This window comes from Saccharothrix obliqua, assembly GCF_019375475.1.
GTDB classification, from domain to species: domain Bacteria; phylum Actinomycetota; class Actinomycetes; order Mycobacteriales; family Pseudonocardiaceae; genus Actinosynnema; species Actinosynnema obliqua.
The window spans coordinates 170130-227800 of record NZ_JAHXGQ010000009.1; the positions used below are offsets into that span (position 1 = coordinate 170130).

Consider the following 57671-nt stretch of genomic DNA (forward strand, 5'->3'; position numbering starts at 1 on the left):
CAGCAGGGCGCGGAGGTCCCAGTCGGCGCACGGGGTCGGCCGGTCGAGGTCGGCGGGCGTGACCGCGGCGACGAGAGGGCGGACGGCGTCCACCGCGCGGCGGTGCAGCCCGATAATCGTATGCATGTGCTTACTATCTGCGCCTGTAGATGGTTGGTCAAGCGGTATCGTCGCGGGTGTGACCGGACGGCGCCAGGACCTCGGCGCGTCGTTCGCCCGGTTGACCAGGGCGATGATCGACGCGGAGACCCCGATCCTGGCCGCGCGCGGTGTCGGCATGTGGGAGTACGTCGTGCTCTCCGCGCTGGAGGACGGCGCCGCGCCGACCCAGGCCGAGCTGGCCGCGACCGTCCGCCGCGACAAGACCCGCCTCATCCCGATCCTCGACGCGCTGGAGGGCCGGGGCCTGCTCAGCCGCACCCCGGACCCGGCGGACCGCCGCAACCGGGTCGTGGCGCTCACCGAACCGGGACGGGCCGTGCTCGCCGCGTGCCGCGCGGGCGTCCGCGCGATGGAGGACGAGTTCCTGGCGGCCGTGCCCGCCGCCGAGCGCCGGATCTTCACCACCGTGCTGGAACAGCTCGCCGACCGCACGTCCCGCTGACAAAACCCCAGGTCACAGCGCTGCTCACACCGAGTGTGAGCTGAGTGTGAGGCCGGGTCGCCAAGCTCTCGGCGACTCGCTGCGGTCACACTGGGGGAGGACGCGTGAGACGCGTGCCGATATCTCGTGCCTGGCTGTTCCTGCTGATGGTCGTGCTGCTGCTGGCGCCGCTCACGACCGGATCGCGGACGCTGTTCGACCGGATCGGCGGCCTGCCACCGGGTGCGTCGGAGGCGGCCCCGGAGCAGCGCTCCGGCACCGCCGACGCCGGCCGGGACGGCTCCGGGACGCGGGTCGCCCGCGACCTGGACGACCGGGACCAGCCACGCCCACCGGACGCCGTGCCCGACGAGGCAGGCCCGCTGCCCGCCGTGTGGCGGCCCGACGACGGCCAGGCGGTGGTCACGCCGCACGTCGAGCAGGGCAGGACCGGCCCGGCGATCGACCCGGCGGCCGTGGAGCGGCCCGGTGACCGCACCGAGTCCACGCAGACCTTCGACAACCCGGACGGCACGCGCACGCTGCGCCTGCACACGGGTCCGGCCAACGTCCGACGCGGCGACCAGTGGGTGCCGGTGGACCTGGCGCTGGTCGAGGACCGGGGCCGCTACCGGCCGCGGACCGGGCCGCTGGACGTCCGGCTGGCCCACGCGGCGGCCGACCCCGAGCTGGTCCGGCTCGCGTTCGACGACGACCACGTGCTGACCTACCGGCTGGACGACGCCGCCGACGCGCCGGCCGAGGTGTCCGGCGCGGCGGCCCGCTACCGCGACGTGCGGCCGGGCGCGGACCTCGTCCTCACCGCCACGCGCACCGGCGTGAAGGAGGACCTGGTCCTCGCCTCGGCTACCGCGACCAGCACGTTCACCTTCACCCTCGACACCCGGCGGCTCACGCCCCGGCTGTCCGGCGGCGCGGTCGAGCTGGTGGACGGCGACCGCGTGGTCGCCACCATCCCCGCCGGCCACGCCGACGACGCCAACGGCGTGCGCACGGAGGCCGTCCGCTACGCGCTCGACGCCGTGGACGCCGACACGTGGCGGTTGCGCGTCGAGCTGGACCAGGCGTGGCTGCGTGAGGCGGGCCGCGCGTTCCCGGTGACGCTTGACCCCACGGCCGCGTTGTTCAACGCGGACAGCGACGACAACTACGTGCGGTCGGACAAGCCCGCGAACCACGGTTCCGTCGAACTGGAAGTCGGCCGTGTCGAGGGCAAGCCGGTGTCCCGCGCGTACCTGTCGTTCGACAACGCGCTCGGCACGTTGGCCAACCAGTACATCGTCGGCGCGACGCTCAACCTCGACAACGTCTGGTCGGGTTCCTGCACGCCCCGCTCCGTGTCGGTGTACGAGGTGACCGACCCGTGGCAGAACACGTGGCCCGGCGCGGCCGTCGGGCAGGCGTTGGCCACACGGGAGTTCGCGCACGGCGACGGCTGCGGCCAGCCCGCGTGGGTGAGCTTCCCGCTCGACCCGAAGCTGATGACCCGCTGGACCCACGGAACGGGCCTGCCGCACGGCTTCTCGCTGCGTGCCGCGGACGAGACCGCCAACGGCGGCCGGCGGTTCGCCTCGGCCAACTCCGCCAACCCGCCGTACCTCGACGTCATCTACGCCCCGCAGGGCGCCTCGTTCGAGGTCACGGGCGTCACGCTGCCGACGAACACGCGTGCGGGCAAGCTCGGCGCACGCGTCACGAACCTCGGTGCGGACACGTGGAACGCCAACGTGGACTTCGGGTTCATCGTCAAGCGCAAGGACGGCACGCACATCCGCACGCAGCGCGGCGGCTGGCGGGCGGACATCGGCCCGATGCAGACCCACACGTTCGTGGACCTGCCGATCGAACCCCTCGCACCGGACACCTACGACGTCTTCCTGACGATGTTCGCCGGCGGTCAGGACTTCCAGCAACTGCACCAGGTCCCGTACGCCCGGTTCGAGCTGAAGGTCTCCAACGTCGCCCCGTCGTCGAACCTCCAGCAGCCGGGCAGCGGCGCGACGGTGGAGAACCGCACGCCCACCCTGTACGCGGAGGGCAAGGACGACGACAACTGGCCCGGCCGCGGCCTCTCCTACAAGTTCCGCATCTGCACCGACACGGCGCTGACGCAGAACTGCCAGGAGTCGCCGGACTGGGGTGCCCAGTCGTGGGCGCCGGACACGCTGCGCTGGAACACCACCTACTACTGGGGCGTCAAGACCTACGACACGGTGGACGCCACGCCCAACTGGGTGGGCCCGCTGGCGTTGACCACGCGCGTGCCGCAGCCGCAGATCACCTCGCACCTCGCGGGCACGCCGGACGGCAAGCAGGGACCGGGGCTCGACCCCAGCATCGGCAACTACACCACGGCCGTGACCGACGCACGGGTGGCGACGGTCGGCCCCGACCTGACCATCACGCGGACGTACAACAGCCTCGACCCGCGCCGTGACACGGCGTTCGGCGAGGGATGGGCGTCCCGGCTGGACATGCGGCTGCGCAAGGACGACGACGTCTCCGGCGACGTGGTGATCACCTACCCGACCGGGCGGCAGGTGCGTTACGGGCGGAACGCGGACGCGTCCTACGCGTCGCCTTCGGGCAGCACCGCCGACCTCGTGCACCACACCGACACGGGCCGCTACACGTTGCGGGACAACAGCGGCAACCGGTGGGAGTTCGACGTCCTCGGCCGGCTGGTGCGGATCTTCGACCCGGCCGGGCTGTCCGAGACGCTGGTGCACGACACGCAGGACCGCGTCGCCACCATCACCAACGACGTCAGCGGGCGGCAGCTCTCCTTCACCTGGACCGGGAAGCACGTCGCGACGGTGACGGCGGGCGACCTCGTGTGGACCTACACGTACCAGGGCGACCGGCTCACCAGCGCGTGCGTGCCCGGCGGCGCCCCGAACTGCACGACCTACACGTACCAGGACGGCTCGCACTACCGCAGTTCCGTGCTGGACGACTCGCCACGCGCGTACTGGCGGTTGGGCGAGACCACGGGCGACAAGTTCGCCAACGTGACCGCCCGCCGGAACGGGGAGAACGCCGGCACGCAGCACGCCGTCCTCCTCGGCGCCGGTGGCGCACTGGGCGGCACGAGCGACAAGGGCGCGGCCTTTGACGGCAACAGCAGCTACGTGACGCTGCCGTCCGGACTCACCCCGCACACCATGTCGTTGGCCGTGGAGCTGTGGTTCAAGACGACGGCGCACGGCACGTTGCTCAGCTACGCCGACCAGCCGTTCCCGAACGCCGCGTCCGCGTCGACGCCGATCCTCTACGTGGGCACGGACGGCCTGCTGTACGGCGGGTTCACCGTGCGCGCCACGGACGGCAGGCGGCAGATCGTCAGCCCCTCGGGCGTGGCGGACGGGCAGTGGCACCACGCCGTGCTGTCCGGTGCGATCGACCGCCAGACGCTGTACCTGGACGGGGTCGCGGTCGGTCAGCTGGAGGGCCTGATCGACCACCGGCAGCAGGGCGCGCTGACCCTCGGCGCGGGCTCCGGCAAGGACTGGCCCGCCACCAACGGCGGCGCCTTCCACTTCAACGGCTCCATCGACGAGGTGGCCGTCTACACGCACTCGGTGGGCCCGTTGGCCGCACGCCAGCACTTCGGCGCGCGCAACGCGATCGGCGCGTTGACGTCGGTGCTGCTGCCGCAGGACAACCGGCAGTTCGCGAAGCTCACCTACGACGACATCAACGACCGCGTGTCGACGCTGGTCGACCACGAGGGCGTCACGTGGACGTTGGACACGCCGCAGGTGCAGGACGCCGTGCGCACGGCGGTGATCCGCGGCCCGTCGTCGCACGGTGAGTGGTCCTACACGTTCGACCTCGACAACGGCGGACGGCTGACCGGCCGCCACCACAACGGCGCTTCCCGCACGTACAGCTACAACACGGCCGGGTACCTCTCCGCCACCGTGGACGAGATCGGTGCGCGCACCGAGCAGACCACGGACGCGCGTGGCAACCGGTTGAGCAACAAGACATGCCGTGCGCCGGGCACGTGCAACACGACGTACTTCACCTACCTCCAGTCCGACGACCCGCTGGACCCACGCAGGGACAAGCTCGCGTCGATCTCCGACGCCCGGTCGTCGGGTCCCGAGGACACGACGTACCGCACGAGCTACACCTACGACACGGCCGGTCGGCTGACGCAGACCACCTGGCCGGTCCCCGCCGGGCACACCACCGCGCCGACCGAGACGAACACCTACGAATCCGGTCTCCTCGTCCGGACGACGGGCCGGCGCGGGCAGGTCACCACCTACACGTACGCGCCCAACGGCGACCTGTCCGAGGTGGCCACGCCCGACCGGCAGCGGACGCAGTACACCTACGACGCCCTCGGGCGGCGCAAGACCATCACGTCGGCGAACTCGGGTGGTGTCGCCTACGGCACCACGACCGTCGAGTACACGCCGCGGTCGCAGCCCGCGAAGGTGACCGAGCCCGCCGTGCGCAACCCCATCACGGGCGTGACGCACACGAAGGTCACGTCGTACCGCTACGACGGCAACGGCAACGTGGTGGAGACCTCGGTCTCCGACGCGACCGGCGGTGACGCCACGCGCACCACGACCATGACCTACGACGCGCACGACCGGCTGGCCGCCACGACGTACCAGGACGGCGGCGTCGAGACGCAGGAGTACGCGGACAACGGCCTGACGCACGTCGTCACCGACGTCAAGGGCATCCGCTGGGCCTCCCAGTACGACGAGCGCGGCCTGCTGCTGGCCCGGTCGGCGTCCGGCGCGGGCGTCGACCCGGAGAACCCGGCGGCGACCGGCCTGGCGCTGGAGTCCCACGTGTACGACGCGGCGGGACGGGTGCGGCGGTCCGTGGACGCCATCGGTCGCATCACGACGTTCACCTACTACGACGACGGTCTGCCGGCCACGGTCGTGCGGGAGAACGGCAACGTGACGCTGGAAGACCACACCTACGACCCGGCGGGCCACGAGACCCGGCGCGTCACCACGGGTGGGATCACCACCGTCAACACCTTCGACCCGATGGGCTTCCAGACGTCCAGCACGTTCGACCCCGCGGGCGTCAACCGGAGCGTGACCTTCCAGCGCGACGCGGACGGCAACCCGACCCGCGTCGAGCGCCGCGGCGCGGCCGACCCGAACCGGGTCGAGACGGCCACGTTCGAGTACGACCCGGCGTCGAACCTGACCCGGCAGCACGACCACCTCGTGCCCGGCACGGCGTTCACCACGGCGTACGACTACGACGACCGCGGTTTGCAGATCGCCGTCACGGACCGGCGCGGCCTGACCTCCGAGCGGTCCTACGACGCGACCGGCGCGCTGGTGTCCGTCACGACCCCCGCGACCGAGGTGTGGGACGCCGGTGTCCGGACGGCGTCGTTCCGCGGCACGCGCACGTTGGGGCGCAACGCGTTCGGCGAGGTGACCCACGACCGGGACGCGGCGGGTGGGGTGACCACGAGCGAGTTCGACCCCATGGGCCGGGCCACGGCCGTGACGCTGCCCGACTACACCCCGCCCGGTGGCGCGGTGATCCGGGCGACCACGCGCACCACCTACGACGTGGCCGGCCGCGCGGTGCAGGTCAAGGACCCGCTGGACCGCGTGACGACCTACGACTACGACCCGTACGGGCGCGTCCTGTCCGTCACCAGGCCGCAGGTCGGCGACGTGCCGTCGGTGGCGCGGGTGACCTACGACCGGGTCGGCGAGCCGCGATCGGTGACCGACCCCGCCGGTGGGCGCACCCTGTACACCTACGACGACCTGGGTCGCCGCGTGACCTCGACCAAGGTGGACCGGTCGAGCGGCCAGACGCTGTACTACACGACGACCACCGGCTACGACCAGGCCGGCAACGCCACGTCGGTCACCAACCCGATGGGCGCGGTGTCCACGGCGGCGTACAACGCGGCCGGTGAGGTGCTGACGGCGGCCGACGCCACCAGCCGCGCCACGACCTTCGCGTACGACATCGTCGGTCGGCAGAGCAGGACCACGGACCCGGCCGGCCTGGTCACCACGACCACGTACGACCTGCTGGGTCGGCCGGTGCGCCTGGCGCAGGCCGTGGACGGCGTGGAGAAGCGGGCGTCCACGGCGTCCTACGACGCCGCGGACGCGTTGGTCGGCACGACGTCCGCGGAAGGGCGCACCCGCACGTTGCTGCGCGACGAGCTGGGACGCGTCGTGCGGCAGGACGAGAAGGTCGACGCGACCAAGACCATCGTCACGTCGTTCGGCTACGACAAGCTCGGCAACCGCAGCCGGTTCGTGGACGGCAAGGGCAACGTCACCCTCTACACCAGCACACCGTGGGGCCTGCCCGCGTCCACCGTGGACCCGGCGACGGCCGCGCACCCGGACGACCGCACGTGGACCACGTCCTACGACGCGGCCGGCCAGGCGGTGCGGCTGACCAAGCCGGGCGGCGTGCGCGTGGACCGGACGTTCGACGCGCAGGGCCGGGTGACGCTGGAGACCGGCGTCGGCGCGGACACCGAGGAGAAGTCGTTCGGCTACGACCTGGCCGGCCGGATCACCCGGGTCGGCGGCCCGACCGGGGACAGCGAGTACCGCTACGACGACCGCGGCAACGTGATCCTGACGTTCGGCGCGGCCGGCACCGGCACGTACTCGTACAACGGCGACGACACCGTTGCGACGCGGACGGACGCCAGTGGCACGGCCGTGTTCGAGTACGACCGGGCGGGGCGCATCTCCAGCGTCGTGGACGCGTTGACCGGCCGCACCGTGGACTTCGGCTACGACGCCGCCGGGCGCACGAGCCTCGTCCGCGACCGCTCGGTGAGCGGCTGGATCAGGCGCACCCTGGCGTACGACGGGCTGGGGCGGTTGACCTCCGACCAGGTCGTGCAGTCCGTGGACTCCGGGATCCCGCCGAACACGGTGCTGGGCACCCAGTACGGGTACGACCTGGACGACAAGGCCGTGTCGAAGACCAGCAAGGACAAGGCGGGCACGGTCGACAACGCCTACACGTACGACGGCGCCGGTCGCCTCACCTCGTGGACGGCGTCCGGGACGACCACCGACTACGAGTGGGACGACGCCGGCAACCGCGTCCGCGCGGGCAACGACACCTACACCTACGACGAGCGCAACCGGCTGTTGTCGGGCGCCGGTGCGACGTACACGTACACGGCGCGCGGCACCCTCGCCACCGCGGTGGAGAACGGGCAGACCAAGACGCCGCAGTTCGACGCGTTCGACCGGATGACGGTCAACGGCCAGGGCAACTACGGCTACGACAGCCTCGACCGCCTCATCGACCGCAACGGCAAGGGCTTCCAGTACATGGCCCTGTCGAACGAGGTGGTCTCGGACGGCACGCGGGTGATCAGCCGCCTGCCGGACGGCACGCCGTTCGCCGACAAGGACGCGGCGAGCACGGCGAAGGGCAAGATGCTCTTCACCGACCAGCACGGTGACGTGGTCGCCCGTTACCTCGGCGCGGCCGTGGACGGCCTGAAGACCTACGACCCGTTCGGCAAGGTCACCAGGTCCACCGGTGAGACGTCGTCCCTGGGTTACCAGGGCGACTGGACCGACGGCGACACCGTGCACATGGCGGCCCGCTGGTACTCGCCGGGCACGGGCAGGTTCCTCAGCCGCGACGACTGGAACCTCGACCCGTCCCCGTCCGCCAAGGGCAACCGCTACCAGTACGGCGACAACGACCCGTTCAACAACATCGACCCCACCGGGCACGACGCGTGTGACGGGTTCATCATCCCGCCACGAGCGGGCAAGTTCCTTCCGCCGTGGTTGTCCATCCCGATCGACATGATCTGCAACGCGACGCCCACGGCCTCCGGCTGCGCGGACGTCCTGGTGGACGCCAACGGCAACCCGTGCCCCGGCTACGAGCGCTGCTACACCGGGAGCATCCGGCAGGCGGGGCACTGCCCCATCCCGAAGGGCCCCAACTACTTCGAGGACGACGGCATCCCGCAGAACGGCAACTGCAAGTACCACGTCGGCGGGTGCGCCAAGCCGGGCAAGCCGGGCCAGCCGGGCTCGGACCTGACGGGGCCGTACAACCCCAACAAGAAGCCGTACACCCCGGTGTTCCGGCCCCCGCCGCCGCCGAAGTGGTACATCTTCACCACCCAGCCGCTGGTGCGGTTCGACCCCGGGACGACCGTCCAGCCCCGCCCGCCGGTGGAGGACACCCAGCCCAGCCCCGACAAGGTCGAGGACAAGGGCGACGAGTACACCGACGAGAGCACCGAAGTCAGCCATGACACGGAAAAGCCCTCGACGCCGCCGCCGGGCATCCCGACCGAGCAGGACCTCCCCGGCATCGCGTTGGACAACAACGCGCTCGTCTACTGGTACTCGGGCTCTGACAAGCTCCGGGAGGCGATCGAAGCCGTGGTGGGCGGGCAACGGCCCGTCATCTCGCCTCAGGCGTACTACGAATTCGTCTACAAGAAGAGCAACTCAGCCGATCCCGATCGTCAGAAGTGGCTCCAGGAGATGTTGCGAGACCGCGGCGGGCGAATGGGCCTGCCGGCCAGGGAGGATGAGGTGAGCCGAATCGTGGCTGAGCCCCCCGGGTACAACAAGCCGGGGATGAAGCCGGCGGACGCCCGGGTGTACGACTCCGCCCGGCAGGAGAACCTGGAAATCCTCACCGGTGACAAGGACTTCTGCCGACGGCTGGTCGCCGATCAGTATCCGGTCACGTACATCGTGTTCGGTAAGGAGATGACGTTGCCTCCGAATATGTGCAAACTCTGATGGGCATGTTCAACGAACTCGTCCTGCCCGAAGCGGAGGTTTGTCCGCGGTGCGGGCGGCGGTACCACCGGGTGCTCCAGTTCAAGTACGGCGCGCTGACCCTGCGCATCTACCGGGTCGGTGAGCGGCTGGATCAAGAGGAGTACGACGAGGGCCGCCCGGGTTACCGACGCGTCGCGACCCGGGCACTCACCCGCGGGTGCCCGCACTGCGGGTACGACGACGACCAGATGTTCCGCGTGGTCATCGAGGACGACGTGATCACCAGCGTGACGCCGGACTCCGACGAGATGGCGTACCTGGCGCAAGGGCACCACTACTGGCTGGTCCTCGACGAATGAGCGTCGAACTCGACAGAAGGATGAACATGAGAACACTGAGACGGGCCACCGTCCTCGCGGCGGTCGGGTTCACGATCGGGGCGCTGCTCGCGGCGACACCGGCAGCGGCGGCACCCGTGCCGGTCGACGCGGTCGACTCGGCGGGTGACGCGGTGCCCGGCCAGGTCGTCGCCAAGGACGGGCAGGGGCGCACGCTGGTCTACGTCGAGGGCGAGCGCGAGGACCAGTTGCGCGCCGCCGTGGCGGCGGCGGGTGGCGAGGTCGCGCGGGCCGCCGACGGGCGGGTGAAGGCGGCGGTGCCGGGTGACCGGCTGCGGGACGTCGCCGAGCAGCCCGGGGTGCGGGAGGTGCGGCTGCCCGACCGGGCCGTGCCGATGTCGATCACGTCGGCCGGCGTGGCGGCGGCCAAGGCCGACCTGTGGCACCAGGCGGGCAAGAAGGGCGCGGGGGTCAAGGTCGGCGTCGTGGACGTCGGGTTCGGCCTCTTCCAGGACGCCGTGGACAACGGTGAGCTGCCCGCGGGCACCACCGTGAACAACAGCAACTGCCTGGACGGCACGGCGTTCAGCTCGCACGGCACCGCCGTCGCCGAGGTCGTGCACGACATGGCGCCCGACGCGACCCTGTACCTGGCGTGCGTGGAGGACTCGGTCAGCTTCGCCGCCGCCGAGGAGTGGCTGCGCCAGCAGGGCGTCCAGGTCGTCACGGCCGCGATCGGGTTCGTCAGCCCGACCGGCGGGCGCGGTGACGGCACCGGTCCGGCGGGCAGCCCCGCCGACGTGGTCCGGCGCAGCCGCGAAGCGGGCCTGCTGTGGTCCGTGGCGGCGGGCAACCAGGCCCGCCTGCACTACGGCGGACCGGCGGTGAGCAAGGACGGCGACAAGTGGGTCGAGTTCGCCGGGCTGTCCGCGGAGAACAACGGGTTCACCGTGGACGCCCACAGCACGGCCACCGTCGGGCTGCGCTGGGACGCCTGGCCCACCACGACCGGTGACCTCGACCTGTACGTGATGTCCCAGCCGCACCCGCCGACCGGCCCGACGGACCCGGACATCGCCGCGCGCTCCACGCGTGCGCAGAAGGACACGCCCGGTGGGTTGAGCCCCACCGAGGAGGTCACGTTCACCAACGGCGGCAGCCCGGCGGTGGCGCGGCAGTTCTACGTCTACGTGGAGAACCACACCACTCCGCAGACCACGCCGTTCGACCTGTTCGTCAGCGGGCCCAGCGGCCAGTTGCAGTTCTTCACCGAGGCGGGCAGCGTCACCGAGCCCGCCACGTCGTCCAGCGTCCTGGCGGTCGGCGCGAGCGCGGTCAACACCGGCGCGGTGCACCAGGCCAGCGGGCGCGGGCCCACGATCGACGGGCGCATCAAGCCCGACCTGATCGGCTACAGCAACGTGGACACGTTCACCACCACCGGGCTGGGCGGCACGTCCGCGGCGGCGGCACACGTCGCCGGGGCCGCCGCGTTGCTCAAGTCCAACAACCCGGCGCTGGACGCCGCGCAGATCCAGGCGTCGTTGCGCGCCACGGCGAACCCGAAGCACACCGACAACACGTGGGGCTACGGCGGGCTCTCCCTCGGCGTGCCCACGTCGACTCCCGGGTTCACGGGCGCGGGTTTCACCGTGAACCCCGTGCAGTCCCGTGTGCACACCGGCTCGTTGGGGCCGAACGGCGTGTACACGCTGCCGTTCGCGACCGTGCCCGGTGACACGACCGCCGTGGCGATCACGTTCTCCGCGCGGTCCGATGTGGACACCGTAGTGGACGTGATGCCGGAGGTCGGCTCCGCTCCCGCCACGTCCCTGCGCGTGAAGGGCGGGCAGCTCTTCACGTCGTTGACGGCGTTCGTGCCCCTGGGCGCGGACCGGTCCATCCGGTTGCGCAACAGGTCCGGCACGGCCGTGATCGTGGTCGAGTACCTGGGCCACTTCAGCCCGTCCGAGTCGACCGACCTCTACACGCCGCGGGTGACCCCGTACCGGGTCGTGGACTCCCGTGGCTACAACGGCAGCTCCCGCAACTACCCGCTGGCCGGGGGAGGGGAGCAGTGGATCGGCATCCGGAACGCGGCGAACGTGCCGGCGAACGCCACGTCCGTCGTGGTCAACCTGACCGCGTTCGAGGCGACGGCCGAGCAGTACCTCGGCTTCTTCCCGACCGGGGTGAACTCGGCGACCACCACGTTGGCCCTCGCGCCCGGTGACACCCGGTCGAACCTGTCGGTGGTGCCGATCGGCACGGACGGGCGCATCCACCTCAAGAACTACACCGCGTCCGGGCAGACCGGTTTCGCGGTGGACATCGTCGGCTGGTTCGCGCCCGGTTCGGGCTCGAAGTTCGTGACGCTGCCGGAGGCGGCGCGCGTCGCCGACACCACCACCGGCAACGGCCTGCCGGTCGGCCGGATCGGTGGCGGGCGCTCGGCGGCGGTGCAGGTCAAGGGCATCGCCGGGATCAGCGCGTCGTCCGTGGCGGCGGCGATGACGGTGACCTCGACCGAAGACCTGTTCGGCACCGAGCTGACCGTGACGCCGCAGGAGAAGGCGTGGCAGTCGATGACCAGCATGGCCTCGCGCAAGCGCGAGCCGCTGGCCGGCATGGTCCTCGCGCCGCTGGGCGCGAGCGGCAAGGTCGACATCCGCAACGAGCGCGGCAACGCGGACGTGTCGGTCGACGTGTCCGGCTACTTCGTCGGCGGGACCTACACGCCCGGCACGGACAACTGCGTCCACGCGGACGACCCGGCGGGCTTCACGTCCGTGTTCGACGGCCGCGCCGAGTACAACCTGGGCGGGTGGCGCAAGGCGGGCGCGAAGCAGCTCAAGGTCGAGGGCTGCGAACTCGTCACCGACACCGGCACCGACGTCACCTGGTACGGCGCGCGGACGTTCGGCAACGACTACACGCTGAAGGTGGACTGGAAGGCGCAGTCCGCGGAGTCCGACTCGGGCGTGTTCGTGCTGTTCCCCAACCCCGGCGACGACCCGGCCGCGCCCGGCACGAACGGGGTCGAGGTCAACATCGCGGCGGCGTCCAGCACCGGCACGCAGACCGGCAGCATCACCGGTCTCCAGGGGCCCAGCGCCCTGGCGGCCAAGCCGGTCGGCGAGTGGAACACCTACGAGATCAGCGTCCGGTGGAACATGGTGACCGTGCTGCTCAACGGCACCAAGGTCAACGAGATCAAGCTGCCCGCCGGCCGGTACGCCAAGCACAGCTACATCGGCTTGCAGAACAACGGCACCTTCGACCCGGTCCGGTTCCGCAACGTGCGGATCAAGAAGGACAGCCCCATCACGTCGGGCGCGTTCGTCAACAGCGGCAAGTGCCTCAACCTCCGCGGTGAGACCCCGTACCAGCCCGTGGTCGAACTGCTCACCTGCAACGGCGGTTTCGGCCAGGTCGCGACGACGCCCGGCGAGGGCTCCATCCAGCTCGGCGGCCGGTGCGTGACGCCGGAGGGCGGCGGCACGGGCAACGGGACGCTCGTGGTGGTCCAGGACTGCTCGGGCAGCGAGGCCGACGCGTGGATCACGCGGCCGGACGGCCGGATCGTGAACATCAACTCGGGTCGCTGCCTGACGTCCGACTCGGGCGTCGACGGCGCGCGGCTGCGGATCTCCGACTGCTCGCCCACCGCGTCCTCCCAGGTGTGGCAGATCCCGACCGCGCGCGGCCGGTCCGGCGTGGTCTCCGGTCCCGGCGGCAAGTGCCTGGACGTGGCGGGCCACAACCCGTTGGACAACAAGGCGATCCTGTGGCCGTGCAACGGGTGGGTCGCGCAGAACTGGGTCGTCATCGGTGACGGCACGGTGCGCGGCGAGGGCAAGTGCCTGGACGTGGCGGGCAGCGGCACCGCGGACGGCACCCCGGTGAACCTGTGGACGTGCAACAACAACCCGGCCCAGCAGTGGACGGAGCGTGCCGACGGCACGTTCCAGAACCCGCAGTCCGGCAAGTGCCTGACCTCGGCGTCCACCGACGACGCGGCGTTGTTGTCGATCCAGCCGTGCACGGCGTCGCCGACGCAGCGCTGGCGGCTGACGGCGGAGCACCTGATGCGTGGTTGGGTGCCCGGTTTCGTCGGCAAGTGCGCCGAGCTGGGGAACAACGACGTGAACTCGTTGGTCGTGCAGCTGGGCACGTGCCGCGGCGTGTCGACGCAGGTGTTCTGGAACGTCGGCGACAACGCGCTGCGCTCGGGCGGCGGGCGTTGCCTGGACATCTCCAGCACCAACAACCGCACGCCCGTCACGACGGCCGTGTGCGCGCCCGGGTGGACGAGCCAGCAGTGGGTGACGCGCTACACGGGCGCGATCGTGAACCCCCTGTCCAACCGCTGCCTGGACGTCCGCGACGGCATGACCGCTGACGGCACCCTGTTGCAGATCAACGACTGCCACGGCGGCCTGACGCAGGTCTGGGGTGTTCCGGCGAAGACCGCCTGACCACCCCGTCCCCCGGAGCCCTGCCCGCACGCTCACCGCGGGCAGGGCTCCGCCACCCCATCGGTGGATCGACCGTGACAGTGCGGAAACGTGGGTAATGGCCCCGGGCCGAAGCTCGGGGCCATTACCGTGTTTCCGAAAAAGTAAAAGGCCCAGGTGAAAACCTGGGCCTTTGGTGCGCCGCCAGGGACTCGAACCCCGAACCCGCTGAGTGAAGATGAGGTTCGCCATCCGCCGCCGTCGCTCCTCGACGTGGGCTGCGAACAGGGGAAATGTTAGATCGACGTGGGTACGGTGGATGTCGCCTACGGCTGATTGCAGTCTTTTCCAAGGGTGAGTCATGACGTCGATCACGGCTGCCCCGGTCTACGGACGGGGCTGATCGCTCTGACTCGGCAGCACGTTGGGCAGAGCTTGACTGTTCCTCGTCGCTGTCATTCGTCAACTAATGTGCATGGACTATGGAGTGCGATTGATGAAGGTGAGCATTTCTGCAAGTATTGCGACCATGTCCTTGGTCAGGAAGACTTCAAATTTTCTTCTTTTTGGCTTCCTAGTGTGCCTACGGTGAGTTTTAGCGTTGTAAGCGGACCGAGAGTCGGTGCGTCACTGGCGAGGTTCTTGGCGATAGACACGTCCGTGACGTAACGGAGTTCTCTGGTTCGCAGGTCCTCTCCCATGAGGATTGTTCCTACGTGGTGATCTATGGCCGAAGAGTCCGAGTCGAAGTAGTACGGCTCGCCTGACGAGATACGCCGATCATGCTCAGCGCATACAGCCACCTCGTGTCGACTCATTCCTTCTTGCGCTACGTCGATTACATTCACGGGTGGATTGGAGCATCGCAAGACGCCGCACGGCATGTCTGCTCCCTTCGTTGGTTGTCTGTCCTATCGGTACAGCGTCCACCTCGTTACGGACGGTTCGTGATCTTTGTCCTCTGTGAGAGGCGTCGTGTCATCCGGTCGACCTGGCGCGGCCCTACCGCGCGAGTTGAGGGCTGCGACATGCCTCACCAATCGTCGGCTACGGGGCCATGCTCGCAGGCCCCGGCTCGCGTGATAGCCCTTCGGGAGGTAGTCGGGATGACACGGACCCCGGTCCCGCCGAGTCGGGAGTCGATCGTGGGTCCCGGTCATCCTGTTGGCCTGCTGCGCGGCGAGCGCTTCTTTGATCGCTTGCGGACACCTTCGGGAGCCGCCTTGAAAATGGAGAAAAGAAACTCTGAACACAGCTACTGAGACGGCTGCAGTTAGCTGTGTGGAGAGGTGGCTACTGCCTCGTAAGCCTTTGGCGGGCTGCCAGTGCTGGGATGGCGGCGATCTTATCTGCGGGGAGGTCGTCCCAGTGCAGGCCCTGGGGGCGGCGTGGGGTGTGGCAGTGGATGACGGTGTTGGGGGTGGTGATCAGGTCGACGCTGAAGTCGTGTCGGGTCTCGGGTAGTTCGTCGTCTACGACCTGGAGGTCGTGCACGGTTGTGGCGATGACGGTGTCGGGGTTGATCAAGCCGGCCTCTTGGAGCAGGGCCACTTCGATGTCGGAATAGCCGGCTCCTTTGCCCAGCCGTACACCGCTCCGGTTGACCGCGACGCTGCCGCACACGATCAGATCTACGGCCCGCATGGCGTCGACCTCGACCGGTCGGCCGATACGGGTGGCGGTGTGGCGGTTGGCGGCTTCCTCCGGTGAGACGGTGAGCTGCGCGGGGTCGAGGAGGATGAAGGGTTGTTCACCGGCGAGCCTTGGCACCGCCATGTACAGCAGCTTGCCCTCGCGCAACGCACGGGCGCGGACGGGTTCCTGGGCGGTGTCGGGGACTGCTTTGACCACCTGGGCGTCGTGCCATTGCGGCAGACCTGCCAACCGGTCCGCGGCCTGCTGGGCTCCGTAGAAGGACGGGATGCGGCCGTGCACACCGGGTGGCACGGCGTGTTCGCGTTCCAGCAACGCCCAGACGCGTTCGCGGGCGGCCTGTTTTGCCTGGTCGACGTCCGCCATGCTGCCTCCTACCGCGTTGCCATCAGCGACATCATCCGGTCGTAGACATCCTGCACCTCGGGTTGCTGCCGCCACGGCTGCATTTCGCGGCAGGCGTCGAACAGGATGTTCAGCCCGCCGCCACCCCAGGTCAGTTCGATGACGTCCATCGCCTGGTGCAACGCCCCGGCGGCCTCGTCCACCTTGCCCTGGCGCAGGCGGGCCAGGCTGAGGTTGCCCAGCAGGATGGCTTCGGACTTCGAACGGTTCCGTAGTTGGGCCGAGGTGGCTTCGAGGATGTGCTCGGCCCTCCGCGGCTCACCCAGGAACAGATAGCAGGAACCGGCCAAGCGGCCCTGTTGGGTGGGTGAGAACAGGCCCAACGCGGCATCATCGTCATCGATGCGGTCGAAGTGGCTGCCGGCCTCGGTGAGTGCCGCTTCGCAGTCTGCCTGGCGCCCCATCATCGCGTGCGCCTCGGCCGCGTGGAGCGTCGCCAAGCCGCTGAGTACCTGGCTGGTCTGTGCCGTCACGTCCGCCGCTCGCGTGGTCAGCGACAACCCCGTTCGCGGGTCCTTCTGGCCGTAGAGCGCGACGTAGCTCTTACGCAACAGAGCGAGTCCTTCGGTTGCCGAGTCGCGGACACGCTTGGCGGCGGCACCGGCCTGGTCGAAATACATGTGCGCGGTTCGGTGGTCTCGACGTTGCGACGCGTCCCAGACGAGTTGCCCCATGAGGATCGCGCACTGGGCCTCGACGGCGCTCAGTTCTCGCCTGACGCGGTGAGTTGCATGGGCGCTCAGGAACGTGATCCTGCCCAGGGTCTGACCGGTTTCCGCGAGCAGGGAGGTGGAGGGGGCTCGGTCGTAGCGTTCATCAAGCTCGTAGACCTGCTGCCGCAGCTCGGCGACGGCCACGAGATCGGCGCTGGTCGGGTGCAGCAACACGTGAGCCAGGCGCTCGCTCGGCGCTCCCCGGTCTGGTGCGCCCTCGGTGATCAGTTCGTCAAGCCGGTCAAGTGATACCCGTAGCAGCTTGGCGAGCTTCCACCGCAGGTGCGGCGAAGGCTCCCGGACCCCGGTTTCCCAGCGCGCGACCGCCGACCGGTCCACACCGGCGGCCTCCGCGAACGTCTCCTGGGTGAAGCCCGCGGCTTTGCGCGCCCTGACCAATCCTGTCCGCCGTACTGCCATCGGGTGACCTCCCGGCATGACTTGTCGACGTCGACGCGTGGAGCCTTCGCAGTTCAAGCCTACCGAGGCCACAAGCCGGGCACGTTCGGAGCATGAGTCGGCCCTGTTCCCGGATCACCGGCTTCGATTGGGTGGCCTGGAATACCGGAATTTTCCCCGCCGCCAGTCCGCGGGAGATGGGTGGGTACGAGTGACATGAATGCCGAGCCGTGGTGGTTCGAGTTGTGGGGCATCGTGCTCTGCGCACTCGCGTTGATCGGGTTGTGGTGGGCCGTGGCGTACTTCCTGCGACAGGGAAAGTAGGAGGTGGTTGGATTATGGCGTTCACCTTGCGGCTCAACGTGAAGAGGTTCACGCGGGCCGTCCGGTTGGCGGGGTACCACTCGGACTACGCGTTGGCGGTCCGGATGCGGATCAACCGTGCCACGTTGAAGCGGGTGTTGGACGGGGACAACAACCCCGGCCCCGCGTTCATCGCGGGAGCGCTGAGGGCGTTGAGCCCGCTGCGATTCGAGGACCTGTTCGACGTCGGGGAAGCCGGCGGGGACGTATGACCAGGGATGAACTGCTGTTCGGTGCGTGGCTGGCGGACGTCAACCACCGCCTCGGCCGCTACGCCGTGCGCAAGTGGAACAGCAGCTCGGCCGCGACCTGGCCGAGATCGCCGAAGCCCTGGTCGACAAAGCCGCCGGGCGACCGCACCACGTGCAGCCGACGATCGCCGCTCCACGGAACGAGCCGTGACATGCCGATCGCCGAGCAAACGGTCTTGGAAGCGGCGCTGACCTACGCGGGGATGGGCTGGAAGCTCCTGCCTGGAACCGTGTGCCGCGACGGTGCGCTGATCAACCCTCTCACCGGGGAGAAAACCGACGAGATCACCGTCCACGCCCGCGGCGAGGCGACCACCGACCCGGATCGGGTCCGGCAGTGGTGGGACGTACCGGACGACATGCGGCCGGACATCCTCGGCGCGGCGGACGAGTCGATCGGTTTTGTCCTCGTCCGTGACTACCTCGCCGAAACCATCACCGCGTCGCCGTGGTTCACCGCGAAACCGACACCCGTCGTCGGACAAAAAGGGCTACCGATGATGGCGGTGTTCATCGTCCGGCCGCCGTTCCCACAAGCCCGCTCCGATATCCGTCCCTTTCCTCACGGGGCGCTGATCCGGCTGCCGCCGTCCCCCAACGTCTCGTGGCTGGTCTCGCCCTGGCAGACCAACCTGACCTTCCTCACCGCAACCGAGTTCGCCGAACTCGTCACCCTCACGGAGATCACCGCACCATGAACCCCACGCACCCGGAGCACACCGCCTTCCTCCTGCGCCTGGCCGCCGCGAACGCGCCGCGGCTGTTCGCCATCGGCCTGGAGTACGACGACGACTGCCACATCGCCGCCTACGGCATGGCCTTCCCCGACCGCACCGACGTCACCACCAGCGACGGCACCTACCGACTCCAGGTCGCCCGCCCGGAAGACGTCCGACGCCACTTCCAGGACGACGACGGAGAGGTCCGGCTCGTGTGGCTGTCCGAACCAACCGCTGGCACGGCGGACGAAGGAATGCGCGTGCGATGATCGCCGACGACGACCCGAACGAGAGGGCCAAGAGCTTGACCTCCCAGTTCGATGAGGCCCGCCGCGCCTGCGCGGCGGCGGGCGTGGAGTGCGTCGACCCGCGGCCCGGCGCACTGGGATGACGCGGTCAAGGAAGTCGACGTCGTCCGCTGGCTGAGGTCCGGCTTCCCCGGCAAGAGCTGCTGTCGTGGGTCGAGCCGCGCGTTGAAACGGCACCGATCGACCGGGATGACAAGCGCTTCCTCCTCGGGCTCTGCGACCGGCTCAGGCACGAGATCGCCGAACTCGACTACGAGTTGCCCGCCGGCCCGGTGCACGGCGACGCACACGTTCAGAACCTGATGTTCACAGGCGACACCCCGACGATGATCGGGGACGTACCGGCTGGACTGGAGCGGACCGGCCAGGTCGACCGCGTCCATCGCCAGTGCGGCGGCCTCGTCCAGGTCGCCGTTGGTCAGCGCCCCTGCCGCGCTGACCACGCCGATGGACGCCCTGGTCCGCGAAAGTAGCGAGGGAGTCAGCACCGATAAGCGTGGGAAAAGTGTGGGACTGATCTGGAAACGCAAAAGCCCCAAGTCGATGACTTGGGGCTTTGGTGCGCCGCCAGGGACTCGAACCCCGAACCCGCTGATTAAGAGTCAGCTGCTCTGCCAGTTGAGCTAGCGGCGCTCGCTCGGTGTCGGGCCTTGCTCGTTCCGACGTGAAGAACATTAGCACAGCGTCCTACGCGGTTCCCAATCGCCTGGTCAGGCCGGGTGTGCGGGCTGTCCCAGGGGGAACTTCGCGTCCGTAACGATCCTGTATCTCGGGCAACGTCGTCAACCCTCCGGGCGTCACCTTGTACGGGGACACCAAAGCGGATTCGTGTCCAGGTGTGAGCGGAGGCTCGGGATGTCAGTCGGCCGGGGGGCGCGTGGAGCGCTGGGGGTAGTCGCGGTCGGGTTGGTCGCCGTGCTGGCGGCCGGGTGCTCGTCGGGTGGTGACGTCGCCGGTGCGCAGCCGGCCGGTGCCGCGAGCAGTTCCTCGACACCGCCGCCGAAGCCCGTCTCGCTCACCACGGGGCCGCTCGACCAGGCCGTGGACGTCGCGCCCGGCTCGCCCGTCGTGGCGACCGCCGCGGACGGCAAGCTCACCCGGGTCGCGCTGACCAACCCCGAGGGCGCGGCGGTCGCCGGGCAGGTGTCCGCCGACGGCACGCAGTGGACCAGCACCGAACCCCTCGGGTACAACAAGACCTACACGCTGGCCGTCACCGGGCAGGGCTCGGACGGCAAGCCCGCCACCAAGACCTCCACGTTCACCACGGTCAAGCCGCGCACGCTGACCTTCCTGTCGGTGAACCCGATGGACGGCACGACGGTCGGCATCGGCCAGCCGCTCGCCTTCTACTTCGACGAGCCGATCGCCGACCGGGCCGCCGCCGAGGCGACCATCTCCGTCACCACGGAGCCGAAGGTCGAAGGCGCGTTCTACTGGTTCAACGAGAAGGAAGTGCACTGGCGCCCGCAGAACTACTGGGCCGCCGGCACCAAGATCACGATCAACGCCAAGATCTACGGCAAGCACCTGGGCAACGGCGTCTACGGCGAGGAAGACCGCGTCATCAACACCACGATCGGCGACGCCGTGGTGCACGAGGCGGACGGTGAGTCGCACCAGGTCGTGACGAAGATCAACGGCCAGGTGGCGCGCACCATGCCGACGTCCATGGGCAACGCGGCCAACCCGACCCCCACCGGCACGTACGTGTTGATGGAGAAGCACGACCACATGGTCATGGACTCCCGCACGTACGGCCTGGCGCTGGACGCGGGCGGCTACGTGACGCCGGTCGACTGGGCGACCCGCATGTCCAACAGCGGCATCTTCTTCCACAGCGCGCCGTGGTCCATCGGCGACCAGGGCAACCGCAACGTCAGCCACGGCTGCCTGAACCTCTCGCCGGAGAACGCGAAGTGGGTCTTCGACCTGTCCAAGCCGGGTGACGTGGTGGTGGTCACCAACTCCGGCGGCCCGGCCCTGGAGTCGTGGGACGGCTTCGGCGACTGGCAGGTGCCGTGGGAGGAGTGGGTCAAGGGCAACCGCTGACCTACCGGTCCTCGACGCGACCCGCCGCCACCTCCAGGCGGCGGGTCGTGCGCACCCGGGCCAGCATCCGCCGGTCGTGGGTGACCAGGAGAAGGGTGCCGGTGAACGCGTCGAGGGCCGATTCGAGCTGCTCGATGGCGGGCAGGTCCAGGTGGTTCGTCGGCTCGTCGAGCACCAGCAGGTTGACGCCCCGCGCCTGGAGCAGCGCCAGGGCGGCGCGGGTGCGCTCGCCGGGTGACAGGCCCGCGGCGGGCCGCAGGACGTGGGCCGCCTTCAGCCCGAACTTCGCCAGCAGCGTGCGCACGTCGGCGGGCGCCCAGGACGGGATCGCCGCGTTGAAGGCGTCCACCAGCGGCTGGTCGCCGAGGAACAGGCCGCGGGCCTGGTCGACCTCGCCGACGACCACGCCGGGGCCCAGGTAGGACGTGCCGGCGGTCAGCTCGACGCGCCCGAGCAACGCGGCCAGGAGGGTGGACTTGCCCGCGCCGTTGGCACCGGTGACGGCCACCCGGTCCGCCCAGTCGACCTGGAGGTCGACCGGACCCAGGGTGAACGCGCCACGCGTCACCACCGCGCCGCGCAACGCGGCCACGACCGCGCCCGCCCTGGGCGCGGCGGCGATCTCCATCCGCAGCTCCCACTCCTTGCGGGGCTCCTCGACCACGTCCAGGCGCTCGATGAGGCGTTCGGTCTGCCGCGCCTTGGCGGCCTGCTTCTCGGTCGCCTCGGTGCGGAACTTGCGGCCGATCTTGTCGTTGTCGCTCGCCTTCCGGCGGGCGTTCTTGACGCCCTTCTCCATCCACGCGCGTTGCGACCGCGCGCGTTCCTCCAGCGCCGTGCGGGTGGCCGCGTACTCCTCGTACTCCTCGCGCGCGTGCCGGCGCGCGATCTCCCGCTCCTCCAGGTACGCCTCGTACCCGCCGCCGTAGGACCGGACCTGCTGCTGGGCCAGGTCCAGCTCCACCACGCGGGTCACCGTCCGGGCGAGGAACTCGCGGTCGTGGGACACCACCACCGCACCCGCGCGCAGGCCCGCGACGAACTCCTCCAGCCGGGCCAGCCCGGCCAGGTCCAGGTCGTTGGTCGGCTCGTCCAGCAGGAACACGTCGTAGCGGCTGAGCAGCAGCGACGCCATGCCCGCCCGCGCCGCCTGGCCACCGGACAACGAGGTCATCGGCTGGTCCAGGTCCACCGCCAGCCCGAGGTCGGCGACCACCTCCAGGGTGCGCTCCGGCAGGTCCGCGCCACCCAGCGCGAGCCAGCGGTCCAGCGCCTCGGAGTAGCCGTCGTCGACGCCCTCGGCCAACGCGGCCGTGGCGCGGTCCAGCTCGACCTGCGCCGCGGCGACGCCGGTCCGCCGACCCAGGAAGTCCCGGACCGTCTCGCCGGGCCGCCGGTCGGGCTCCTGCGGCAGGTGGCCGACGGTGGCGGTGGTGGGGGAGAGGCGGATCACACCGCTCTCCGGCGGCAGCAGGCCGGCCAGGGTGCGCAGCAGGGTGGACTTGCCCGCGCCGTTGGCGCCGACCAGGCCCACCACGTCACCGGGCGCGACGACCAGGTCCAGCCCGGAGAACAGGACCCGGTCGCCGTGGCCTGCCGCCAGGTCCTTCACGACGAGTGTGGCGCTCACGGCGATCTCCGTACGGTGTGGTCACGGAAAACGCCCCCTGACCGCACGGCCAGAGGGCGTTCCACTTGGGGTGAGTGACGGGACTTGAACCCGCGACACCTGGGATCACAACCCAGTGCTCTGCCAGCTGAGCTACACCCACCAAGACCGGTCGACCCGGCGGCATGAAGCATACCTTGCCCTACCGCCGGTTCTGAAATCGACCCTATTTCTCCCGGTCGGCGGCCAGCAGCTGGTTCGCCACGGCCTGCGCCTGCTCGGTCGTCGGACCGGGCTGCGGCACGAACGCCGTCCGCCGGTAGTACGCCAGCTCCCGGATCGACTCGCGGATGTCGGCGAGCGCCCGGTGCGCGAGGCCCTTCTCCGGCTGCGCGTAGTAGATGCGCGGGTACCAGCGCCGGCACAGCTCCTTGATCGACGACACGTCGACCATCCGGTAGTGCAGGTGGGCGTCCAGCGCCGGCATGTCGCGGGCGATGAACCCGCGGTCGGTCGCGATCGAGTTGCCCGCGAGCGGCGCGGTGCGCGGGTCCGGCACCCACTCCCGGATGTAGGCGAGCACCCGCGCCTCGGCGTCGGCGAGGGTCGTGGTGGACCGCCGCACCTCCTCGGTGAGACCGGACTTGGCGTGCATCGCCGTCACGATCTCCGGCATCGAGTCGAGCGCGGCGTCGCCGGCGTGGATCACCACGTCGACCCCCTCGCCGAGCACGTTCAGCTCCGCGTCGGTCACCAGCGCCGCGATCTCGATCAGGGCGTCCTTGCCCAGGTCGAGCCCGGTCATCTCGCAGTCGATCCACACCAAGCGATCCATCACCCGGGCGAGCCTAGTCGCCGGGCGGCCGACCGCCGCGATCGCTTCGAGTGGCGGTGCCTTCCAATCTCATTACGCTCGGCGAGATGACGGCCCAGTCCGACATCGCAGCCGGTTACGCGTCCGCGGGCGCGGCCGTCGAACTCGGGGCGGTGCTGGTCGACGGCGTGGTGGAGCCCACCGCGCGGGTGCGGCTGCCGCTGGCCACGCTGAACCGGCACGGCCTGGTCGCGGGCGCGACGGGCACCGGCAAGACCAAGACGCTCCAACTGGTGGCCGAGCAGCTCTCGGCGGCGGGCGTGCCGGTGGTGCTGGCCGACGTGAAGGGCGACCTGTCGGGGCTCGCGCGGGAGGGCGAGCCGAATGACCGCGTCACCGCCCGCGCGGCGGAGACCGGTGACGACTGGCGGCCCGCGGCGTGCCCGGTGGACTTCCTGTCGCTGGGCGACGGCGGCGCGGGCGTGCCGGTGCGGGCCACGATCACCAGTTTCGGGCCGATCCTGCTGGCGAAGGTGTTGGGGCTCAACGAGACCCAGGAGTCCACCCTCGGGCTGATCTTCCACTGGGCCGACGCGCGTGGCCTCGCGTTGTTGGACACCAAGGACCTGCGTGCGGTGATCACGCACCTCACCGGCGAGGGCCGCGATGAGCTGAAGGGGCTGGGCGGTGTCTCGCCGGCGACGGCGGGCGTGATCCTGCGCGCGTTGGTGAACCTGGAGGCGCGGGGCGGTGACACCTTCTTCGGCGAACCGGAGCTGGACCCGCGCGACCTGATGCGGACCGCCGACGGGCACGGTGTGGTGACGTTGTTGGAACTGGCCGAAACGCAGGCGCGGCCCGCGTTGTTCTCCACGTTCCTCATGTGGTTGCTCGCCGAGCTGTTCCAGGTGCTGCCGGAGGCGGGCGACCTGGACAAGCCGAAGCTCGTGTTCTTCTTCGACGAGGCGCACTTGCTGTTCGCGGGCGCGTCGAAGGCGTTCAAGGAGCAGATCACGCAGACCGTGAAGCTGATCCGCTCCAAGGGCGTCGGGGTGTTCTTCTGCACGCAGCTGCCCACGGACGTGCCGAACGAGGTGCTGTCCCAGCTCGGCGCGCGCGTGCAGCACGCGGTGCGCGCCTTCACGCCGGAGGACCAGGCGGCGTTGGCGAAGGTGGTGAAGACGTACCCGACGACACCGCACTACCGGCTGGGCGAGGCGTTGACGTCGCTGGGTATCGGCGAAGCGGTCGTGACGGTGCTCGACGAGCGCGGCGTGCCGACGCCGGTCGCGTGGACGAGGCTGCGCGCGCCTCGTTCGCTGATGGGCGCCATCGGCGTGGACGCGGTCGGGCGGGCCGCGGAATCCTCGGTCCTGCACGGGAAGTACGCCGAGACCGTGGACCGCGAGTCGGCTTACGAGCGGCTGAGCGCGAAAGTGGCTCCCCCGCCCGCCGATGAGCCGCGACGGGCGGAGGAGCCGGGTCTGGTGGAGAAGGTGCTGGACAACTCCGCGGTGAAGTCGTTCCTGCGGTCAGCCGCGAGCGCCCTGGGGCGCGAGGTCACCCGTGGGATCTTCGGGACCTCCCGCAAGCGCCGCTGACCGGCGCACCCGCATGGACAGGAACGCGGCCGAGATGCTCAACGCGCCGGCGACGTACCAGGCGGGCGCGTAGTTGCCGAACTGGTCGCGGACCAGGCCCGCGGCGGTCGCGGCGAAGGCCGCGCCGAGCTGGTGCGACGCGAACACCCAGCCGAACACCACCGGCGCGGACAGGCCGAACACCTCGCGGCACAGCGCCACGGTCGGCGGCACGGTCGCCACCCAGTCCAGGCCGTAGAAGATGATGAACACCAACATGCTGGGGTGCACCGAGTCCTGGAACAGCTGCGGCAGCACCAGCAGCGACGCGCCACGCAGCAGGTAGTAGGTGGCGAGCAGGATGCGCGAGTCGACGCGGTCGGTGAGCCAGCCGGACAGGACCGTGCCCACGATGTCGAACACGCCCACCAGGGCGAGCAGGCCGGCGGCGGTCGTGGTGGGCATCCCGTGGTCGTGCGCGGCGGGGATGAAGTGCGTGCCGACCAAGCCGTTCGTGGTCGCGCCGCAGATCGCGAAACCCACCGCCAGGTACCAGAACGGGCCGGTGCGCACGGCCGAGCGCAGTGCCGTGACGGCCCGCTTCGCCGCACCGGCCGTGTTCGCCGGCCGCGGCACGACGGCGTCGCCGCCGTAGGGCGGCACGTCCAGGTCGGCGGGGTACTCGCGCAGGAACAACAACACCAGCGGCACCACGGCGAGCGCCGCCACGGCCACCAGCACCGACGCCGAGCGCCAGCCCGACGACTCCGCCATGGACGCCACCACGGGCAGGAACACGAGCTGCCCGGTCGCACCGCCCGCGGTGAGCACGCCCGTCACCAGGCCGCGGTGCTTCACGAACCACCGGCCGGTGATGGTGGCCACGAACGCCAACGCCATCGAGCCGCTGCCCAGGCCCACCAGGACGCCCCAGAGCAGCACGAGCTGCCAGCTCGTCGTCATGAACACGGTCAGGCCGCTGCCGATCGCGACCAGCGTCAGCGCGAACGACACCACCTTGCGCACGCCGAACCGCTCCATCAACGCGGCGGCGAACGGCGCGGTCAGGCCGTACAGCAACATGTTCACCGACACGGCGAAGCCGATGGTGCCCGTGGACCAGCCGAACTCCCGCTGTAGCGGCTCGATCAGCGCGCCCGGTGTCGCCCGGAACGCGGCGGCCCCGATCAACGCCACGAAGCTCACGCCCGCGACGGCCCATGCCCAGTTGCTTCGAGTCACGTCAGGCAGCGTTGTCGATCGACTTCACCCGAACCAGTGGCCTGACGGCCATCATGTGCAAAAATCCGGCCATGACCCACCTGGTGGCCATGCTGGCGTTGGACGAGGTCGTCGGTTTCGACCTGGGCACCCCGCCGCAGCTGTTCAGCGCGGCACGCGACGAGCACGACGAGCGGCTGTACGCGGTGCGGGTGTGCACGCCGGGCGGCCGGCCCGTGCGCAGCGCCGTCCAGTTCACCATCACCCCGGACCACGGCCTGGAGCTGATCGCCGAGGCGGACACCGTCGTCGTGGCGGGCGTGCAGTACGGCGCGCGGGTGCTGGCGGACGGCGTGATCGAGGACGACGTCCGGGACGCGCTCCGCGCCGCCGCCGCGCGTGGCGCGCGGGTGATGTCCATCTGCACGGGTGCGTTCGTGCTCGCCGCGGCCGGCCTGCTGGACGGGCGGCGCGCCACCACGCACTGGCTGCACGCCGACAACTTCCGCCGCCTGTTCCCGCACGTCGAACTGGACCCGGACGTGTTGTTCGTGGACGAGGGTCCGATCCTCACGTCCGCGGGCGTCGGCGCGGGCATCGACCTGTGCCTGCACGTGGTGCGCAGCGACCACGGCGCGGAGGTCGCGAACCGCGCGGCGCGCCGCTGCGTCGTGCCGCCGTGGCGGCCGGGCGGGCAGTCGCAGTTCATCGTCCGACCGGTGCCGGACGTGGCCGACACGTCCACGGCGGCGGCCCGCGCGTACGCGTTGGAGCACCTGCACGAGCCGTTGGAACTGCGTGCGCTGGCCCGGCACGCGCGGATGAGCGTGCGCACGTTCACCCGCCGGTTCCGCGAGGAAACCGGGGTGAGCCCGGGCAAGTGGCTCGCGCAGCAACGCGTGGACCGGGCGCGGCACCTGCTGGAGACGACGGACCTGGGCATCGACCAGGTCGCCCGGCACGCCGGTTTCGGCACGGGCGCGGCGCTGCGGCAGCAGATGAGCGCCCACCTCGGCGTCTCGCCCAGCGCGTACCGGACGACGTTCCGCTCGGCCGGTTAGTCCCCGCGCACCAGGAACGGGCGCAGCAGCTCCGGCACGGCCTCGTCGGCCAGCGCCAGGCCGTCCGCCTCGCCCACGTCCACCACGTCGTACGCGCCGTCACCCGCCGCTGTGGTCGCGGTGATCGTGACCAGGCCCGCGCGGCGCTGGAAGAAGGACCGCGACACCTGCCAGCCGATGATGCCGGTGCGTTGCAGGGCAACGGTTTCCCGCAGCGCGGAGCCCTGCCGGGCGAGCAGGTGGTGGTCGGTCAGGGCGTGGCCGAGGGAGCGGTACCGGTCCCAGCCGAGCAGGGCGGAGAACGGGATCAACGCCAGCGTCACCTGCCACGTCCACGGTGGGGCGAACACCGCCAGCCCGGCGGCCAACACCAGCAACGGCACCACGGCACGCACCAAACGCCGCCGCAGCGCGGCGATCGGGTGCCGTCCCAACGGGACCAGCGTCGGCGACACCGCCTCCCGCAGCACGAGCGCCGACACGCGGTGCGCCTCGGCGACCGGCGCGGGCGGCAGCAGCAGGTTGCTCTCGCCCTTCTTGCCGAGCCCGGTCGTCACGCTCTTCAGGTGCGCACCGCGCCCCGCCCGCAGCAGCAACGGCTCCGCGACCTCCACACCGCGCAACCGCTGCTCCGAAACGGAAACCGAGCGCGTCGTCAGCAGGCCCCGGCGCACCCGCACGGTCTCGTCGGGTTCACGCGTGAGCTGGTAGCCCCAGAACTGCACGACGTACACGGCCAGCGAACCGAAGCCCGCGATGACCAGCACCACGCCCGCGAACAACGCGACGGTCAGCCACACCGGCTGCTCGACGACCCAGTGCGCGGCGTCCGTGAGCGGCCCGAAGACCTCGATCTCCAGTTCCCGCGCGGCGTTGAAGACCAGACCGGCCAACGCGCCGACCGCGACCACACCGGACAGCGTGAGCGGCGCGAACCGCAACCACTTCCGGTCCAAGGAGGACAGCACGGTGCCTGATTCCCTTGGGCCGGCCGTTGTTGTCGTGGTGCGCGTGAGCAGCAGCACCCGCAACCGCTCCGCCTCGGCCGACGACACGGCGTCCAGGGTCAGCCCGTCCTCGTCCGGCTGGTCGTGCTGCCCGGTGCCGACGCGGATCGCGGACAACCCGAACAGCCGGTGCCCGAGCTTCGCGGTCAGGTCCACGGTGCGGATGCGTTCACGCGGCACGGCCAGCCGCTTGCGCACGAACAGGCCGGTGCGCAGCTCCACCTGGTCGTCGGTGATCCGGTAGCGGGTGGTGACCCAGCGCAGCAGGCCGAACAGCACGATCGCGGCGATCAGGGCGATGCCGACCAGGATGCGCCACGTCTCGCCCTTGCCCAGCACGATCAGGCCGACGAGCACCGGCACCAGGCCGACGATCTCGTTCAACGGCCGCACGACCAGCATCCGCACGTCCAGCCGGTGCCAGTCCACGACCGGCTCGACGGCCTCGGGCGCGGCGGGGAACCCGGTGGTCACGTCGCGTCACCAGGCGTGGCCTGCGTGGTGGTGGTCAGCTCGTCCGCGAGCCGCACCGCCTCGTCCTGGTCGAGTCCCTCGATGTGCACGGGCCCGGCGGCCGACGCCGTGGTGACGGTGACCGTCGACAGACCGAGCAACTGCTGCAACGGCCCGCGTTTGGTGTCCACGGTCTGGATGCGCGACACGGGCGCGATGCGCCACTCCTGGTTCAGCCACCCCGCCAGCGTGTAGACGGCGGTCGGTGTCGCTTCCCAGCGGTGCACGCGGTACCTCCACCGCGGCATGACCAGCGTGTGCGCCGTGCCGACGACCACCGACGCCACCGCCGCGGCGACCTGCCACGGCGTGCGGCTGAACACCAGGGCGACGGCCTGCGGCACCAGCAGCACCGCCCAGCCGATCAGGGCGTGCAGGGTCCAGAGGGTGATGGACTTGCGGCTCACCCGGTGCCGCGGCGCGCGCAAGCGCAGCTGATCGGTGCTCACGGCGTCCACAATGCCTCACGGCCGGGTTCGCGCTGACACGAACCCGGCCCCGGTGGGCGCTCTACGGTTGGACGTAAGGCGGCGTGAAGATGTCCGTGATGGTGACGTCCGGCACCTCGTTGGCGGCGCTCGCGGGCAGGGCGAGGACCGCGCCGAGCCCGGCGCACAGGGCCGCGACGGCGAGGGTTCTGCGGATCGCGTTCACAACCATCGTCTAGCTCCGTTCAGTGGTAAGCGGCCTGGGTGGTCGGGTGGGCGAGGACGGGCCGGCGCGTGGTTCGGCACTCGGCAGCGCGCCGCACGCGGGCGGCGTGAGCAGGGTGCGCCGCGGGGCGGGCGCGTAACCGCCCGCAAGCACCGATGGCGGGCTCACCCGCCCACCGACCACCCGCATCGCACTACCGCCGCTTCACCAGGGGACGCAGGGACGCGCGTCCAAGCGGAGCATGTCACACAGTCGTCATCCGGCTCATCACCCAGTTCTGTCGCAGCGGGATAGGCAAAACCCCCAAGGAGCACGCTCCGATTGTCGTGAAACTCCCACCACCGCCGGTGCCGGCCGCGGGTTTTCGACGTCACTCGGTCAAGTCGTCCACGAGGTTGAGCCACCACACCGCCGCACCCGCCCGGTCACGCACGCCGATCGTCCGGTAGATCCGCTGGAGGTGGTTCTGCACGGTTTTGGGCGACAACTCCAGCTCTTCGGCGATGGCGCTGGTGCTCGCACCGCCCGCGACCCGCCGCAGCACCTCGATGCCGCGCTTGGTGAGACCCGCGGCGAGGGCGCGGGCGATGCGCCGGTTCACCTGCTCCGCGGTGGACGTCGTGCGCAGCGGCTCGTGGCGGGGCGCGCGCACCACCGTGTTCTCCCGCCGCGGTTCGAACCGGTGGTGCGCGAGCTGCTCCACCAACCGCGCGGAGAGGTCGTGCTCCCGCATCCGGAGCAGGTCGCGGCCTTCCTGGAGTTCCCACAGGCGGTACTGCTCCAGTTGGGCGCGGGCGTGGTGCAGCGCCACGTCCATCCGCCCGGCCCGTTCGTGGGCGACGCTCAACGCGCCGTGCGCGCGCACCGCGACTTCCCGGGCGAGGCAGCCCATCGCCAACTCGGCGGCCTGCGTGAGCTGGCGCACCTGGTCGTCCAACCGGCCACGCGCGCCGTTCACGCGAGCGCGCGCCATCAGCAACTCGGCACGCAGCACGGGCCGGTCCTGGCCGGTGAGCAACTGCTCGGCCCGCCGGCAGGAGCGCAACGCCCGGTCGAGGTCGCCGAGATCGAGCCGGACGTGGGCGAGCAGCAGGTTGACCCGCGCCATCCGCACCGGCTCGTCCAGGTGCTTCCACTTGTCGCGGACCTGCGCGCACAACTCCTCGGCCCGCCGCAGCTTCCGCGTGCACGGCTCGCCGTCGGGACTGCACCGCGTCGCCGCCGACCGCACCATGCAGTGCTCGTGGTACTGCGTGCGCATCAAGTTGGCCTGCTCGAACAGGATGGCCCCGATCAGCTCGGCGTCACCGGTCAGCTCGGCGAGGCCGAGCGCGCGCGACAGCGAGTGCAGCGAGCGCTCCCGCGAGTCCAACCGCAGCTCCACCACGGCGCGCGAGAAGCTGCACCACGCCTGGAGCAACACGTGCCGGTTGGCGGAGGCGATCTGCTGCACCCGGTCGATGGTGTCCAGCGCACCGGGCAGCAGGCCGCGCTTGCCCAGCGCGACGGACTGCACCAGCACGCTCTGCGCGACACCCTCCGCGTCGTCCAGCCAGGAGAACGCGGCCACCGCCTTCTCGGCGAACTCCAGCGCGTCAGCGGGACGACCTTCGTCCAGCGCCCAGCGCGCCTCACGCAGGTTCGTCACCGCGTTGGCGCGTGGATCGGCAGCTCGCTGAACGGGACTCGTCATGTCCCCGCCGGAGGATACTCACCCGCACGAGCACAAGCGGACCTTTCCCATCACACCAGCAAGCCTCGCCCTGCTGCGTGTCATCCCCGTATGGCCTGCGCGCCAGCGAACCGCGCTTCGTCAGGGAGGGCAAGCACGCTTTTCGCTTGCCCTCCCTGACGAAGGGTGGTTGTCTTGACCAGGCCATACGGGGATGACACGCAGCCCGCTCTTCGTCATCCTTGGCGGCCTGCCAAGCGGCGAGCGCCGCTCTTGAACCGCTCTAGTGCTCCGGCATCCCGGACGCGTTGACCACGGCATCCCGCAACGCAGCCCGCAACCGCCCGACCTCCAACGGCGTCAGCACCGCGGCTTCACCCGGCGGCACGGTGACCACCACATGCCCCTGGCTGACGAACACGGTCATGTCACGGCGACGGGATGCGATGTCGCGGCAGGAGATCTGCCACTCCTTGCCTGTACCCACGGCCCCGAACCTCCAGATGTCTCGACACGGGTGCTCGGACCAATCCGGGCGCTCGCGGGGGTGAGACGCACGCGGGTTGGTGCCATGACGGGAAAATCCCGACGGGCGACCGTGCCGAGCTGTCGATAGCGTCGCATGGCGTCATCGCTCCAGTCACCTAGGAGGGTGAAATATGGCTGAACCGCAACGGATCGTGATAATTGGGACGGGCCTGGCGGGGGCCTCGGCGGCGGGTGCGCTGCGGGAGCGGGGGTACGACGGCGACCTCGTCCTGCTCGGCCGCGAGACCCACCAGCCCTACGAGTTGCCCGCGTTGTCCAAGGACTTCCTGCTGGGCAACGCCGACCACCCCAACCCGGTCCACGAAGCGGGCTTCTACGAGTCGAACCGGATCGACCTGCGCACGGGCGTCGAGGTCACCGCGCTGCGCCCGGCGGACCACGTGGTGGTGGACTCGTCGGGGACGACCCACCCGTACGACCGACTGGTGCTGGCCACCGGCTCCACCCCCCGTTCGCTGCCGGGCTCCGGCGCGCACACCCTCCGCGTCGTGGAGGACGCGCAGGCCATCCGCGCCGCCCTGGAGCAGCGGCCCAAGGTGGTGATCGTGGGCGCGGGCTGGATCGGCTGCGAGGTCGCCGCCGCGGCGCGGGCGCACCAGGCCGACGTCACCGTGATCGACCCGGTGGACCTGCCGCTGCGCCGCGTGCTCGGCCCGACCGTGGCCGAGGTGTTCCGCGAGCTCCACGAGGACAACGGGGTCCACTGGCGGCTGGGCGTCGGCGTGGAGGGCTTCGAGCCGAACGGCGTGCGGCTGGCGGATGGTTCCACGGTCCCCGCCGACCTGGTGGTCCTCGGTGTCGGCGCCAAGCCCAACACCGGGCTCGCGGAGGACGCGGGCCTGGTCATCGCCGACGGCGGCGTGGCGGTGGACGCCGCGCTGCGCACGTCGGACCCCGACATCTTCGCGGTGGGGGACATCGCGGCCCACGACCACCCGCGTTACGACGGCAGGGTCCGGGTCGAGCACTGGGCGAACGCCAAGGACCAGGGCGCGCACGTCGCGGGTCCCGTCCTCGGCGACGACCGGCCGTACACGGCCGCCCCGTACTTCTTCTCCGACCAGTACGACCTGGGCATGGAGTACCGGGGCCTGGCCGACGCCGAGCGCGATGAACTCGTCGTCCGGGGCAGCCTGGAGGACCGGGACTTCACCGCGTTCTGGCTGCGTGACGGCCGGGTGCGTGCGGCGATGAACGTGAACCAGTGGGACGACGGCGAGGCGCTCCAGGCGCTGGTGGACGAGCGGGCCGCCGTTTCCCCGGAGCGGCTGCGCACGGGCAGCCTCTCCTGATCCTCAGAGGCAGGACCCGCTGTCCGGCCGGTTGTCGGACGTGATCAGCCGTTCCAGCAGTTTGCGCAGCACGTGCGCCTCGGCGGGGGTCAGGCCGGCGGTGAACTCGCTCTCCACCGCGATGTGGAGCGCCTCCACCTCGGCCTGCACCGCCCGGCCCTGCTCGGTGATGACCGGCAGGCGCACCCGGCGGTCGTTGGGGTCCGGGTTGCGCACGATCAGCCCGGCGCGCTCCAGCCGGTCGAGTTCCGCGGTCAGGGTGGTCTTGTCCAGGCCCAGCGCCTGACCCAGCGCCAGTTGCGTGCGCCGGTACTCCTCGCTCGCCAACGCCGTCAGCACGAGTTGGCCCCGAGTGGTGACCCCGTGCCGCGTCGCCGCCTCCTGCGCGACCACGCCCAGCTTCTGGGCGGCGCGGTGCAGCAGCCAGTTCAACCCGGACTTGCTCACGCAACCGACGTCGACAGGCGCGTTCATGACACCGATCATACGCGCACGGTGGTTACTTCTCGCCTGAGAACATATTGACCGAGAACACCTGCTCCCATATATTCTCAACCAAGAACTTCCGAGGAGGGAACATGACCGGCTTGCTGCACATCGACTCCAGCCTGCGCACCGAGGGCTCCGTGTCCCGGGAGGTGTCGGCTGCCTTCGCGACCGCGTGGCGAGAAGCGCACCCCGACGCGCCGTACACGTACCGCGACCTGGCCGCCGAGCCGCTGCCGCACGTGGACGGCGAGGTGGTCGCCGCGCGTGCCGACACATCCGGGCGGCACCGGCTCGAGCAGGAGCTGGTGGGCGAACTCAAGGCCGCGGAGACCGTGCTCATCGGGGCGCCGATGTACAACTTCTCCGTGCCGTCCGGGTTGAAGGCGTGGCTGGACTGGATCCTCGTGCCCGAGCTTTTCGCCAACCCGGAGACCGGGGTCGGCGTGCTCACCGGGAAACGCGTGGTCGTGGTCACCGCGCGGGGCGGGTCCTACGCGCCCGGCACGCCACGCGCGGACAACGACTTCCAGGCCCCGTACCTGCGGTTGATCTTCGACCAGCTCGGGTTGCGGGATGTGGAGTTCGTGCACACCGAACTCACCCTCGCGCACACCGTGCCGCACTTGGCGCAGTTCCGGGCGCAGGCGGACGCGTCGCGGGAGGAGTCGCACCAGGCGGTCCGGCGGCTGGTTGTGGCGGGGTGATCCGGAGGGGTGTGGGTGACGGGACGCGAAGGGAGGTTCAGGTGCGTCGGCCCGGTGCACGGATCCGAGTCGGGCGGGTGAAGCCGGTGCGCTGATCCAGCTCACCGGCCCGGGGGACAGCTGCATCCGCTGGTCCGGCGGTCTCGTCCGGCACACTTGTCCGCGACCCCGTCCGGGAGGTGTGGACTTGTCCGAGCCGATGGCCGCCATCGTGGTCCGCGCGGCCGAGTTGACCGCCCGCGGGCTGCCGCGCCAGGCCATCGACCTGCTCCGCCCGTTGCTTGCGGTGCACCCGACGCACGCGGAGGGGTGGTGCCGCCTGGCCGCCGCGCACCTGGACGCCGGTCAGCCGGACGCGGCGTTGGACGCGGCGAAGCGCGTCCTCCTCCTGGAGGGCGACCACACGTGGGCACACCGCCTGGCGGCCCTGTCGCTCAGTGAACTCGGGCGGCACACCGAGGCGGTGGTGGCGGCGCGCGAGTGCGTCCGCCGCAAGCCCGGTGACTGGCGTTGCCACGTCGTGCTCTCCGAGGTCTTGGCGCACTCGGCTGCGGCGGAAGCGGGGGGCCGGGACGCGGGCCGGGGGACAGCGGGCCGGGGGACAGCCGGCGGGGGTGCGGCGGCGATGGGGTTGGAGGCCGTGGCGGCGGGGCGTGAAGCCGCTCGGTTGGCCCCGACGGAGGCACGTGCCTTCCAGGTCCTGGGCGACGCGGCGCTGCGCGTCCGGGACTGGGGCACCGCCGAGTGGGCGTACCGCACGGCGCTGACCCTGGACCCGTCGGACGAGGACGTCCGGGCGAACCTCGCCACCGTCCGCCGCAAGCGCATGTCCCACCCGGGCCGCCCGCACGACTCCCACCCCTCCGACCGCACCCACAAGCCGCGCTCCGCCTGGCGCCGCGCACGCGAGCCCCACTCCGATCCCACGGGCGACCAGCGCTCACCTCTGGGTCGCCCGGGCGAGCCCCACGCCGACCCCGCACACGACCAGCGCTCAGGCCGGGGCCGCCCGAGCGAGCCGGACTCCGTTTCGGACCCGACGAGCAAGGCATCCCCCGCCTGGGACCCCACGGGTGAGCCGCGCTCCGATCCGCCACGTGAGCAGCGCTCCGCTCGGGGCCGCCGCCCGCGCAAGCCCCACCCCACCTCCGACCCCGCCCGCGACCGCCCGCACGAGCCGCATCCCGCCCACGACCGGTTGCACGAGCCGCACCCCGCCGCGTACTCCGCACCCTCCGCGGAAATCCTCACCGCCGCGCACCACCTGATCCGCCCCGCGCTCTCGAGGACCTCCCTCCTCCTGGTCGGCGGCGGCCTGCTGCTCCTGCTCGCGGGGATGCCGAAACCGACCCCGCTGCTCGGCTGGTTCTCCGGCGTGCTGGTCCTCGGCGTCCTCGCGGTGGTGGGCCGGCTGCTCCTCCGCGCGCGCAGCGGCGGGCGCAGGGCGTTGTTCGCCCTCCCGAAGCACCGGCCGGCGGTGGCGGTCGTGCTGGGCGCGTTCGGGCTGTCGACGTCCGTCCTCGCCGGCTGGTCGGTCGCCCTGCTCGTCGGCGCGACGACCATGCAACCGCTGGTCATCGCGTGGCTGTGCGCGTTGATCGGCTCGATCGCGCTCCTTCTGGGCGGTCCCGGGAGGTGGCACGACCGCTAACCTGTAGTGCGGAGAGGAGGGCCGAACGTGACGCGACTGCTGGTGTTCCTGGCGCTGGTCGCCGGGTTCCTCGTGGTCGGTCCCACCTCCCCGGACACGTCGGACTTCGTCGCCGTCTCCGCCACGGTCGACGCCGCGCACCTGCCCGGCGCGGCGACCCGCGTCACCACGCACCCGGTGCAGCAGCCGGGCCACCTCGGGCAACCGCTGGACGGCGTGCTGCCGCCGGTCCACGTCCCGCCCGAACCGCGGCGCGCGGACGACGTGGCGGAACCCGCCCACCGCCGCCCCGAGCGCACCGGGCAGGCGCCGCTCGGCGAACGCGCCCCACCAGCAGACCTCCGGTAAATCCCCACCGCTCAACCCACCGACCCCGGAGGTCACTTCGCCATGCCGCGCTCACAGGCGCGGCGGGAACTGCTGGTCCGAGGGCTGCTGTCCCTCGCCGTTCTCGCCGCGTCCGCGTTCATCCTGCTCACCAGTCAGCCACGCCTCGGCCTCGACCTGCGTGGCGGCACCCAGATCGTGCTGGAAACCCCGTCCGAGGCCACGTCCGACAACACCGACCGCGCGATGGAGGTGCTGCGCCGCCGCGTCGACGAACTCGGCGTCGCGGAACCCGTGCTGGCCCGGTCCGGCGACCACCGCATCGTGGTGGAGCTGCCGGGCGTCCAGGACCCGGCCGAGGCGATCGAGGTCCTCGGCCGCACCGCACAGCTCGCCGTGCACCCCGTCACCGGCCCCGGCGACAAGCCGAGCGGCGACGGCGACTCGGTGGCACTCGGCCCGGTGGTGATGACCGGCGAGGGCATCAAGGACGCGAAGGCCGCGCCCAACCAGTCGGGTGTCGGCTGGCAGGTCACCGTCGACTTCCAGGGCGACGCGCCGGGCCAGTGGCAACGCGCCACCGGCGCGGCGGCGTGCTTCGCGCCCGGCGACCCGCAGCGGCGGATCGCGTTCGTGCTGGACGACAAGATCGTGTCCTCGCCGCAGGTCGACCCGTCGGTGCCGTGCCGCACCGGCATGATCGGCAACAACACCCAGATCACCGGCAAGTTCTCCCAGGCCGAGGCGCAGGAGCTGGCGCTGGTGATCCGCTCCGGCGCGCTGCCGGTGCCGGTCGAGGTGGTCGAGCAGCGGACCGTCGGCCCGACGCTCGGCGCGGAGGCCATCGAGGCGAGCAGCCGGGCCGCGATCGTCGGCATCGCGCTGACCGGCCTGTTCCTGGTGTTCGTCTACCGGCTCGCGGGCCTGATCGCGGTGCTGGCGCTGGTCGGCTACGCAGGTCTGTCCTACGCCGCGCTGCTCGCCGTCGGCGCGACCCTCACGCTGCCCGGCCTCGCCGGGTTCGTGCTGGCGATCGGCATGGCGGTGGACGCGAACGTGCTGGTGTTCGAGCGAAGTCGTGAGGAGTACGCACGGCGCAAGCGCTTGCCCCGGTCGGTCGACCTCGGGTTCAAGGGCGCGTTCAGCGCCGTGGCCGACTCGAACGTGACCACGCTGCTCGCGGCCGGCCTGCTGTTCTGGCTCGCCACCGGCCCGGTGAAGGGCTTCGGCGTCACGTTGTCCATCGGTGTCATCGCGTCGTTGTTCAGCGCGTTGGTGCTGACCCGCGTGCTGCTGCAACTGGCGATGCCGCTGCTGTCGCGCAAGCCCACCTGGAGCGGTCTGCACGACCTCGGCCGCGTCCGGACGTGGCTGACCAACAAGGGCTTCCAGCTCTACCGCAGCCCCCGCCGCTGGGTGCTCACCGCCGCCGCGGTGCTGCTGGTGGCGATCGCCGGGCTGTTCGTGCGCGGCCTGGAGCTGGGCGTCGAGTTCACCGGCGGCCGGATGATCGACTACACGGCGGCCTCGGTGGACGCGGGCAAGGTGCGTGCCGAGCTGGCCGCCGCCGGTTTCGAGGACGCCGTGGTCGCCACGTCCGGCGACACCGGGCTGTCGGTGCGCACCGGCCCCATCGACGAGGCCGCGGCGGCGCGGGTCGCGGAGGCCGTCGACCGGGCCACCGGCGGCGCGCAGCAGGTCAGCAACGAGCTGATCGGCCCGAGCCTGGGCTCCGAGCTGCGGCGCAACGCGTTGATCGCGCTGGCCATCGCCGTGGCCGCGCAGCTCGCGTACCTCGCGGTGCGGTTCGACTGGCGGCTCGGGCTCGCGACCGTCGTGGCGCTGGTCTCCGACGTGATCGTGCTGGTCGGTGTGTTCGCGTGGCTCGGCAAGACCGCGGACGGCGTGTTCCTGGCGGCGTTGCTGACCGTGATCGGCTACTCGGTCAACGACTCGGTGGTGGTCTTCGACCGGGTGCGCGAGTTGCGCAAGGGCCGGCGCAAGGAGCCGTACGCCGACGTGGTCGGCGCGGCCGTGCTGCAAACCCTGCCACGCACCGTGAACACCGGCATCGGTGTGTTGTTCGTGCTCGCCGCGCTGCTGGTGCTGGGTGACGGCTCGCTCGCCGACTTCGCCACCGCCCTGCTGATCGGCCTGGTGGCGGGCACCGCGTCCACGATCGTGACGGCGTCGCCGGTGGCGATCGCCTTGGAGGGCCGTCGATGAGCACAGGACACGCGCTGCTGGCGGTCGGCGGGGCGTTCCTCGCCGCCGGTCTCATCGCACGCGCGGGCGTCCGCATCGGACTCCCCACGATCCCGCTGTTCATGGTGGCGGGCATCGTGTTCGGACCGCACACCCCCGGGTTGGCCCTCGTGGACAACCCGGACGACATGGGTGTGCTCGCCGGGCTCGGCCTGGTGTTCCTGCTGTTCTACCTCGGACTGGAGTTCTCCGTCGACGACCTGGTGGCGGGCGGGCGCAAGCTCGCCGTCGCCGGGGCGGGCTACCTGCTGCTCAACATCGGCGGCGGCATCGCGTTCGGGTTCCTGCTTGGGTGGGGCACCCGGGAGGCGTTGGTGATCGCGGGCGCGATCGGCATCTCGTCGTCCGCGATCGTCACCAAGCTGCTGGTCGAGGCCAACCGGCTGCGCAACCCCGAATCACGGCTGGTCATGGGGATCATCGTGATCGAGGACGTGTTCCTGGCGCTGTACCTGGCCGTGTTGCAGCCGGTGCTCGGCGGCACGTCCGGCGTCCAGGCGTTGCTGGACTTCGGCAAGGCGTTCCTGTTCCTGCTGGTGCTGGCGGCCGTCGCGCGGTGGGGCGGTCGGCTGGTGACCAGGTTCTTCGGCTCGGCCGACGACGAGCTGCTGGTGGTGTGCTTCGTCGGTGTCGCGGTGACCGGTGCGGCCGTCGCGCACGAACTCGGCGTGTCCGACGCGATCGGCGCGTTCATGATCGGTGCGATCGTCGGCGGTTCCGGCGTCGCGAAACGCGTGCACAAGCTCGTCCTGCCGCTGCGGGACGCGTTCGGGGCGTTGTTCTTCTTCATCTTCGGGTTGAGCATCGACCCGAACGCGGTGGGTGGCGTGGCGCTGCCCGTGCTGGCCGCCGTGGTGGTGACGATCGCGCTGAACCTGGGCGCGGGGTTGTTCGCGGCGAAGCTGCACGCGTTCGACCGGCAGCAGGCCGTGGACATCGGGCTGACCGTGCTGACGCGGGGCGAGTTCTCGCTGGTGCTGGCGGCGATGGCGGTGGCGGCCGGGCTGGACTCGCGGGTCGCCCCGTTCGTCGCCGGGTACGTGTTGCTGCTGGCCGTCATCGGCCCGCTGGCGGTGCTCCGGTCGCACCGCCTGACGTGGCTGCTGCCCCGGTCCCTGTTCCGGGAACGGCAGGAGCGGACCACCTGACGCCCGCCCGGGGTGACGCCGACCGGTGTCACCCCGGGGCGGTGGTCAGCCCTGGGGCAGCAGGGCCTGCATCTCGCCGATCTCGGCTTCGCGGGCGTCGACGATCCGCCGGGCCAGTGCCTTCGCCCTGGGGTGGGTCCCTTGGGCGAGTGCGGTCTCGGCCTCCTCGACCGCGCTCCGGTGGTGGATGATCATCATCGCCAGCCACCGGCGGTCGAAGTCGGTGTCCTCGGCGGCCTTCAGCTCCGTCATGTCCTCATCGGACCTCTGCGCCGCGGCGGGTTCGCCCCACGCGCGCAGCCAGTCGGTCATGGTCGCGATTTCGGGTTCATGGGACGTGCGGATGCGCTGGGCCAGGTCCACGACCTCGGTGTTGGTGGTGCGGCCGTCGACCAGTGCGGCCATGTCCACCGCTTGCGCGTGGTGCGGGATCATCCGCCGGGCGAAGGCGGTGTCGGCGGCGTTGTGCTCGGCGGGGCCGTCGCAGGCGGCGAGCGCGACGGCGGTCAGGACGGCCAGCGCCGTCCTGACCAGGGCGGTCCTGGCCATGGTGAGCTGTCCTCTGCTCGGTGGGGGTGGGGGAGTCGCGACGCCGCGCCCCCGGATCGGGGCCGACGTCCGCCCCTCACCTCCGCAGCACGCGGAGCGAGGCCAGGCGGGTCGAGGTCGGGGTCGGCGGTGGACGCGGGTAGCCGTCGTCGATCGCCGCGACCCGGGTGCGCGTCGTCTGCCCGCGTGGTGTGCGGCGGAGTGCGAGCGCGAGCCCGGCACCGGTGGCCGCGGCCAGCACCGCCAGGCACAGGTGGCCCAGCAGGTCGTCGCCCGCGCCGTGGTCCGGTGTCGGTGGCGTCGCCGCGCTCGGGTCCTGCGCCGTGGCCACGACCTTCGCCGGGTGGGCGGCGTGCCCGCCGGAGAGGTGGTGCGTGCCCAGCACGCCCAGCGCCAGGGCGCACAACAGCACCCAGCGCAGCGGCGTCCCGGCGGCCTCCACGGGTGCCAAACCTAGCCGGTGCGCCCGGACCTTGTGCTTGCAGGCGACACCGACGAGCACGAGCATGATCCGCAGACCGACGACGTCGACGGTGCCGCGGACGGCCGGTGCACGGCCCGCGCGGGGGATGGGGATGGCAGTGACCGGTCAGTTCGCCGCGTACCAGAACGAGATCTTCTGAGTCCGGTTTGGACTGGCCAGCCACGTAGCCGGACAGAAGGGGCTTGACCTGCGGGAACACTCTCGTCAATTCTCGCTGGTTCTCGTGACTGCCTGACGTTTCACGGCGTGGATACGGCCTAGAGATGATCAAGCTTGGGCAAAGTTGGCCCTGATGCTGCCACCAAGGTGACGGCATCGGGGCCAACTTGTGTCGCCTGTACTTCTCCGGCTGCACCGCCAACCGTCCTCGTTGGCGAGGCGGCGAAGCCGTTGCGGCAGCCAATCGCCGTGCCCAGCGCTGCCAGGTCTTGGAGCGCGCGATTCGCCCGGCCTGGGTGCTGGAAGCGGGTTCGTGGACAGCTCGCCGCCGAGGCATAGCGCGCCGCCACCTCGATCACGTGCACCGGCTTCGCGCGCGGCCGACGGGCGGAGCGAAGCGGGAGCCCGGCGTGCCGCGATGCGGGGAGCCGGTGCCAACGTGAACCGGACCCAGCCGCGCGCCCTGAGTCCATAGAGACAAGTTCGGCAGCCGACGTGCCTTGTTAGACCAAACGGGCGAAAGAGCCTGGCGATGTTTCCTTTCCCGTAACGATGGTTCAAGCTCGTCGATGAAGTTCGACACCTGGGCTGACTGCCGGGCTGAGGAGAGAGGGGGCGGTGATCACCTTGAGCACCTACGGATTCAGGGTATTCGAGCTCTTCGCCACTCCGTTGAGGTCGTTCAATCGAGCGTCGTTCACAGAGCCAGAACCCGACGGTCTGCGCGAGATAGTTCGGGAACTGGCGGGCAAGCGTGTAGAGTCTGGCGGCGAGAAGAATGACAAAAAGGGCATTTATAATCGATTTGATTCAACCGAAGCGAGCAACTGGGGTGTTCTGATTACGGCCAGTGGTGGCTTTTATGGGGAACCTGCTCAAGTCGTGGATGTTGAGAGCGGAGAAGAAGCGCGCCCAATTGCGGTCACGGATGCCGTGTTGAGGGAGTCACGGGTTCTGATGCTAATTCCACCGATTGGAGAATCCGGCCTGCTCATAGCCGAAACGCGCGGAAGGTCGCATCTAGCTTCGAGTGTTTTGATCCAGTTGAACAACGATCTGAAGGCGCATGGAATTCGCCTTCGTACGATCACGGATCTCGCCGATGAGCACGCTTGGTCCAAGTTTTTGGATGCTGAAGAGATTGGTGTGCGTTCTGTAGAGCTAGTTCAAAGATCTCAGTCGACGGATCGGACCAATTTTACATCTGAGAATGTAAAGAAAAGTACACTCATAATTGATTTGGAAGATGGAACGGAGACCAAGAGGCGTATTCGTGGAGCGCTTAAGGAACTGAGAGGGAAGGGGCAGCGTCCGAGCCTGGCAGGGATGGTTGGGCTAGCCCACTACCGAGATGAAGACTTTGACGAAGAGCGGATCATTGCGGTTGTCGATGGACGTGACCGGACGATCAATATCACATCTGGATGGCCAGCCTTCACGTATACGATTGATTGTGAAGACCGGCCGACGGATCAACATTTTGTCGAAGAAGCGTGTGAGGTCGCTAGGACTACGTTCCCGGCATTGAATGTTGACCTAGCTTCGGACTGGCGACCAAATTTCGGAACGTCGTGAGGTTGACGTGAGATCACTTCAGCGATTCAATCCATGGCCGATTTTTATCTATCATACCCGCGCCAACCGGAGGGATGGTGATGAAAAGGCGACGGGAATTGAGATCTTCACACTATACGGCGCGCCGACAGTGGTTGCGGTGGTGATATTGGCATTCCAGGTTAGATTGGGGGGAGTTCCGCAATTGCTGGCGGCAACGTCCCTGCTGGTCGGTGCAATGATTAGCGTGTTTGTTTTCCTGGCTAATCTGAGGGTTAAGGTCCATGAGGTGGCGGCATTGAAGGTTCGCCGAAACCTCAGGAAGCTGATCGCCTCATCGGCCGTTGGTGCCCTCTACGTGTCGACCGTATCTATGATGCTGGCACTTGCATTGGCACTTCTGGCGTCGATCCCATCGTTGTCAGGCGATGGGTTGATGGCAACATTGGCATCGGCGCTTACGTCGTGGCTCCTCGTCCACCTAGTAGTAACCCTTGCATCTGTTCTTCGGCGGCTATTCGGAATCTACGTTGCACTATTTGGGGAAGATTTTACGGCTGAACTTGGAGGCGACACCCAGTAGACGTGCGGCAGAGGGATCGAAGACATCTTTACAAAAGTCTCATATCCGAAACGATGGCTTCGGCCCTGGCTGCATCGAACGCCAGTGTCCTTCCAGGCTTGTTTGAATAGCCGATAAACCTGATACCGGCATTCATGGTGGCCTCGTGACCTGCTTTCGAATCGCCAATAAGCGAAGTCTCTTGCGGTGAGATACCCAAAGTTGCGATCGCTTGATTGACTAGAAACGGATTTTGCTTCAGCAGGGTAGGGCTGGAGAAATCGCGAGTAAAAACTTCAACGATGTTATGCTCATTGGACCTGACGTAAGGGTTCACAGCCGTGGCGCTGTTGTTGCTGGCAACCGCTACGTGACCTCCGAATCCTACCCAGGCTGCTGCGAAATTCTTGTGCCAATTGTTTGCCTGGCCGCTTTGGCTGCTTCCACTTCGCGTGCCCTTGAGGGCTGATTCAGTATGTCGACATTCCTTTTTGTCGGCAGTGGCTGAATATGTGAAGACGTCGAATAGGTCGCCGGACTTTTCCAGATCGGGCGGGACTTTAGCTTCACCGTCTTTTGGCATTTGTCGCAGCTGGTCTGCTACATGGTGTTGCGGGAGAAGTAAAGAACACTGAACAAATTGGGCCGTCAAAGTCGAGTAGCACGACTCTGGCCTGAGTTAGCATACGACAAAGCGTTGTGGTGACGCCGACAGGAACCGGCTGGTCATTCATCCGCGCTTGTACTCCGTGGCGATGGCGTTCCAGAGACTGTCGGACCAGGTGCGGGCTTGTGTCGACGTATGGCTTCCGGTGCTGATGTCGTCGTCGGTGGCGCTGTGGTGGAAGAGGATGGCGTCTTTGCCCATGAGGTCGTAGATGGCTTGGGGTTGGTCGCCTAGGGACAGGACGTGTTCGCGGACGAGGTAGAAGCCGAAGAAGGCTTCGTTGTTGTTGATTAGGTAGAGCTTGAAGAGCGGGGCTGCGGGGTGGACTCGGACTTCCGCGGTGGCGTCCTTGACCAGGCCGAGCGTGTCCAGCTCGGTGACGTTGTCAAGGATGGCCAGAGCGAGGCGGCGCATGATCGCGGCTGCGCGTGCGCGGAAGGCTGGGTTGTCGGCTCGGTCTTCGACGGTGGCAGAGAACCGACCACGGGGCGGTGGGGTCTGGGGCCAGGATGCGGAGGTGGAGTGCCTGCGGGGTCGTCCGATGCGGATCTTGTCCAACGGTTCCTTTAGGACGCCGTGGAGGGTTTCACCGGAGAAGCTGGCGAGATCGATCGTGACGTGGTCCTGCTCGAAGGACCATTCGATGTGGGGGCGCAGGCCGTTAGGGCGCTGGCACCTAAGTACAAGATCGTCATCCCGTTGGGTGCGGGCTGTGGTCTCCGGCAAGGGGAAGTCTTCGTTCTGTCCACAAAGTACACCAATCGGGATGAGATGCTTCTCCGCATCGTTCGCCAGATCCGGATCGTGGACGGTGCAGGTCATCGCTCAGCCAAAGGGCGGCAAGGAACGGGACGTGCCGCTTCCGGACAGCGTGCTCCGGGAATTGGGCGCCTACGTGGAGGAGTTCCCGCCGGTCGAGGTGACCTTGCCGTGGAAGGAGGCGGACGGGGAACCCGAGACGATCTCGTTGATCCTCGTCAGCCAGTACGGCAAGCCGGTTCGGCGGGATGGCTTCAACCAGTACGTGTGGACCACTGCGCTGGAACACGCCAAGGCCGAGCGGACTCTGCGGCAGGACGGGATGCACGCGCTGCGGCACTTCTACGCCTCGGTGCTGCTGGACGCGGGGGAGGTCGATCAAGGCCCTTGCTGAGTGGCTCGGGCACTCGGACCCGGCCTTCACGATGCGGGTCTACACGCACCTGCTGCCGTCCATCCAGGAGCGGACGCGCAAGGCGGTTGATCGTGTGCTTGCGGGTTCGGTCGAGGGGAACGAGCATGATCCGCAGACCGACGACCCGGAAGACTTGGCGGACGGCCTGTAGACGGCCTGAGCGGAAGGCGAGGGACGAAGTGGCTGGTCAGTTCGCCGCGTACCAGAACGAGATCTACCTCCAGGGCCTCGCGGGGCAGGTGCCGCCGTTCACCACCGACCTCGCGGGCTTGGAGGAGTCGGCGCGGCAGCGGCTCGGGCCCGGTCCGTTCTGGTACGTGGCCGGCGCGGCCGGGACGGGTGCGACGGCGCGGGCCAACCGGGAGGCGTTCGACCGGTGGCGGATCGTGCCGCGGATGCTCACCGACGCCACGCAGCGGCACCTCGGGGTGAGCGTGCTCGGCGCCCGGCTGCCCGCGCCGGTGCTGCTCGCGCCGATCGGCGTGCAGTCGATCCTGCACCCCGACGGCGAACTGGCCACCGCGCGGGCCGCCGCCGAGCTGGGGTTGCCGTTCGTGCTGTCCACGGCCTCCTCCCACACCATCGAGGAGGTCGCCGACGCCGCGGGTGACGGCGAGCGCTGGTTCCAGCTCTACTGGCCCAGCGAACCGGACGTGTGCGCGAGCATCCTGGGCCGCGCCCGCGCCGCCGGGTACCGGGTGCTGGTGGTCACCCTCGACACGTGGACCCTCGCCTGGCGACCGCGTGACCTGGACCAGGCGTACCTGCCGTTCCTGCGTGGCGTCGGCACGGCGATCCCGTTCTCCGACCCGGCGTTCCGCGCGGGGCTCGCGGCGTCGCCGGAGGAGGACCTGCCGATGGCGATCCTGCGCTGGGTCCAGCTGTTCACGGGCACCGACAAGTCGTGGGACCAGCTGTCGTTCCTGCGCGAGCACTGGGACGGCCCGATCGTGCTCAAGGGCGTCCAGCACGTGGACGACGCGCGCAAGGCCGTGGACGCGGGCGTGCAGGGCGTCGTGGTGTCCAACCACGGCGGTCGGCAGGTGGACGGCGCGGTCGGGTCGCTGGACGTGCTGCCGGGTATCGCGGAAGCCGTCGGCGAGCAGGTCGAGGTGTTGTTCGACTCGGGCGTGCGTGGTGGCGCGGACGTCGTGAAGGCGTTGGCGCTCGGGGCGAAGGCCGTCCTCGTCGGGCGGCCGTTCGCGTACGGGCTCGCCCACGGCGGGCAGCCGGGCGTGCGGCACGTCCTGCGCAGCCTGCTCGCCGAGTTCGAGCTGACCCTCGCGTTGTCCGGGCACCGCAGCCCGGCCGAACTCAGCCCCGAGGTGCTGCTTCCGCGCTGAGCTGCCGCAGCCTGCCCTGGATGGTGGCGAAGTCCGCGGGCTGCACGGTGAGCCACGGCGTGCCGTCGCCACCGGTCGACTTCGCCGACAGGTAGCGGCCGGTGACCGTGTCGAAGAACGTCAGCGGCGCGGCGCAGCGGTGCTTGCGGCCGTACCGGTCGCGGCGGGCGGCGAACAGCTGCCCGCCGCCGGTGCGCGGCTCCGCCAGCAGCTTGCGGACGCCCTGCGCCTCCGCCACGTGCGCCCCGGTCGGCCGGCTGGCCTGGAGGAACGACCGCTCGCCGTCGTCGTCGCTCCGGGCGTGACGTGGTTTGTCGGCCAGGGCGTCGGCGGGCAGCGACAGCACGCCGCCGCGGCCCGGTCCGGCCTCGGGCAACGCCGCCACCAGCGACTGCACCGCGTCCTCCGGCCGGACCGGTTCCACCGTGAAGTGCTTGTCCGGCCGCAGCACGACGCGCAGCGCGTCGTCGCCCGACTGGGCCACGAGGGCGCTGCGCGTGTCGCTGTCGCCGACGTTGAAGAACGCGTAGAACTCGACGGCGGCCCCGGCGATGAGGCGCAGCGACCGCGCGAGGTCGGCGTGCACCTGCCCGCCACGCGCCAGCCCGAGGCGTTCCAGGTCCGCCCACGCGTTGCGCGTCATGTCCGCCAGCCCGCCGACGTCGCCCTCGGCGAGGCGGTCCTCGTCGAAGTCGACGTTCGTCAGGAGCGCGTTGTGCAGCATCGGCAGACCCTCGGCCTGCCAAGCGGTGTAGAGCGCGACGACCGGGATCGCCACCTTGGTGCGCAGCACGGTCTACTCCCCGATGACCGGCGGGGCGACCATGGTGCCGTCGCCGAAGATGTCCTCGGTCTCCTGGAGGTACGAGGCGGACTTGTGCTCCTTGTCCTCCTCGCCCTGCCCGTGACCGGCGCCGCCGCCCATACCGCCCATGCCCGCGCCGAGACCGCCACGAGCACCGGCCGCACCCGCGCCGTTCGGGCCGAAACCCCCGCCGCCGGAACCGAAGCCGCGTTCGGGCAGCGCACCGGACATGCCGCCACCACCCAGCGGGCCCGCGCCGGGCAGTCGTCCGCCCAGCCCACCCGGGCTGCCCGGGCCACTTGGTCCACCGAGCCCCCCTCGACCGCCGCCGGGACCGCCGGGACCGCCGCCCGGCGTGGTCGGCACGCCACCCCGGCCGCCGCCCGGACCGGGCAGCCGCACCGGGGGCCGCTGGGTGTCGCGGCGGTTGCGGGGGTCGTTCGGGTTGCGGGGGTCGTAGGGCGGGCGCGGGTCGAACGGCGGCGGCACGCGCGGGTCGACCGGGTTGCGCGGGTCCGTCGTGCGTGGCGGGTCGATGTTCGGCGGCGGGGTGACGGGCCGGTCCGGCGGGTCGACCTGCGACTTGCGCGTGGTGCCGTCGTCGTTGCCGCCGGGCGGGGTGGGCGGTGGCACGGTCGGTTCGCCCCACTGCCTGCGGGTGTTGCCGTCGCTGCCACCCGGGTCGGTGCCCCTGCCGTCGTCGCCGACCTCGTCCCGGCCGTTCCACTCCTTCGGGCGGGGGATCGGCGGCTCACCACCGCCGTCGTCGATGCCCGCGCCGATCTCCTCCGGCGACTGGAACGTCGGCATGGCCGCGCCCGCGGCGTTGGCCGAGCTGCCGTAGGTGCTGAGCACCTGCATGTTCCTGGCGTTGACCTGCTGGCTCTTCTCGACCGCGTCGTCGTAGTCGGTGTCCCACGGGAGCGCGTCGTTGTACCAGGGCTTGTCCGGCACGTCGACGGGCTTCTCCACCGAGTCCCGGGCGAGCCGGAAGGAGTCGCTGATCTGCGACGTGTTGCCGGCAGCGGACCGCGCACTCGTCCCCGCCGCCTCGGACCAGCTCGCCAGCGGCGAGGTGGACGAACGAGCCTGATCCCCGGCCGCCCCCTCCCACACCGCCCCGGAGTCCGCGACGGCCTTGTTGATCAGGTACGCGACTTCCATGTGCTCGCGGCCTGCCATTTCCCACATCCGCTGCGACGCGTCGGTGGTTCGCTCCGGCCCGATGCCGTCCTTGAACCACCCGTAGATCTTGTCCGCGCCGATGCCCACCTGGAGCAGCGCGAAACCCCCGAGGTCCGTGTCGGAACCGATGGAAGGAGCCATGACCTACCCCTTCAGATTGGCGACGACCGTGCCGGCGACCTGCTCCGCCGTGCCGCACGCGTTTCCGTCGTTCAGCTTGTCGTTCTTGCCGATGGTCGCCTGGATCAACACGAATTCCGTGGCGGAGGTGCGGACGGCGGCGTTGCAGTTGCGCTTGCCGTCGGCGCCGTCGAAGACGGCGGCCTGGTAGCCCGCGATCTTGGTCTCGCGGAAGGTGGAGAACGCGGCGCTGTTGCTCACGCCCTCCTCGAAGGTCCTGCCCTTCACCGAGAACGCCACCTTGAAGGTGGAATTCGCGAGCGAGTCCTTGCCCTGGTAGGTGCAGGTCGGACCATCGATGCCCTCGGCCTCGGCCTTGGCCTCGCGGAACGTGCTCAGCTCGCTCTGCTGGGCCGGCGTGAGAATCGTGCAGGGTGCGCCGAGGTACTTCTTCAGATCCAGGTCCGGCTGCCCACTTGACCCGCCCTTGGCAGTGGTCGTGGTGCCGCCGCCCGGTGTGGCGGTCGGGGTGCCCTTGACGTCGTTCGAGCTGCACGCGGCCAGTGCGGCGACAGCCGCACCCGCGACCGCGATCGCGCGGAGTGTGCGAATCAAGGAATTCAGTCCTTCGGCTTGAGTGCGTCGGCAGCCGCCGAGTCGGTGCCCTTGTACTCGTCCAGTGCCTGCTGGATGTTCGCGATGGTCTTCTCCAGCGCTTCTTGCGCTTTGAGGTTGGCCCACGCGTAGCCGCCTTCCTCTGACCCGGCGGCGCGTTGGATGGCGAGCGTGGCCATGCCGCTGTAAACGTCCTTCCCGGGAGGTTTGCCGAACAGGATCTGCTCGGTCTCCCGCTTGACGTCCAGCAGCTTCTCCAACGCCAGTTTCAGGCCGTCGAGGAGGCGTTCTGCCTCCGCCGGCTCGACGTAGAACCTCGTCTTGGTCGAGACGAAACCACCACCGGCGCCACCGGCCACCGTGTCGGCCGTGAAACCCAGCTTGCGGCCCCCACCGCCCGCGTCCAGCATCGCTCGCGCTCCCCTCACGCCAACCGCCGATCAATGATGGCACAGGGGTCCTGCTCCGGAAGGGTGTTCGGAGTGGTTGCCGGACCCGGTTGGGCGGTGTCCGATTCGTTCAAGACCGCGCGGGACCGATGGGCCTAGCGTGAGTCGCATGTTGGATGCGGCAAGGTCCTTTCTTTGGCACCACGCACGGGTGCTGGAGCAGCGGCGGTTCGGGTTCTTGTTCGACGGCGGGCCGGCGGAGCCGGTGGTGGCGGCGGTCGCGGCGTACCGCAACGAAGACGGCGGGTTCGGGCACGCGCTGGAGCCGGACGGCCGGGGGCCGACCAGTCAGCCGCTGCACACGTGGACGGCGTTGAACCTGCTGCACGAGGTGGGCGACGACCGGTTCGTGGCCGGGGCCGCCGGGTTCCTCGCGTCGATCGCGAACGAGGACGGCGGTGTGCCGAACTGCCTGGCGACGGCGGCGGACCACCCCCGTGCGCCGTGGTGGCGGGTGTCGGGGGACAGCGACCTGCTGATGACGGCGCTCGTGGCGAGCGTGCTGCACCGGTTCGGGGTGGCGGACCCGTGGCTGGAGCGGGCGACGGTGTTCTGCTGGGAGCGGGTCGACGGAATGGCCGAGACACACCCCTACGAGGCCGCCGCGTGTCTCGCGTTCCTCCAGGACGTGCCGGACCGGCCGCGGGCCGAGCGGGCCGCGGCGCGGTTGGGCGAGCTGGTGCGCGAGCAGGGGTTGGTGGACCTCGGGGAAGGCCAGGCGGCGGAGGGTTACGCGGCGGGCGAGACGCACCGGCCGCACCACTACGCGGCCACGCCGGACAGCCTGGCGCGCCGCTGGTTCAGCGACGACGAGATGACGCGCGACCTGGACGAGCTGGTCGCCGCGCGTGCCGACGACGGCGGCTGGACGTTCCCGTGGCCCGCGTGGACCCCGGTCACCACGCACGAGTGGCGGCCGATCGTCACCATCGAGGCGTTGCGCACGCTGCGTGCCTACGACCGGATCAGCTGACCCAACGGCACACCGGCCAGGTCCTTCACGTCCCGCGACAGGTGGGCCTGGTCGGCGTACCCGGTGCGGTGGGCGATGTCCGCGAACGCCACACCGCGCCGGGCGAGCTTCACCGCGTGGTCGAAGCGCAGCACCCGGTGCAGGGTCTTCGGGCCGTAGCCGAACGCGTCGAGACTGCGGCGGTGCAGTTGCCGGGTGCTGACGCCGAGGTCGTCGGCGAGCGCGGCGACGGGCGTGCGGCCGACGGTGGCGGCGACGGCCGCGGCCAGCGGGTCGGGCGGGCTCGCGCGCAGGCGGGCGCGGGCGGCGTCGGCCAGCACGGCGCACGGGTCGTCGGCCGCGGCCAGCGCGTCCCCAAGGGCTTCGGTGTCGGGCCACAGCTCGGCCAGCGGCACGCGCTGGTCGCGCAGCACGTGTGCCGGGACGCCCAGCACGGCCGGTCCCACGCCGGGGCCGAAGCGCACACCGTGCAGCTCGCCGGGCTCGGTGGTGGTGATGTGCGCCCTGGTGTCCGGGCCCGCCACGAACAGCCGGCCGGAGGACGACCAGATCACGTCGGTGCGCCCGTCGGGCACGACCCGGCCCACCCCGGGCTCGGCGGCGGCCCGTCGCCAGGCGCAGTCCAGTCCGGCGGCGGGCCGCTCGACGTAGGTGTCCGGCACGGGGCCAGCCTAGGTCGCGAACCTGAGCCAGTCGACGCTGACGAACGCCGCCGGCTGCCCGCTGGTGAACGTGACGTGCACGTCGTGGGTGCCGGTGACGCCGGTGATGTTCGCGGGCACGGTCCGCCACGACTGCCACCCGCCCGTGTCGGCGATGGCGAAGCTGCCGACCGGTGTCGCGGTGGGGCTGTCCAGCCGGACCTCCACCAGCCCGCTGACCCCGGCCGCCGCGCCGGACGCGGCACGGGCGAGGAACTGCCGGGCCGTGCCGGAACCGAACCGGACGCCGGAGAACCGCAGCGAGTCGCCGTTCTTGAGCCGCGTCACGGCCGTGGGCTCGGCGACGCCGCCGGACCGCGCGGTCGCCTGCTCGGCCTGGATCTCCGCGTACGCGTCCCAGCCCGCGGCCGTGCCGCCCGCCGTCCACACGGCGACGTAGTCGACCAGCATCGAGCGGCCCGGTGCGGTGGCGGCGGTGGGCGTCGCGCGTCCGGCCACGCCGTTCGGGAACGCGCCGCCGATGGCCAGGTTGAGCAGCACGAAGTAGCCGGCGTGCGAGGTCATGTTCGCCCACGTGGTGGCGTCGAAGCGGGTGCGGTCGACGCTGTGGAAGCGCTGGCCGTCGACGTACCAGCGGAACTGCGCGGGCGACGTGCTCTCGTCCCACTCGAAGCGGAACGTGTGGAACGCCGACCGGCAGGGCGTGCCGGGGCACGGGCGGTTCGCGCCGATGCCGTTGGCCTCGCCGCACGGGCCGCCGGGGTTGACACCGCAGTGCAGCACGCCCCAGACCGAGTCGAGGCCGTTGACGTTCTCCATGACGTCGAACTCGCCGATGCCCGGCCAGTTCCAGTAGTTGCCGCGGAACGGCGCGCCGAGCGCCCAGAACGCGGGCCAGTAGCCGAGCGCGGCGTCACCGGAGACGTCGGGCAGCCGGATGCGGCTCTCGATGGCGACCTTGCCGCCGGCGGGTGGGCGGAAGTCGGCGCGCCGGGACTCGATGCGGGCGGACGTCCAGCGGCCGGCCGCGTCGCGCAGCGCGGTGATGCGGAGGTTGCCCGTGCCGTCGAGGGCGAGGTTGGACGGGGAGGAGGTGTACTCCTGGACCTCCCCGGTGCCCCAGTTCGCCGGACCGCCGGGGTAGCCGTGGCCGAGGTCGACCAGCCACTGGTTCGCGGCGGGCGGCGTGCCGGCGGGGCCGGTGAAGTCGTCGCTCCAGCGCAACGCCCAGCCCGGTGGGGTGGGCGGCACGGAGGCGGGTGTCGCGCCGGGCAGGGCGGGTGACGCGGCGGGTTGTGCGAGGTGGGCGGCGGGCGCTGCGGGTGACGCGGCGGATCGGGCGATGTGCGGGGCGGGCGCGGCCGGTGACGCGGCGGATTGCGCGGCGGACCCGGCGGGCGGTGCGGCGGGCGCGGCGGTGGAGGTCGTGGGTGCGGTGGCGGCGAGCAGGGCCGTTGCGGCGGCCAGGGCCAGATGTCGCGGGGTGGTTGCCATGGGGGCTCCCTCGTCGGTCCGGACAGCACCAATGAGAGCGCTCCCATCTGCCTCCGCTCAATCGGCCGAACGAACGACGAACCCCTATTTCGCGTCCGCGTAGCTGTCCACCGGCACGGCCTTCAGCGGGAACCGGACGGGGGTTTCGCCGAACACCAGCCGGGACGCCTCGGCGCCGGCCGCGGACACCTCCCCGCACACCGCGTCCGCCACCTCCGCCGGGCAGTGCACCAGCACCTCGTCGTGCTGGAAGAACACCAGGTGCGCACCCGGCGCGGACCGGTGCAGGCGTCGCCGGAGGGCGCCCAGCAGGGCGGCCGTCCAGTCGGCCGCGCTGGCCTGCACCACGAAGTTCCGCGTGAACCGACCCCACTCCCGGGCCGCCCGCCGGGACTGCCGCGCCGCGTCCTCCCCCTCGTCCGCGTTGCCGGTGACGGCACGCCACGCCTCCGACGGCGGCGGGCTGGTGCGGCCCAGGCGGGAGCGCACCACGCGGCCCTGCTCGCCGGCGGTGGCCGCCGCCTCCACGTAGCCGACCGCGTCCGGGAACCGGCGGCGCAGCACGGCGAGCAACGGGCCCGCCTCGCCGCTGGTGCCGCCGTACATCGCGGACAGCATGGCGATCTTCGCCCGGTCCCGGTCGCCGTCGAACGCGTCCGCCGCCAGGTTCGTGTAGAGGTCGTCGTCACCCGACACGGCCGCCAGCCGCCGGTCGCCGGACAACGCCGCGAGCACCCGCGGCTCCAGCTGCGCGGCGTCCGCCGCGACCAGCTTCCAGCCCGGGTCGGCGACCACGGCACGCCGCAGCGTGCGCGGGATCTGGAGCGCCGCGCCACCCCGCGTCGCCCACCGCCCGGACACCACGCCACCCACCACGTAGTCCGGCCGGAACCGCCCGCCGGCCACCCACTGGTCCAGCCACGACCAGCCGTGCGCCACCCACAGCCGGGCCAGTTCCTTGTACTCCAGCAGCGGCGCGACCGCCGGGTGGTCGACCTCCTTGAGCACCCACGCCCGCGCGGACGGGACGTCCACGCCCTCCCGCCCGAACGCGCGCACGATGCCGGACGGGTGGTCGGGGTTCACCGCCCGCCCGCCGAACGCCGCCGTGATCCGGTCAACCAGCTCGGCGAGCCTGGCCGGCCGCGCGCCGTTCACCGGCCGCGCTCCCAGCAGCTCCACCAGCAGGTCCTCGTGCACGTCGGCCCGCCACGGCAGCCCGAAGTGCGTCATCTCCGCCGCCGCCAGCGCGCTCGCCGACTCGGCGGCGAACAGCAGCCGCAGCCGGTCCGGGTGCGGCAGGCCCGCCGCGACCCGCTGCTGCTCGGCGTGCACCGCGATCACCGCGTCCAACGGGTCGGCGCCGCCGGGCAGCGGCTCGCGCTCCGGCTCGAACAGGGTCGGCTGGGCGTCGCGCTTGCGGGGACCCCGGTCCGCCGGCACGGGCAGCCCGCGCAGCCGGGCCACCGCCGCCGCCAACCCGCGCGGCTCGCCGTGCGCGCCGCGGTGGGCCAGCAGCAGCGACTCGACGTGGTGCAGGTCCAGGCAGCGCTCCACCCGCACGCCACGCGCCAGCAGGCCCGGGTACACCTCGGCGGTCGCGGGCCACAGCCAGCGCGGGCCGTCCTCCTCCAGGGCGGCCACGGTCGCGGCCAGGTCGGTGGTCTCCACGACCGGACCGGCGGGCGCCCCGGTCGCGGAGAGCCGCCGGACCCGGCCGGCGTTCTCCCCGTGTGACACCAAGGCGACCATCACCACCCGATTGTGCACATGGGGTACGACATCGCGGTGCACCGCGCGACCGGCGGGGACACCCGTTCGTGGCTCCGGGCGGCGGGCAGGATGTGCGCCGTGGAACGCATCCTGTCGCCCGGCGAGTTGCTCGACGCGCGTCACGAGGTGGTGCCCTTCCACGGTCGCGTGGAGGAACTGGCGACGCTGACCCGGTGGCGGGACGAGGGCGGCCGGGCGTCCCTCCTGCTGCTGCACGGTCCGCCCGGCGTGGGCAAGACGCGCCTGGCGCACCGGTTCGCGGCGGGCGGCGGCGTGCTGGTGGTGGACGACGCCGACCTGGTGCCGTGGCACGAGCTGCACCAGGTGCTCCAGGAGCAGGCCGGGCGGGTCCGGCTGCTGGTGGTGGCGCGTGACGCGGACTGGTGGTGGTCGGCGCTGCGGCAACGCGCGGCCGACCTCGGCTACACCGCGGCGGAGCTGGCGCTCGCGCCGTGCCCCGAGGAGCACCCGGAGTCGTTCCGCACGGCGTGCTGCCGGTTCGCGGGCCTGCTCGGGCTGCCCCGGCCGGACGTGCCGACACCGCCCGCGGAGACCCTGCACGACCTGCACCTGGCCGCGCTGGCCGCGGTGCACGGCTCGCCGGCGAGCGAACCGGTGGCGCTGGTGCGGTGGCTGGCCGACCTCGACCCGGACCCGCCCGCCGCGGGCAGGCACGCCGAGGACGTGCTGGCGGTGGCCCTGCTCGACGACCGGATCGAACCCGACCGCACGCCGCACGCGCTGGCGGCGCTGCTGCGGGCCGCCGGGCGCTGGCCGCACGTGCTGCGTCGCGCGGAGGCGTTGTTCACCGCCGAGCCGGACCTGGTCGCGAACGTCGACGCGGGCCCGCTCACCGCGCTCGCGACCAGGCCCGAGGTGGCACGCGCCATCGCCAGACGGGTGTTCGAGGAGCCGCGCTTCCACGGCGACGTGCTGCCCGCCGTGCTCACCCGCACCCTGCTGCGGCAGCGCGCGGCCGTCGCGGACAAGCCGGAGCTGGCCGAGCTGCACGGGATGCTCGGCGCGCGGGCCGCGATCGCCGCGTTGCGGGCGGAGGCGCTGGCCGCCGCGCGCACGGAGGTCGCGCTCTACCGCGAACTGGTGGCCGAGGACCCGGCGGAGTACCGGCCGGCGCTCGCCGACGCGTTGGGCGACCTGTCGTTGCGGCTGGTCGCGGTGGGCCGCGAGCAGGAGGCGCTGGCGGTCTCGGCGGAGGCCGCGGCGCAGGCGCGGGAGGCGGTCGAGGACGACGAGGAGTGCACGCCGCAGCTGGCCGCCGCGCTGGAGCGGCTGGGCGTGCGGAACGCCGCGCTCGGGCGGCGTGCCGACGCGCTGGCCGCGGTGAGCCACGCCGCGTTGCTCTACCAGGAGCTGCACGAGGCGCGGCCGGCGTTGTTCCGGCTCGACCTGGCGAAGATCACCCACCACCTGGCGGTGCGGTTGCACGAGGTCGGCCGGCGGGTGGAGGCCGGTGACGCGGCGCGGTCGGCGGTGTGGCGGTGGCGTGCCGTGGTGGCCGCGGACCCCCGTTACGAGGCCGAGTTCGCCCGCACGCTGGGCGCGTTGGCGAACCTGCTGGCGGTGCTCGGCCTGGGCGGTGAGGCGGAGGTGGCGGCCGGCGGTTCGATCGAGGTGCTGCGCAGGCTCGCCGCGGCCAACCCGCGTGATTTCGAACCCGAACTCGCCACCGCCCTGGGCGCGCTGGGCGCGGTGCTGCGTGGTCCGGACCGGCGTGCGGACGCGCTCGCGGCGGCCGAGGAGGCGGTGCGGCTGTGGCGGCGGATCGCGCGGGACGGCGACCCGCGCGCGGTCGGCAGGCTCGCCGCCGCGCTGCTGGACCAGCTCGACGTGCCGGTGCCGGGTGACCGCCTGCCGGTGGCCCAGGAGGCGGTGGACCTGCTGCGGCCCCTGGCGGAGCGGTACCCGGCGCGGTTCGCGGCGGCGTTCGCCGCGGCGCGCTGCCGGCTGGCCGGGCTGCTGCTCGCGACGGGCCGCGAGCACGCGGCGCGGCAGGTGGTGGCGAACCTGGTGGGGCAGGTGCCGGGACCGGACGCGCGGCTGGCCCGCGCGTGGGCCGCGTTGTCCGACGAACTGGCCGCGGTGGCGCACGACGAGGACGCGTTGCGGTGCGCCGAGCACGCCGCCGAGTGCTGGCGGGACCTGGTGGGGCGGTGCGACGTGGCGGCGCGGGCGTACCCGTTGGCGGTGCGGCGGGTGGCCGTGCTGACCCACGCGGCACGCGGGCTGGGCGCGTTGTCCCGCGCGCGGCAGGCCGTGCTGGCCTGGCACCTGGTCCGCACGCCCGGCGAGCTGGCCGCCGACCCGGACTACGCCGAGGCGTTGACCGGGTACGCGGTGCTGTGCGTGCAGACCAGGGTGGAGCTGGACCGGGCGCTGGCGGCGGCGCACCGGGCGGTGGTGGTGCTGCGGGCCGCGCGGGTGGCGCCCGACCGGTTCGCCGCCGCCGTCGCGGCCGTGGAGGACGTGGTCCGGGCGCACCCCGACCCGCAGGTCGCGCGCACCCGGACCAGGGCGATGGTCGCCCGGGACTGGCCTAGCCCCGCGTGAGCAGCGCCCGCAGGAAGAACGCCACGTTGGCCGGGCGCTCCGCGAGCCGCCGCATGAAGTAGCCGTACCACTCGTCGCCGTAGGGCAGGTACACCCGCATCCGGTTGCCCTCGGCGGCCAGGCGGCGCTGCTCCTCGGGCCGGATGCCGTACAGCATCTGGAACTCGTAGCTGTCCTTCGACCGGTGGGCGGCGAGGTCGGTGGCGATCGCGATCAGCCGCGGGTCGTGCGACGCGACCATCGGGTAGCCCTCACCCGCCATGAGCACCTTCAGGCAGCGCACGTACGACAGGTCGACGTCCGCCTTGTCCTGGAACGCCACCGAGGCGGGCTCCTGGTACGCGCCCTTGCACAGCCGGACCCGGGACCCGGCGTGCGCCAGGTCCCGGCAGTCCTGCTCGGTGCGCTTCAGGTACGCCTGGAGCACCGCGCCGACCCACGGGAAGTCCACCCGCAGCTCGCGCAGGATGCCCAGCGTCGAGTCGGTGGTGGTGTGGTCCTCCATGTCCAGGGTGACCGTGGTGCCGACCGCGCCCGCCGCCGAGCAGATGCGGCGCGCGTTGTCCAGGGCGATCTTCTCCCCGTCGACCGGCAGGAACTGGCCCACCGCGGACAGCTTCACGGACACCTCGGCCCGGTCGGCGTACCCCGCGGTCTCCAGGCGGCGCAGCAGTTCGAGGTACGCCTCCGCGGTGGCCGTCGCCTGCTTGGCGTCACGCGTGTCCTCGCCCAGGTGGTCGAGCGTGACCAGGCGGCCGTCGGCGAGCACCTCGCCGGTGGTGGCGATCGCGGCGTCCACGTCGTCACCGGAGACGAAGCGCTTGACGACGGGCCGGGTCAGCGGCGTGCGTTCGACGAGCGAGCGGATCGCCCCGGAGCGCGAGGCGGCGAGCAGTGTCGAGCGGAGCATGGTCACCCCTGGTGCGGGTAGCGGTGGGAGGTCGGAGGCGTGAACGTCTCCTTG

The 57671-nt window shown here is 70.9% G+C and carries 51 protein-coding genes and 2 tRNA genes (2 of these 53 cut by a window edge); 25 read left to right on the forward strand and 28 right to left on the reverse strand.

Annotated elements, in window-relative coordinates:
* On the reverse strand, nt 1-126 hold the 5' portion of the coding sequence (locus tag KZQ38_RS26315) for a TIGR03086 family metal-binding protein (RefSeq protein ID WP_219445481.1). It extends 474 nt beyond the left edge of the window; only the first 126 of its 600 coding nucleotides appear in the window; it begins with the start codon at nt 124-126; the stop codon falls past the left edge of the window.
* A 52-nt stretch (nt 127-178) separates the two neighbouring features.
* On the opposite strand from KZQ38_RS26315, the gene KZQ38_RS26320 reads away from it, so the two are divergent.
* The 4 genes from KZQ38_RS26320 (at nt 179) to KZQ38_RS26335 (ending at nt 14173) form a co-directional block, all read left to right on the forward strand.
* Nucleotides 179-604, forward strand: coding sequence for a MarR family winged helix-turn-helix transcriptional regulator (locus KZQ38_RS26320; RefSeq protein WP_308258599.1), 426 nt, complete (start codon nt 179-181; stop codon nt 602-604).
* A 104-nt stretch (nt 605-708) separates the two neighbouring features.
* Entirely contained in the window at nt 709-9375 is an 8667-nt protein-coding gene (locus KZQ38_RS26325; protein WP_219445487.1) for an RHS repeat-associated core domain-containing protein, read from the forward strand.
* Between the two features lie 5 nt (nt 9376-9380).
* On the forward strand, nt 9381-9716 hold the full coding sequence (locus KZQ38_RS26330) for a hypothetical protein (RefSeq protein ID WP_219445488.1): 336 nt from the start codon (nt 9381-9383) through the stop codon (nt 9714-9716).
* Between the two features lie 26 nt (nt 9717-9742).
* On the forward strand, nt 9743-14173 hold the full coding sequence (locus tag KZQ38_RS26335) for a ricin-type beta-trefoil lectin domain protein (RefSeq protein WP_219445489.1): 4431 nt from the start codon (nt 9743-9745) through the stop codon (nt 14171-14173).
* A gap of 1272 nt (nt 14174-15445) precedes the next feature.
* On the opposite strand, the gene KZQ38_RS26340 is transcribed toward KZQ38_RS26335, so the two are convergent.
* Both KZQ38_RS26340 and KZQ38_RS26345 read right to left on the reverse strand, forming a co-directional pair.
* The gene (locus KZQ38_RS26340; protein WP_219445491.1) at nt 15446-16171 is read right to left on the reverse strand and encodes a 5-formyltetrahydrofolate cyclo-ligase; all 726 of its coding nucleotides are present in this window, start codon (nt 16169-16171) and stop codon (nt 15446-15448) included.
* A gap of 8 nt (nt 16172-16179) precedes the next feature.
* A complete protein-coding gene (locus KZQ38_RS26345; protein WP_219445492.1) occupies nt 16180-17343 on the reverse strand; it encodes a helix-turn-helix domain-containing protein in 1164 nt (387 codons plus the stop codon).
* A gap of 180 nt (nt 17344-17523) precedes the next feature.
* On the opposite strand from KZQ38_RS26345, the gene KZQ38_RS36490 reads away from it, so the two are divergent.
* Together KZQ38_RS36490 and KZQ38_RS26350 are read left to right on the forward strand one after the other, a co-directional pair.
* Entirely contained in the window at nt 17524-17646 is a 123-nt protein-coding gene (locus KZQ38_RS36490) for a hypothetical protein (protein WP_257902269.1), read from the forward strand.
* Nucleotides 17647-17660: 14 nt separating this feature from the next.
* Nucleotides 17661-17897, forward strand: a complete 237-nt coding sequence (locus KZQ38_RS26350; RefSeq protein ID WP_219445494.1) for a transcriptional regulator — start codon at nt 17661-17663, stop codon at nt 17895-17897.
* Nucleotides 17898-17955: 58 nt separating this feature from the next.
* Here KZQ38_RS26350 and KZQ38_RS36495 read toward each other — a convergent pair whose 3' ends face one another.
* Nucleotides 17956-18090, reverse strand: a complete 135-nt coding sequence (locus KZQ38_RS36495; protein ID WP_257902270.1) for a hypothetical protein — start codon at nt 18088-18090, stop codon at nt 17956-17958.
* Between KZQ38_RS36495 and KZQ38_RS26355 the strand changes: the two genes are divergently transcribed.
* From KZQ38_RS26355 to KZQ38_RS37525, 4 genes are all read left to right on the forward strand, one after another.
* Nucleotides 18089-18634: a bifunctional DNA primase/polymerase gene (locus tag KZQ38_RS26355; RefSeq protein WP_219445496.1), complete on the forward strand. Its 546-nt coding sequence runs from the start codon at nt 18089-18091 to the stop codon at nt 18632-18634. The two genes, KZQ38_RS36495 and KZQ38_RS26355, sit on opposite strands and share 2 nt — an antisense overlap.
* Nucleotides 18631-18924: a hypothetical protein gene (locus KZQ38_RS26360; RefSeq protein ID WP_219445497.1), complete on the forward strand. Its 294-nt coding sequence runs from the start codon at nt 18631-18633 to the stop codon at nt 18922-18924. Before KZQ38_RS26355 ends, KZQ38_RS26360 begins: the two co-directional genes overlap by 4 nt.
* Entirely contained in the window at nt 18921-19046 is a 126-nt protein-coding gene (locus KZQ38_RS36500; RefSeq protein WP_257902271.1) for a hypothetical protein, read from the forward strand. Before KZQ38_RS26360 ends, KZQ38_RS36500 begins: the two co-directional genes overlap by 4 nt.
* Nucleotides 19047-19142: 96 nt before the next feature.
* Nucleotides 19143-19436, forward strand: a complete 294-nt coding sequence (locus tag KZQ38_RS37525; protein WP_372452289.1) for a hypothetical protein — start codon at nt 19143-19145, stop codon at nt 19434-19436.
* A gap of 84 nt (nt 19437-19520) precedes the next feature.
* On the opposite strand, the gene KZQ38_RS26365 is transcribed toward KZQ38_RS37525, so the two are convergent.
* A tRNA-Lys gene (locus KZQ38_RS26365) sits at nt 19521-19596 on the reverse strand.
* Nucleotides 19597-19818: 222 nt separating this feature from the next.
* Between KZQ38_RS26365 and KZQ38_RS26370 the strand changes: the two genes are divergently transcribed.
* Entirely contained in the window at nt 19819-21015 is a 1197-nt protein-coding gene (locus KZQ38_RS26370) for a L,D-transpeptidase (protein ID WP_219445498.1), read from the forward strand.
* A 1-nt stretch (nt 21016) separates the two neighbouring features.
* Here KZQ38_RS26370 and KZQ38_RS26375 read toward each other — a convergent pair whose 3' ends face one another.
* The 3 genes from KZQ38_RS26375 to orn form a co-directional block, all read right to left on the reverse strand.
* A complete protein-coding gene (locus KZQ38_RS26375; RefSeq protein ID WP_219445499.1) occupies nt 21017-22645 on the reverse strand; it encodes an ABC-F family ATP-binding cassette domain-containing protein in 1629 nt (542 codons plus the stop codon).
* 66 nt (nt 22646-22711) lie between these two features.
* Nucleotides 22712-22787: transfer RNA gene (locus KZQ38_RS26380), tRNA-His, on the reverse strand.
* A 63-nt stretch (nt 22788-22850) separates the two neighbouring features.
* Nucleotides 22851-23462, reverse strand: a complete 612-nt coding sequence (orn, locus tag KZQ38_RS26385; protein WP_219445500.1) for an oligoribonuclease — start codon at nt 23460-23462, stop codon at nt 22851-22853.
* An 83-nt stretch (nt 23463-23545) separates the two neighbouring features.
* Here orn and KZQ38_RS26390 point away from each other — a divergent pair, with 83 nt between their 5' ends.
* Nucleotides 23546-25039, forward strand: coding sequence for a helicase HerA-like domain-containing protein (locus KZQ38_RS26390; RefSeq protein ID WP_219445501.1), 1494 nt, complete (start codon nt 23546-23548; stop codon nt 25037-25039).
* On the opposite strand, the gene KZQ38_RS26395 is transcribed toward KZQ38_RS26390, so the two are convergent.
* Nucleotides 24971-26260, reverse strand: a complete 1290-nt coding sequence (locus KZQ38_RS26395; RefSeq protein WP_308258600.1) for an MFS transporter — start codon at nt 26258-26260, stop codon at nt 24971-24973. The genes KZQ38_RS26390 and KZQ38_RS26395 overlap by 69 nt on opposite strands.
* Nucleotides 26261-26331: 71 nt before the next feature.
* Between KZQ38_RS26395 and KZQ38_RS26400 the strand changes: the two genes are divergently transcribed.
* Nucleotides 26332-27300 (forward strand): GlxA family transcriptional regulator, encoded by a 969-nt coding sequence (locus tag KZQ38_RS26400; protein WP_257902272.1) that lies wholly within the window; start codon nt 26332-26334, stop codon nt 27298-27300.
* Here KZQ38_RS26400 and KZQ38_RS26405 read toward each other — a convergent pair.
* The 5 genes from KZQ38_RS26405 to KZQ38_RS26425 all read right to left on the reverse strand — a co-directional run bounded on the left by KZQ38_RS26405 (nt 27297) and on the right by KZQ38_RS26425 (nt 31633).
* On the reverse strand, nt 27297-28781 hold the full coding sequence (locus KZQ38_RS26405) for a PH domain-containing protein (protein WP_308258601.1): 1485 nt from the start codon (nt 28779-28781) through the stop codon (nt 27297-27299). The genes KZQ38_RS26400 and KZQ38_RS26405 overlap by 4 nt on opposite strands.
* Complete coding sequence (locus tag KZQ38_RS26410; protein ID WP_308258602.1) at nt 28778-29269, reverse strand: PH domain-containing protein; 492 nt, start codon at nt 29267-29269, stop codon at nt 28778-28780. The genes KZQ38_RS26405 and KZQ38_RS26410 overlap by 4 nt, the downstream gene beginning before the upstream one ends.
* Before the next feature lie 61 nt (nt 29270-29330).
* Nucleotides 29331-29480, reverse strand: coding sequence for a hypothetical protein (locus tag KZQ38_RS26415; RefSeq protein ID WP_219445503.1), 150 nt, complete (start codon nt 29478-29480; stop codon nt 29331-29333).
* A 364-nt stretch (nt 29481-29844) separates the two neighbouring features.
* The gene (locus KZQ38_RS26420; protein WP_219445510.1) at nt 29845-31167 is read right to left on the reverse strand and encodes a helix-turn-helix transcriptional regulator; all 1323 of its coding nucleotides are present in this window, start codon (nt 31165-31167) and stop codon (nt 29845-29847) included.
* Between the two features lie 262 nt (nt 31168-31429).
* Nucleotides 31430-31633: a hypothetical protein gene (locus KZQ38_RS26425; RefSeq protein ID WP_219445512.1), complete on the reverse strand. Its 204-nt coding sequence runs from the start codon at nt 31631-31633 to the stop codon at nt 31430-31432.
* 172 nt (nt 31634-31805) lie between these two features.
* On the opposite strand from KZQ38_RS26425, the gene KZQ38_RS26430 reads away from it, so the two are divergent.
* Nucleotides 31806-32987 (forward strand): NAD(P)/FAD-dependent oxidoreductase, encoded by a 1182-nt coding sequence (locus KZQ38_RS26430; protein WP_219445514.1) that lies wholly within the window; start codon nt 31806-31808, stop codon nt 32985-32987.
* A 3-nt stretch (nt 32988-32990) separates the two neighbouring features.
* On the opposite strand, the gene KZQ38_RS26435 is transcribed toward KZQ38_RS26430, so the two are convergent.
* The gene (locus KZQ38_RS26435) at nt 32991-33461 is read right to left on the reverse strand and encodes a MarR family winged helix-turn-helix transcriptional regulator (RefSeq protein ID WP_257902273.1); all 471 of its coding nucleotides are present in this window, start codon (nt 33459-33461) and stop codon (nt 32991-32993) included.
* 104 nt (nt 33462-33565) lie between these two features.
* Here KZQ38_RS26435 and KZQ38_RS26440 point away from each other — a divergent pair, with 104 nt between their 5' ends.
* The 5 genes from KZQ38_RS26440 to KZQ38_RS26460 all read left to right on the forward strand — a co-directional run bounded on the left by KZQ38_RS26440 (nt 33566) and on the right by KZQ38_RS26460 (nt 39571).
* On the forward strand, nt 33566-34180 hold the full coding sequence (locus KZQ38_RS26440; protein ID WP_219445516.1) for an FMN-dependent NADH-azoreductase: 615 nt from the start codon (nt 33566-33568) through the stop codon (nt 34178-34180).
* Between the two features lie 187 nt (nt 34181-34367).
* Nucleotides 34368-35831, forward strand: a complete 1464-nt coding sequence (locus tag KZQ38_RS37250; protein ID WP_308258603.1) for a tetratricopeptide repeat protein — start codon at nt 34368-34370, stop codon at nt 35829-35831.
* Between the two features lie 27 nt (nt 35832-35858).
* Nucleotides 35859-36179 (forward strand): hypothetical protein, encoded by a 321-nt coding sequence (locus tag KZQ38_RS26450; protein ID WP_219445517.1) that lies wholly within the window; start codon nt 35859-35861, stop codon nt 36177-36179.
* Nucleotides 36180-36221: 42 nt separating this feature from the next.
* Nucleotides 36222-38384, forward strand: coding sequence for a protein translocase subunit SecD (gene secD / locus KZQ38_RS26455; RefSeq protein WP_219445518.1), 2163 nt, complete (start codon nt 36222-36224; stop codon nt 38382-38384).
* On the forward strand, nt 38381-39571 hold the full coding sequence (locus KZQ38_RS26460) for a cation:proton antiporter (RefSeq protein ID WP_219445519.1): 1191 nt from the start codon (nt 38381-38383) through the stop codon (nt 39569-39571). Before secD ends, KZQ38_RS26460 begins: the two co-directional genes overlap by 4 nt.
* Nucleotides 39572-39616: 45 nt before the next feature.
* On the opposite strand, the gene KZQ38_RS26465 is transcribed toward KZQ38_RS26460, so the two are convergent.
* On the reverse strand, nt 39617-40120 hold the full coding sequence (locus KZQ38_RS26465; protein WP_219445520.1) for a DUF305 domain-containing protein: 504 nt from the start codon (nt 40118-40120) through the stop codon (nt 39617-39619).
* A 76-nt stretch (nt 40121-40196) separates the two neighbouring features.
* A complete protein-coding gene (locus KZQ38_RS26470) occupies nt 40197-40628 on the reverse strand; it encodes a hypothetical protein (RefSeq protein ID WP_219445521.1) in 432 nt (143 codons plus the stop codon).
* A 753-nt stretch (nt 40629-41381) separates the two neighbouring features.
* On the opposite strand from KZQ38_RS26470, the gene KZQ38_RS26475 reads away from it, so the two are divergent.
* On the forward strand, nt 41382-42338 hold the full coding sequence (locus KZQ38_RS26475) for a hypothetical protein (protein ID WP_219445523.1): 957 nt from the start codon (nt 41382-41384) through the stop codon (nt 42336-42338).
* 7 nt (nt 42339-42345) lie between these two features.
* On the forward strand, nt 42346-42900 hold the full coding sequence (locus KZQ38_RS26480) for a hypothetical protein (protein ID WP_219445524.1): 555 nt from the start codon (nt 42346-42348) through the stop codon (nt 42898-42900).
* A gap of 28 nt (nt 42901-42928) precedes the next feature.
* On the opposite strand, the gene KZQ38_RS26485 is transcribed toward KZQ38_RS26480, so the two are convergent.
* On the reverse strand, nt 42929-43462 hold the full coding sequence (locus tag KZQ38_RS26485) for an HAD family hydrolase (protein ID WP_219445525.1): 534 nt from the start codon (nt 43460-43462) through the stop codon (nt 42929-42931).
* Nucleotides 43463-43609: 147 nt separating this feature from the next.
* Nucleotides 43610-44368, reverse strand: coding sequence for a GntR family transcriptional regulator (locus KZQ38_RS26490; RefSeq protein ID WP_219445527.1), 759 nt, complete (start codon nt 44366-44368; stop codon nt 43610-43612).
* A gap of 31 nt (nt 44369-44399) precedes the next feature.
* Between KZQ38_RS26490 and KZQ38_RS26495 the strand changes: the two genes are divergently transcribed.
* Both KZQ38_RS26495 and KZQ38_RS26500 read left to right on the forward strand, forming a co-directional pair.
* Nucleotides 44400-44699, forward strand: coding sequence for a site-specific integrase (locus tag KZQ38_RS26495; protein WP_219445529.1), 300 nt, complete (start codon nt 44400-44402; stop codon nt 44697-44699).
* A gap of 200 nt (nt 44700-44899) precedes the next feature.
* Nucleotides 44900-46063, forward strand: a complete 1164-nt coding sequence (locus KZQ38_RS26500) for a lactate 2-monooxygenase (protein ID WP_219445530.1) — start codon at nt 44900-44902, stop codon at nt 46061-46063.
* Here the strand turns inward: KZQ38_RS26500 and KZQ38_RS26505 are convergent.
* From KZQ38_RS26505 to KZQ38_RS26520, 4 genes are read right to left on the reverse strand one after another with little or no spacing between them, the layout of a single operon-like run.
* Complete coding sequence (locus KZQ38_RS26505; RefSeq protein WP_219445532.1) at nt 46035-46856, reverse strand: ESX secretion-associated protein EspG; 822 nt, start codon at nt 46854-46856, stop codon at nt 46035-46037. The two genes, KZQ38_RS26500 and KZQ38_RS26505, sit on opposite strands and share 29 nt — an antisense overlap.
* Before the next feature lie 3 nt (nt 46857-46859).
* Nucleotides 46860-48194 (reverse strand): hypothetical protein, encoded by a 1335-nt coding sequence (locus tag KZQ38_RS26510; protein WP_219445534.1) that lies wholly within the window; start codon nt 48192-48194, stop codon nt 46860-46862.
* Between the two features lie 3 nt (nt 48195-48197).
* Nucleotides 48198-48788, reverse strand: coding sequence for a DUF3558 domain-containing protein (locus KZQ38_RS26515; RefSeq protein WP_219445536.1), 591 nt, complete (start codon nt 48786-48788; stop codon nt 48198-48200).
* Between the two features lie 5 nt (nt 48789-48793).
* Nucleotides 48794-49216, reverse strand: a complete 423-nt coding sequence (locus KZQ38_RS26520; protein WP_219445544.1) for a hypothetical protein — start codon at nt 49214-49216, stop codon at nt 48794-48796.
* A 172-nt stretch (nt 49217-49388) separates the two neighbouring features.
* Between KZQ38_RS26520 and KZQ38_RS26525 the strand changes: the two genes are divergently transcribed.
* Nucleotides 49389-50210, forward strand: coding sequence for a prenyltransferase/squalene oxidase repeat-containing protein (locus tag KZQ38_RS26525; protein WP_308258604.1), 822 nt, complete (start codon nt 49389-49391; stop codon nt 50208-50210).
* Here KZQ38_RS26525 and KZQ38_RS26530 read toward each other — a convergent pair.
* The 3 genes from KZQ38_RS26530 to KZQ38_RS26540 all read right to left on the reverse strand — a co-directional run bounded on the left by KZQ38_RS26530 (nt 50192) and on the right by KZQ38_RS26540 (nt 54118).
* On the reverse strand, nt 50192-50872 hold the full coding sequence (locus KZQ38_RS26530; RefSeq protein WP_219445547.1) for a helix-turn-helix transcriptional regulator: 681 nt from the start codon (nt 50870-50872) through the stop codon (nt 50192-50194). The genes KZQ38_RS26525 and KZQ38_RS26530 overlap by 19 nt on opposite strands.
* Nucleotides 50873-50881: 9 nt before the next feature.
* Nucleotides 50882-52366, reverse strand: coding sequence for a carbohydrate-binding protein (locus KZQ38_RS26535; protein ID WP_257902274.1), 1485 nt, complete (start codon nt 52364-52366; stop codon nt 50882-50884).
* 84 nt (nt 52367-52450) lie between these two features.
* Nucleotides 52451-54118: a bifunctional 3'-5' exonuclease/DNA polymerase gene (locus KZQ38_RS26540; RefSeq protein ID WP_219445800.1), complete on the reverse strand. Its 1668-nt coding sequence runs from the start codon at nt 54116-54118 to the stop codon at nt 52451-52453.
* Nucleotides 54119-54136: 18 nt separating this feature from the next.
* Between KZQ38_RS26540 and KZQ38_RS37255 the strand changes: the two genes are divergently transcribed.
* Complete coding sequence (locus KZQ38_RS37255; protein WP_219445548.1) at nt 54137-56707, forward strand: P-loop NTPase family protein; 2571 nt, start codon at nt 54137-54139, stop codon at nt 56705-56707.
* On the opposite strand, the gene KZQ38_RS26550 is transcribed toward KZQ38_RS37255, so the two are convergent.
* Both KZQ38_RS26550 and pruA read right to left on the reverse strand, forming a co-directional pair.
* Complete coding sequence (locus KZQ38_RS26550; RefSeq protein ID WP_219445549.1) at nt 56694-57617, reverse strand: proline dehydrogenase family protein; 924 nt, start codon at nt 57615-57617, stop codon at nt 56694-56696. The genes KZQ38_RS37255 and KZQ38_RS26550 overlap by 14 nt on opposite strands.
* A 2-nt stretch (nt 57618-57619) precedes the next feature.
* Nucleotides 57620-57671 carry the 3' end of an L-glutamate gamma-semialdehyde dehydrogenase gene (pruA, locus tag KZQ38_RS26555; protein WP_219445550.1) on the reverse strand. Its footprint extends 1574 nt past the window's final position, so only the last 52 of its 1626 coding nucleotides appear in the window; the start codon falls outside the window, past its right edge; it ends in the stop codon at nt 57620-57622.

Coding starts and splice junctions, on each gene's coding strand:
- KZQ38_RS26340 (WP_219445491.1), bottom strand. CDS start 16,171: ATGGCGGACGTCGACCAGGCAAAACAGGCCGCCCGCGAACGCGTCTGG.
- KZQ38_RS26420 (WP_219445510.1), bottom strand. CDS start 31,167: ATGACGAGTCCCGTTCAGCGAGCTGCCGATCCACGCGCCAACGCGGTG.
- KZQ38_RS26490 (WP_219445527.1), bottom strand. CDS start 44,368: ATGACCTGCACCGTCCACGATCCGGATCTGGCGAACGATGCGGAGAAG.
- KZQ38_RS26470 (WP_219445521.1), bottom strand. CDS start 40,628: ATGCTCGTGCTCGTCGGTGTCGCCTGCAAGCACAAGGTCCGGGCGCAC.
- KZQ38_RS36495 (WP_257902270.1), bottom strand. CDS start 18,090: ATGTCACGGCTCGTTCCGTGGAGCGGCGATCGTCGGCTGCACGTGGTG.
- KZQ38_RS26330 (WP_219445488.1), top strand. CDS start 9,381: ATGTTCAACGAACTCGTCCTGCCCGAAGCGGAGGTTTGTCCGCGGTGC.
- KZQ38_RS26415 (WP_219445503.1), bottom strand. CDS start 29,480: ATGGTTGTGAACGCGATCCGCAGAACCCTCGCCGTCGCGGCCCTGTGC.
- KZQ38_RS26465 (WP_219445520.1), bottom strand. CDS start 40,120: ATGGCCAGGACCGCCCTGGTCAGGACGGCGCTGGCCGTCCTGACCGCC.
- KZQ38_RS26390 (WP_219445501.1), top strand. CDS start 23,546: ATGACGGCCCAGTCCGACATCGCAGCCGGTTACGCGTCCGCGGGCGCG.
- KZQ38_RS26510 (WP_219445534.1), bottom strand. CDS start 48,194: ATGGCTCCTTCCATCGGTTCCGACACGGACCTCGGGGGTTTCGCGCTG.
- KZQ38_RS26485 (WP_219445525.1), bottom strand. CDS start 43,462: ATGCCAAAAGACGGTGAAGCTAAAGTCCCGCCCGATCTGGAAAAGTCC.
- KZQ38_RS26440 (WP_219445516.1), top strand. CDS start 33,566: ATGACCGGCTTGCTGCACATCGACTCCAGCCTGCGCACCGAGGGCTCC.
- KZQ38_RS26430 (WP_219445514.1), top strand. CDS start 31,806: ATGGCTGAACCGCAACGGATCGTGATAATTGGGACGGGCCTGGCGGGG.
- KZQ38_RS26435 (WP_257902273.1), bottom strand. CDS start 33,461: ATGAACGCGCCTGTCGACGTCGGTTGCGTGAGCAAGTCCGGGTTGAAC.
- KZQ38_RS26335 (WP_219445489.1), top strand. CDS start 9,743: ATGAGAACACTGAGACGGGCCACCGTCCTCGCGGCGGTCGGGTTCACG.
- KZQ38_RS26370 (WP_219445498.1), top strand. CDS start 19,819: ATGTCAGTCGGCCGGGGGGCGCGTGGAGCGCTGGGGGTAGTCGCGGTC.
- KZQ38_RS26350 (WP_219445494.1), top strand. CDS start 17,661: ATGGCGTTCACCTTGCGGCTCAACGTGAAGAGGTTCACGCGGGCCGTC.
- KZQ38_RS26535 (WP_257902274.1), bottom strand. CDS start 52,366: ATGGCAACCACCCCGCGACATCTGGCCCTGGCCGCCGCAACGGCCCTG.
- KZQ38_RS26460 (WP_219445519.1), top strand. CDS start 38,381: ATGAGCACAGGACACGCGCTGCTGGCGGTCGGCGGGGCGTTCCTCGCC.
- KZQ38_RS26345 (WP_219445492.1), bottom strand. CDS start 17,343: ATGGCAGTACGGCGGACAGGATTGGTCAGGGCGCGCAAAGCCGCGGGC.
- KZQ38_RS26540 (WP_219445800.1), bottom strand. CDS start 54,118: ATGGTCGCCTTGGTGTCACACGGGGAGAACGCCGGCCGGGTCCGGCGG.
- KZQ38_RS36500 (WP_257902271.1), top strand. CDS start 18,921: ATGATCGCCGACGACGACCCGAACGAGAGGGCCAAGAGCTTGACCTCC.
- secD (WP_219445518.1), top strand. CDS start 36,222: ATGCCGCGCTCACAGGCGCGGCGGGAACTGCTGGTCCGAGGGCTGCTG.
- KZQ38_RS26400 (WP_257902272.1), top strand. CDS start 26,332: ATGACCCACCTGGTGGCCATGCTGGCGTTGGACGAGGTCGTCGGTTTC.
- KZQ38_RS26550 (WP_219445549.1), bottom strand. CDS start 57,617: ATGCTCCGCTCGACACTGCTCGCCGCCTCGCGCTCCGGGGCGATCCGC.
- KZQ38_RS26360 (WP_219445497.1), top strand. CDS start 18,631: ATGAACCCCACGCACCCGGAGCACACCGCCTTCCTCCTGCGCCTGGCC.
- KZQ38_RS26355 (WP_219445496.1), top strand. CDS start 18,089: ATGCCGATCGCCGAGCAAACGGTCTTGGAAGCGGCGCTGACCTACGCG.
- KZQ38_RS37255 (WP_219445548.1), top strand. CDS start 54,137: ATGGGGTACGACATCGCGGTGCACCGCGCGACCGGCGGGGACACCCGT.